Origin of the sequence: Devosia ginsengisoli, from assembly GCF_024707105.1 — a bacterium.
In the GTDB taxonomy this organism is placed as follows: domain Bacteria; phylum Pseudomonadota; class Alphaproteobacteria; order Rhizobiales; family Devosiaceae; genus Devosia; species Devosia ginsengisoli_A.
Map to the genome: position 1 here is coordinate 1,008,952 of NZ_JANQAJ010000006.1, position 53,678 is coordinate 1,062,629.

At 61.6% G+C, this 53,678-nt stretch carries 61 protein-coding genes and 1 pseudogene (2 of these 62 only partly in view); 37 read left to right on the top strand and 25 right to left on the bottom strand.

Features of this window, described 5'->3' with window-relative positions; genetic code table 11:
- The 3 genes and pseudogenes from NVV79_RS08800 to NVV79_RS08810 form a co-directional block, all read left to right on the top strand.
- Positions 1-415, top strand: partial view of an ATP-dependent RecD-like DNA helicase gene (locus NVV79_RS08800; RefSeq protein WP_303988128.1) — the final stretch only. Its footprint begins 674 nt before the window's first position; only the last 415 of its 1,089 coding nucleotides appear in the window; its start codon lies off the left edge, out of view; it ends in the stop codon at positions 413-415.
- A 187-nt stretch (positions 416-602) separates the two neighbouring features.
- Positions 603-2,372: pseudogene (locus tag NVV79_RS08805) on the top strand (cation:proton antiporter); the annotation flags it as partial.
- 647 nt (positions 2,373-3,019) lie between these two features.
- Complete coding sequence (locus NVV79_RS08810) at positions 3,020-3,448, top strand: Rrf2 family transcriptional regulator (protein WP_303988130.1); 429 nt, start codon at positions 3,020-3,022, stop codon at positions 3,446-3,448.
- A gap of 177 nt (positions 3,449-3,625) precedes the next feature.
- Here NVV79_RS08810 and purU read toward each other — a convergent pair whose 3' ends face one another.
- Entirely contained in the window at positions 3,626-4,480 is an 855-nt protein-coding gene (gene purU / locus NVV79_RS08815) for a formyltetrahydrofolate deformylase (protein ID WP_303988132.1), read from the bottom strand.
- A gap of 359 nt (positions 4,481-4,839) precedes the next feature.
- Between purU and NVV79_RS08820 the strand changes: the two genes are divergently transcribed.
- Positions 4,840-5,268, top strand: a complete 429-nt coding sequence (locus tag NVV79_RS08820) for a DUF2267 domain-containing protein (RefSeq protein ID WP_303988133.1) — start codon at positions 4,840-4,842, stop codon at positions 5,266-5,268.
- A 58-nt stretch (positions 5,269-5,326) separates the two neighbouring features.
- Here the strand turns inward: NVV79_RS08820 and NVV79_RS08825 are convergent, their stop codons facing one another.
- The 4 genes from NVV79_RS08825 to NVV79_RS08840 all read right to left on the bottom strand — a co-directional run bounded on the left by NVV79_RS08825 (position 5,327) and on the right by NVV79_RS08840 (position 9,519).
- Complete coding sequence (locus NVV79_RS08825) at positions 5,327-6,136, bottom strand: ABC transporter permease subunit (RefSeq protein WP_303988134.1); 810 nt, start codon at positions 6,134-6,136, stop codon at positions 5,327-5,329.
- A 1-nt stretch (position 6,137) separates the two neighbouring features.
- Positions 6,138-7,091 carry an ABC transporter permease subunit gene (locus NVV79_RS08830; RefSeq protein ID WP_303988135.1) on the bottom strand — a complete coding sequence of 318 codons (954 nt, stop codon included), beginning with the start codon at positions 7,089-7,091 and terminating at the stop codon, positions 6,138-6,140.
- Entirely contained in the window at positions 7,088-8,236 is a 1,149-nt protein-coding gene (locus tag NVV79_RS08835; RefSeq protein WP_303988137.1) for an ABC transporter ATP-binding protein, read from the bottom strand. Before NVV79_RS08835 ends, NVV79_RS08830 begins: the two co-directional genes overlap by 4 nt.
- Before the next feature lie 191 nt (positions 8,237-8,427).
- Positions 8,428-9,519, bottom strand: coding sequence for a polyamine ABC transporter substrate-binding protein (locus NVV79_RS08840; RefSeq protein WP_303988139.1), 1,092 nt, complete (start codon positions 9,517-9,519; stop codon positions 8,428-8,430).
- A 436-nt stretch (positions 9,520-9,955) separates the two neighbouring features.
- Between NVV79_RS08840 and NVV79_RS08845 the strand changes: the two genes are divergently transcribed.
- The 4 genes from NVV79_RS08845 (at position 9,956) to NVV79_RS08860 (ending at position 12,920) form a co-directional block, all read left to right on the top strand.
- Positions 9,956-10,903, top strand: a complete 948-nt coding sequence (locus NVV79_RS08845) for a pseudouridine-5'-phosphate glycosidase (protein WP_303988141.1) — start codon at positions 9,956-9,958, stop codon at positions 10,901-10,903.
- Positions 10,900-11,784, top strand: coding sequence for a carbohydrate kinase family protein (locus NVV79_RS08850; protein ID WP_303988143.1), 885 nt, complete (start codon positions 10,900-10,902; stop codon positions 11,782-11,784). The genes NVV79_RS08845 and NVV79_RS08850 overlap by 4 nt, the downstream gene beginning before the upstream one ends.
- A 297-nt stretch (positions 11,785-12,081) precedes the next feature.
- A complete protein-coding gene (locus NVV79_RS08855; protein WP_303988144.1) occupies positions 12,082-12,561 on the top strand; it encodes a hypothetical protein in 480 nt (159 codons plus the stop codon).
- Positions 12,558-12,920 (top strand): DUF1304 domain-containing protein, encoded by a 363-nt coding sequence (locus NVV79_RS08860; RefSeq protein WP_303988145.1) that lies wholly within the window; start codon positions 12,558-12,560, stop codon positions 12,918-12,920. Before NVV79_RS08855 ends, NVV79_RS08860 begins: the two co-directional genes overlap by 4 nt.
- A gap of 56 nt (positions 12,921-12,976) precedes the next feature.
- On the opposite strand, the gene NVV79_RS08865 is transcribed toward NVV79_RS08860, so the two are convergent.
- Complete coding sequence (locus tag NVV79_RS08865) at positions 12,977-14,371, bottom strand: M20/M25/M40 family metallo-hydrolase (protein ID WP_303988146.1); 1,395 nt, start codon at positions 14,369-14,371, stop codon at positions 12,977-12,979.
- Between the two features lie 120 nt (positions 14,372-14,491).
- On the opposite strand from NVV79_RS08865, the gene NVV79_RS08870 reads away from it, so the two are divergent.
- The 4 genes from NVV79_RS08870 (at position 14,492) to NVV79_RS08885 (ending at position 18,600) form a co-directional block, all read left to right on the top strand.
- Positions 14,492-15,280, top strand: a complete 789-nt coding sequence (locus NVV79_RS08870) for a FadR/GntR family transcriptional regulator (protein WP_303988148.1) — start codon at positions 14,492-14,494, stop codon at positions 15,278-15,280.
- Positions 15,281-15,399: 119 nt separating this feature from the next.
- Positions 15,400-15,861 (top strand): MarR family winged helix-turn-helix transcriptional regulator, encoded by a 462-nt coding sequence (locus NVV79_RS08875; RefSeq protein ID WP_303988149.1) that lies wholly within the window; start codon positions 15,400-15,402, stop codon positions 15,859-15,861.
- Positions 15,861-16,979, top strand: coding sequence for an HlyD family secretion protein (locus NVV79_RS08880; RefSeq protein WP_303988151.1), 1,119 nt, complete (start codon positions 15,861-15,863; stop codon positions 16,977-16,979). Before NVV79_RS08875 ends, NVV79_RS08880 begins: the two co-directional genes overlap by 1 nt.
- 52 nt (positions 16,980-17,031) lie before the next feature.
- Complete coding sequence (locus tag NVV79_RS08885; protein WP_303988153.1) at positions 17,032-18,600, top strand: DHA2 family efflux MFS transporter permease subunit; 1,569 nt, start codon at positions 17,032-17,034, stop codon at positions 18,598-18,600.
- A 38-nt stretch (positions 18,601-18,638) separates the two neighbouring features.
- On the opposite strand, the gene NVV79_RS08890 is transcribed toward NVV79_RS08885, so the two are convergent.
- Complete coding sequence (locus NVV79_RS08890) at positions 18,639-19,085, bottom strand: PPC domain-containing DNA-binding protein (RefSeq protein ID WP_303988155.1); 447 nt, start codon at positions 19,083-19,085, stop codon at positions 18,639-18,641.
- A gap of 286 nt (positions 19,086-19,371) precedes the next feature.
- Here NVV79_RS08890 and NVV79_RS08895 point away from each other — a divergent pair, with 286 nt between their 5' ends.
- The 9 genes from NVV79_RS08895 (at position 19,372) to NVV79_RS08935 (ending at position 26,147) form a co-directional block, all read left to right on the top strand.
- Positions 19,372-20,643, top strand: coding sequence for a site-specific integrase (locus NVV79_RS08895; protein ID WP_303988157.1), 1,272 nt, complete (start codon positions 19,372-19,374; stop codon positions 20,641-20,643).
- Entirely contained in the window at positions 20,640-21,587 is a 948-nt protein-coding gene (locus NVV79_RS08900) for a hypothetical protein (protein WP_303988158.1), read from the top strand. The genes NVV79_RS08895 and NVV79_RS08900 overlap by 4 nt, the downstream gene beginning before the upstream one ends.
- Before the next feature lie 120 nt (positions 21,588-21,707).
- The gene (locus NVV79_RS08905) at positions 21,708-21,902 is read left to right on the top strand and encodes a DNA-binding protein (protein WP_303988159.1); all 195 of its coding nucleotides are present in this window, start codon (positions 21,708-21,710) and stop codon (positions 21,900-21,902) included.
- A 59-nt stretch (positions 21,903-21,961) separates the two neighbouring features.
- Positions 21,962-22,156 carry a hypothetical protein gene (locus NVV79_RS08910; protein WP_303988160.1) on the top strand — a complete coding sequence of 65 codons (195 nt, stop codon included), beginning with the start codon at positions 21,962-21,964 and terminating at the stop codon, positions 22,154-22,156.
- Entirely contained in the window at positions 22,146-22,490 is a 345-nt protein-coding gene (locus NVV79_RS08915) for a hypothetical protein (protein ID WP_303988161.1), read from the top strand. Before NVV79_RS08910 ends, NVV79_RS08915 begins: the two co-directional genes overlap by 11 nt.
- Positions 22,487-22,927, top strand: coding sequence for a hypothetical protein (locus tag NVV79_RS08920; protein WP_303988163.1), 441 nt, complete (start codon positions 22,487-22,489; stop codon positions 22,925-22,927). Before NVV79_RS08915 ends, NVV79_RS08920 begins: the two co-directional genes overlap by 4 nt.
- Positions 22,875-24,338: a DnaB-like helicase C-terminal domain-containing protein gene (locus NVV79_RS08925; protein WP_303988165.1), complete on the top strand. Its 1,464-nt coding sequence runs from the start codon at positions 22,875-22,877 to the stop codon at positions 24,336-24,338. Before NVV79_RS08920 ends, NVV79_RS08925 begins: the two co-directional genes overlap by 53 nt.
- A 2-nt stretch (positions 24,339-24,340) precedes the next feature.
- A complete protein-coding gene (locus tag NVV79_RS08930; protein ID WP_303988166.1) occupies positions 24,341-25,270 on the top strand; it encodes a DUF1376 domain-containing protein in 930 nt (309 codons plus the stop codon).
- 124 nt (positions 25,271-25,394) lie between these two features.
- The gene (locus NVV79_RS08935) at positions 25,395-26,147 is read left to right on the top strand and encodes a DUF5131 family protein (RefSeq protein WP_303988167.1); all 753 of its coding nucleotides are present in this window, start codon (positions 25,395-25,397) and stop codon (positions 26,145-26,147) included.
- Here the strand turns inward: NVV79_RS08935 and NVV79_RS08940 are convergent.
- From NVV79_RS08940 to NVV79_RS08950, 3 genes are all read right to left on the bottom strand, one after another.
- Positions 26,108-27,016 (bottom strand): three-Cys-motif partner protein TcmP, encoded by a 909-nt coding sequence (locus tag NVV79_RS08940; protein WP_303988169.1) that lies wholly within the window; start codon positions 27,014-27,016, stop codon positions 26,108-26,110. The genes NVV79_RS08935 and NVV79_RS08940 overlap by 40 nt on opposite strands.
- 69 nt (positions 27,017-27,085) lie before the next feature.
- On the bottom strand, positions 27,086-27,385 hold the full coding sequence (locus NVV79_RS08945; RefSeq protein WP_303988171.1) for a HigA family addiction module antitoxin: 300 nt from the start codon (positions 27,383-27,385) through the stop codon (positions 27,086-27,088).
- Between the two features lie 46 nt (positions 27,386-27,431).
- Complete coding sequence (locus tag NVV79_RS08950; RefSeq protein ID WP_303988173.1) at positions 27,432-27,713, bottom strand: type II toxin-antitoxin system RelE/ParE family toxin; 282 nt, start codon at positions 27,711-27,713, stop codon at positions 27,432-27,434.
- A gap of 271 nt (positions 27,714-27,984) precedes the next feature.
- Between NVV79_RS08950 and NVV79_RS08955 the strand changes: the two genes are divergently transcribed.
- Genes NVV79_RS08955 through NVV79_RS08965 form a run of 3 tightly spaced genes read left to right on the top strand, consistent with a single transcriptional unit; the run spans position 27,985 to position 31,570 of the window.
- A complete protein-coding gene (locus NVV79_RS08955; RefSeq protein ID WP_303988175.1) occupies positions 27,985-28,155 on the top strand; it encodes a hypothetical protein in 171 nt (56 codons plus the stop codon).
- Between the two features lie 11 nt (positions 28,156-28,166).
- Positions 28,167-29,525: a hypothetical protein gene (locus NVV79_RS08960; RefSeq protein ID WP_303988177.1), complete on the top strand. Its 1,359-nt coding sequence runs from the start codon at positions 28,167-28,169 to the stop codon at positions 29,523-29,525.
- The gene (locus tag NVV79_RS08965) at positions 29,522-31,570 is read left to right on the top strand and encodes a hypothetical protein (RefSeq protein ID WP_303988179.1); all 2,049 of its coding nucleotides are present in this window, start codon (positions 29,522-29,524) and stop codon (positions 31,568-31,570) included. The genes NVV79_RS08960 and NVV79_RS08965 overlap by 4 nt, the downstream gene beginning before the upstream one ends.
- Positions 31,571-31,583: 13 nt before the next feature.
- On the opposite strand, the gene NVV79_RS08970 is transcribed toward NVV79_RS08965, so the two are convergent.
- A complete protein-coding gene (locus NVV79_RS08970; protein WP_303988181.1) occupies positions 31,584-31,832 on the bottom strand; it encodes a hypothetical protein in 249 nt (82 codons plus the stop codon).
- A 135-nt stretch (positions 31,833-31,967) separates the two neighbouring features.
- On the opposite strand from NVV79_RS08970, the gene NVV79_RS08975 reads away from it, so the two are divergent.
- Complete coding sequence (locus NVV79_RS08975) at positions 31,968-32,300, top strand: hypothetical protein (protein WP_303988182.1); 333 nt, start codon at positions 31,968-31,970, stop codon at positions 32,298-32,300.
- Here NVV79_RS08975 and NVV79_RS08980 read toward each other — a convergent pair.
- Positions 32,273-32,554: a hypothetical protein gene (locus NVV79_RS08980; RefSeq protein ID WP_303988184.1), complete on the bottom strand. Its 282-nt coding sequence runs from the start codon at positions 32,552-32,554 to the stop codon at positions 32,273-32,275. The genes NVV79_RS08975 and NVV79_RS08980 overlap by 28 nt on opposite strands.
- Before the next feature lie 301 nt (positions 32,555-32,855).
- On the opposite strand from NVV79_RS08980, the gene NVV79_RS08985 reads away from it, so the two are divergent.
- From NVV79_RS08985 to NVV79_RS09000, 4 genes are all read left to right on the top strand, one after another.
- Entirely contained in the window at positions 32,856-33,152 is a 297-nt protein-coding gene (locus tag NVV79_RS08985) for a hypothetical protein (RefSeq protein WP_303988186.1), read from the top strand.
- Positions 33,149-33,421, top strand: a complete 273-nt coding sequence (locus NVV79_RS08990; protein WP_303988188.1) for a hypothetical protein — start codon at positions 33,149-33,151, stop codon at positions 33,419-33,421. The genes NVV79_RS08985 and NVV79_RS08990 overlap by 4 nt, the downstream gene beginning before the upstream one ends.
- Positions 33,418-33,840, top strand: a complete 423-nt coding sequence (locus NVV79_RS08995; protein ID WP_303988190.1) for a hypothetical protein — start codon at positions 33,418-33,420, stop codon at positions 33,838-33,840. Before NVV79_RS08990 ends, NVV79_RS08995 begins: the two co-directional genes overlap by 4 nt.
- Before the next feature lie 158 nt (positions 33,841-33,998).
- Complete coding sequence (locus tag NVV79_RS09000; RefSeq protein ID WP_303988192.1) at positions 33,999-35,930, top strand: SPOR domain-containing protein; 1,932 nt, start codon at positions 33,999-34,001, stop codon at positions 35,928-35,930.
- Here NVV79_RS09000 and NVV79_RS09005 read toward each other — a convergent pair.
- From NVV79_RS09005 to NVV79_RS09020, 4 genes are all read right to left on the bottom strand, one after another.
- A complete protein-coding gene (locus NVV79_RS09005; RefSeq protein ID WP_303988194.1) occupies positions 35,837-36,259 on the bottom strand; it encodes a DUF2442 domain-containing protein in 423 nt (140 codons plus the stop codon). The two genes, NVV79_RS09000 and NVV79_RS09005, sit on opposite strands and share 94 nt — an antisense overlap.
- A 12-nt stretch (positions 36,260-36,271) precedes the next feature.
- A complete protein-coding gene (radC, locus tag NVV79_RS09010; protein ID WP_303988196.1) occupies positions 36,272-36,952 on the bottom strand; it encodes a DNA repair protein RadC in 681 nt (226 codons plus the stop codon).
- A gap of 2 nt (positions 36,953-36,954) precedes the next feature.
- The gene (locus NVV79_RS09015) at positions 36,955-37,578 is read right to left on the bottom strand and encodes an acyl-homoserine-lactone synthase (protein WP_303988198.1); all 624 of its coding nucleotides are present in this window, start codon (positions 37,576-37,578) and stop codon (positions 36,955-36,957) included.
- A 128-nt stretch (positions 37,579-37,706) separates the two neighbouring features.
- Complete coding sequence (locus NVV79_RS09020) at positions 37,707-38,432, bottom strand: LuxR family transcriptional regulator (RefSeq protein ID WP_303988200.1); 726 nt, start codon at positions 38,430-38,432, stop codon at positions 37,707-37,709.
- Between the two features lie 225 nt (positions 38,433-38,657).
- Here NVV79_RS09020 and NVV79_RS09025 point away from each other — a divergent pair, with 225 nt between their 5' ends.
- Complete coding sequence (locus NVV79_RS09025) at positions 38,658-38,954, top strand: hypothetical protein (protein WP_303988202.1); 297 nt, start codon at positions 38,658-38,660, stop codon at positions 38,952-38,954.
- Here the strand turns inward: NVV79_RS09025 and NVV79_RS09030 are convergent.
- The 6 genes from NVV79_RS09030 to NVV79_RS09055 all read right to left on the bottom strand — a co-directional run bounded on the left by NVV79_RS09030 (position 38,951) and on the right by NVV79_RS09055 (position 44,365).
- Entirely contained in the window at positions 38,951-39,130 is a 180-nt protein-coding gene (locus tag NVV79_RS09030; RefSeq protein ID WP_303988204.1) for a hypothetical protein, read from the bottom strand. The two genes, NVV79_RS09025 and NVV79_RS09030, sit on opposite strands and share 4 nt — an antisense overlap.
- Positions 39,130-39,411: a hypothetical protein gene (locus tag NVV79_RS09035; protein WP_303988206.1), complete on the bottom strand. Its 282-nt coding sequence runs from the start codon at positions 39,409-39,411 to the stop codon at positions 39,130-39,132. The genes NVV79_RS09030 and NVV79_RS09035 overlap by 1 nt, the downstream gene beginning before the upstream one ends.
- A gap of 276 nt (positions 39,412-39,687) precedes the next feature.
- Positions 39,688-41,106, bottom strand: a complete 1,419-nt coding sequence (locus tag NVV79_RS09040) for a site-specific integrase (protein ID WP_303988208.1) — start codon at positions 41,104-41,106, stop codon at positions 39,688-39,690.
- 255 nt (positions 41,107-41,361) lie between these two features.
- The gene (locus NVV79_RS09045) at positions 41,362-42,156 is read right to left on the bottom strand and encodes an ABC transporter ATP-binding protein (protein WP_303988210.1); all 795 of its coding nucleotides are present in this window, start codon (positions 42,154-42,156) and stop codon (positions 41,362-41,364) included.
- Entirely contained in the window at positions 42,150-43,217 is a 1,068-nt protein-coding gene (locus NVV79_RS09050; protein ID WP_303988213.1) for an iron ABC transporter permease, read from the bottom strand. Before NVV79_RS09050 ends, NVV79_RS09045 begins: the two co-directional genes overlap by 7 nt.
- A 2-nt stretch (positions 43,218-43,219) precedes the next feature.
- On the bottom strand, positions 43,220-44,365 hold the full coding sequence (locus NVV79_RS09055; protein WP_303988215.1) for an ABC transporter substrate-binding protein: 1,146 nt from the start codon (positions 44,363-44,365) through the stop codon (positions 43,220-43,222).
- Positions 44,366-44,466: 101 nt separating this feature from the next.
- Between NVV79_RS09055 and NVV79_RS09060 the strand changes: the two genes are divergently transcribed.
- Complete coding sequence (locus NVV79_RS09060; protein ID WP_303988375.1) at positions 44,467-45,249, top strand: class I SAM-dependent methyltransferase; 783 nt, start codon at positions 44,467-44,469, stop codon at positions 45,247-45,249.
- 953 nt (positions 45,250-46,202) lie between these two features.
- On the opposite strand, the gene NVV79_RS09065 is transcribed toward NVV79_RS09060, so the two are convergent.
- Positions 46,203-46,463, bottom strand: coding sequence for a helix-turn-helix domain-containing protein (locus tag NVV79_RS09065; protein WP_303988377.1), 261 nt, complete (start codon positions 46,461-46,463; stop codon positions 46,203-46,205).
- 59 nt (positions 46,464-46,522) lie between these two features.
- Between NVV79_RS09065 and NVV79_RS09070 the strand changes: the two genes are divergently transcribed.
- From NVV79_RS09070 to NVV79_RS09085, 4 genes are all read left to right on the top strand, one after another.
- Positions 46,523-46,885, top strand: coding sequence for a hypothetical protein (locus NVV79_RS09070; RefSeq protein ID WP_303988217.1), 363 nt, complete (start codon positions 46,523-46,525; stop codon positions 46,883-46,885).
- 24 nt (positions 46,886-46,909) lie between these two features.
- The gene (locus NVV79_RS09075; RefSeq protein WP_303988219.1) at positions 46,910-47,377 is read left to right on the top strand and encodes a hypothetical protein; all 468 of its coding nucleotides are present in this window, start codon (positions 46,910-46,912) and stop codon (positions 47,375-47,377) included.
- A 74-nt stretch (positions 47,378-47,451) separates the two neighbouring features.
- Complete coding sequence (locus tag NVV79_RS09080; protein WP_303988221.1) at positions 47,452-48,156, top strand: hypothetical protein; 705 nt, start codon at positions 47,452-47,454, stop codon at positions 48,154-48,156.
- Positions 48,157-49,050: a hypothetical protein gene (locus NVV79_RS09085; RefSeq protein ID WP_303988223.1), complete on the top strand. Its 894-nt coding sequence runs from the start codon at positions 48,157-48,159 to the stop codon at positions 49,048-49,050.
- 29 nt (positions 49,051-49,079) lie between these two features.
- On the opposite strand, the gene NVV79_RS09090 is transcribed toward NVV79_RS09085, so the two are convergent.
- Both NVV79_RS09090 and NVV79_RS09095 read right to left on the bottom strand, forming a co-directional pair.
- Positions 49,080-49,736 carry a hypothetical protein gene (locus NVV79_RS09090; protein ID WP_303988225.1) on the bottom strand — a complete coding sequence of 219 codons (657 nt, stop codon included), beginning with the start codon at positions 49,734-49,736 and terminating at the stop codon, positions 49,080-49,082.
- A gap of 229 nt (positions 49,737-49,965) precedes the next feature.
- Entirely contained in the window at positions 49,966-53,085 is a 3,120-nt protein-coding gene (locus NVV79_RS09095) for an AsmA family protein (protein ID WP_303988227.1), read from the bottom strand.
- Positions 53,086-53,314: 229 nt separating this feature from the next.
- Here NVV79_RS09095 and NVV79_RS09100 point away from each other — a divergent pair, with 229 nt between their 5' ends.
- Entirely contained in the window at positions 53,315-53,509 is a 195-nt protein-coding gene (locus NVV79_RS09100) for an AlpA family transcriptional regulator (protein ID WP_303988229.1), read from the top strand.
- Positions 53,506-53,678 carry the 5' end (the start) of a hypothetical protein gene (locus NVV79_RS09105; protein WP_303988231.1) on the top strand. The gene runs 235 nt beyond the window's last position, so the window shows 173 of its 408 coding nt (coding positions 1-173); its start codon is at positions 53,506-53,508; its stop codon lies beyond the right edge, outside the window. The genes NVV79_RS09100 and NVV79_RS09105 overlap by 4 nt, the downstream gene beginning before the upstream one ends.

The window sequence follows — 53,678 nt, forward strand, 5'->3', positions numbered from 1 at the left end:
CGAGCTGAAGGGCCTGCCCTTCCACGAGCCGGTCGAAGGCGACCGCATGGTCTGCCTCCGCAACAATCCGCGCAAGAAGCTGCTCAACGGCCAGATCTGGATCGTCACCGAGGTCACCAGGCGCAGCAATGGCAAATATTCGCTGCTGCTGGGCGCCGACGAGGGCAAGGGCGAGGCGCGGGTGCTGACGCACAAGGCCTTCTTTTCCGGCGAGGAAGATACGATGAGCTGGCCCGAGCGCCGCCAGTTCGACGAGTTCACCTTCGGCTATTGCCTCACCGTCCACAAGGCGCAGGGCAGCCAGTGGGACAATGTCTATCTGTTCGACGAGAGCTTCGTGTTTCGCGAGGAGCGGGCACGCTGGCTCTATACCGGCATTACCCGCGCCGCCGAAAAGATCACTGTCGTGTCCTGACCGCGCCGTAATGCCATAACAAAGCCAAAGTCCGGCGACTGTTCTGTTGGCGGCGAAATCTTTCGCCAAGTAGACCAAATTGCTGACGTTTCTTGTCGCGGCGGTGCTTGCGCATCGGGGCCCTATACCCCATTTTGCCCGTAGAGATTTCCAGCAGCCCGGATCATCCCCCCTGGACGGAGGCATCATGCACCACGACACCCCCCTGATCACAACGATCGTCGCGGGTCTGGTGCTGGCCTATATCTTCGGCATGATCGCCAATCGCTTCAAGATGCCGCCTTTGGTGGGGTATCTGTTTGCGGGCGTGCTGGCCGGGCCCTATACGCCCGGTTTCGTGGCCGATCAGGCGGTTGGCGCGGAATTGGCCGAACTGGGCGTGATCCTGCTCATGTTCGGCGTCGGGCTGCATTTCTCCCTCAAGGACCTGCTGAGCGTGCGGGCGCTGGCCATTCCCGGCGCGGTCGGCCAGATTGCCCTGGCGACATTGCTGGGCTTCGGGCTCGGCACGCTGCTGGGCTGGGACACGGGGGCGTCGCTGCTCTTCGGGCTGGCCCTGTCCTGCGCCTCCACCGTCGTGCTGCTCAAGGCCATGCAGGACCGGCGCCTGCTCGAAACCGACCGTGGCCGCATCGCCGTGGGCTGGCTGATCGTCGAGGATCTGGTCTGTATCCTGGCGCTGGTGCTGATCCCTGCTTTCGCGGCCCTGGGCGGCAGCGAAAATGCCCCGCATGACCCCTTCGTCTCGTTTGTCGAGCGGCTGGTTGGCGGCGGCATCGGCATCTGGGGGGTGATTGCGCTCACCGCAATCAAGATCGCCGGCTTTATCGGTTTCATGCTCATCGTGGGCCGCCGCATCATTCCCTGGGCCCTGCATGGCACCGCGCATACCGGCAGCCGCGAGCTGTTTCGCCTCGCGGTGCTCGCCATCGCGCTGGGCGTGGCGCTCGGTTCGGCCGTGCTGTTCGGCGTATCGCTGGCGCTGGGTGCGTTCTTTGCCGGCATGATCCTCTCCGAGAGCGAACTCAGCCACCGCGCGGCGCAGGAAACCCTGCCGTTGCGCGACGCCTTCTCGGTGCTGTTCTTCGTGTCGGTCGGCATGCTGTTCGACCCGATGACCATTGTCGATGATCCGCTGCCGCTGCTGGCGACGGTCTTCATCATCGTCATCGGCAAGTCGCTGGCCGCCTTCGGCATCGTGCTGCTGTTCCGGCGGCCGGTTTCGACGGCGCTGACCATTTCGGCTTCGCTGGCGCAGATCGGCGAATTCTCCTTCATCATCGCCAGCATGGGCGTGGCCCTGGCCATCATGCCCAAGGAAGCGCAGGATCTGGTGCTGGCCGGATCGGTGGTGTCGATCATCCTCAATCCGGTCGTGTTCTGGGCGGTCGACCTGGCCAAGCCGCGCCTCGAAGCCAAGGCGGCGGCGCGCAAGGCGGCCCAGGCCGAGCAGGATGGGCCGCGCATCGAGCCCACCGACTTGTCCGAAGCCGCCAACGGCCCCATCACCACCGACGCGCCGAGCGAGGCGGCGGTCGATAGCGGCGCTCCCGGCTCCGATGACGATACGGGCGAGCCCTCCCATCAGACCGGCCATACCGTACTGGTCGGCTATGGCCAGGTCGGCCGCATCCTGGCCGCAGGCATCAAGGAAGATGGCGGCGGGCTCGTGGTGATCGAGGATTCCGACCACGATGTCGCGGCGGCGCGGGCGGCAGGTTTCGAAGTCGTCTTCGGCAATGCCGCCAGCGCCGATACGCTCAGGCTCGCCAACCTGCCGCAGGCCCGCAACCTGCTGATCGCCATCGCCAATGCCTTCGAGGCCGGCACGGTCTGCGAATCCGGCCGCAAGCTCAATCCCGGCATTTCCATCATCGCCCGCGCCTATTCCGAGGAAGAAGAAGACTTCCTGCGCAATCTCGGTGCCACCGCGGTTATCAGGGGCGAGCGCGAGATCGGCAAGGGCATCCTGACCTTCCTGCGCGGTGATGGCGGCGATATGGCCGCCCCGGCCATGCCGGTGCCCGAAGAGCCCAAGCTGCCTGTGGTCGAGAACCTGCTTGAAAAGGTCGCCGCGGCGCCCGTCGTTACCGAATCCGAAACCGTCATCGAATTGCCGCCGCCCGACGACGAGGCGCCGGCTGCCGATGAGGTCGAGCCAGGACCCGTCGAAGCCATCGGCGAGGCGCCCGCTGCCATCGACGAAGTCGTGGTGCCGCCACCGGCCGAGCCGGCTGCCGAGACACATGCAGAGACCGAAGTTGAGCCGGACGCCGCTCCGGATATCGAGCCCGAACCCGAGCCGGTGGCCGAACCTGAACCTCAGCCGGAAAGTCCCGCGGAACCCGAGCCGCAGACAGCGGCCGCGATCGATGCGGAGACCGAGCGGGAGGCTGACGACGAGACCAATGAGGGCGGCATTGCCCCGCCCGAAGAAGACAGTGAAACCGAAGAGCGCAATACTGTGCCGCCGGTGGTTCCCGAGCCCAAAAGCTAAGGTCTTGTCAAAGGCTTGGCGTGGGGCGCATAGAAGTTAGGGGCAGGCTCTTCTGCTCCCGTCGAGTTTCGGCGCGCCGCACGGGCGCGCCAGGAATATGTGGGCCGATGATTTCGCAGAAAGCCAAATACGCCTTGCGCGCGCTGGTCTCCCTCGCACGGGCCGAGCGCGGTGAAACCATGATGATCGGCGAGATTTCCCAGGAACAGGCGATCCCCAAGAAGTTCCTCGAACAGATCCTGCTCGAGCTCAAGCGCGCGGGGTTCGTGTCCAGCCGGCGCGGCCGTTCCGGCGGCTATGAATTGCTCAAGGCGCCCGAGGAAATCATGTTCGGCGAAGTGCTGCGGCTGATCGACGGGCCGGTCGCGCCGCTGCCCTGCCTCTCCAAAATCGCGTATAAACGCTGCAAGGATTGCCGCGACGAGGCGTCCTGCGAAATCCGCCATGTCTTCGAGCGCGTGACGCTGGCCACCCGCGACGTGCTGGACCACACGACGCTGGCCGATTCCCTGCGGCTGGAAGATTTGCCGGTTTAGCACTCTTCCCCCTCTCCCCTTGAGGGAGAGGGATGACCTGACGCGTTCAGCGGAAGGTCAGGGTGAGGGGTGCTGCGCCATCCCATGCTTCAATGTTCTTGGATAGCGCAGGACCCCTCATCCGCCCTTCGGGCACCTTCTCCCTCAAGGGGAGAAGGGAAGGGGCGCTACCCAAACCTACCCGAACACCACGGTCTTCTTCCCGTTCAGCATGACCCGGTTTTCCAGGTGCAGCTTCACCGCCCTGGCCAGCACGCGGCTTTCGATATCCCGCCCGGCGGCCACCAGGTCGTCGGGGCTCATGGCATGGGTCACACGGGCGGTTTCCTGCTCGATGATCGGGCCTTCGTCGAGGTCCGGCGTCACATAATGGGCGGTGGCGCCGATGATCTTGACGCCGCGCTCATGGGCCTGGTGATAGGGCTTGGCGCCCTTGAAGCTGGGCAGGAAGGAATGGTGGATATTGATCACCTGCCCGAAGAGCCGCGTCGAAAGATTATCCGACAGCACCTGCATGTAGCGCGCCAGCACGACGAGGTCTGCGCCGGTCTGCTTGACCAAAGCCAGCACCTGCTCCTCCTGCGCCGCCTTGGTGTCTCTGGTCACCGGCAGGAGGTGGAAGGGAATGCCGGCATCCTCGGCAATCCTGCGCGTATCGTCATGGTTGGAAATGATCGCCGCGACCTCCGCATCGAGCCAGCCGACGCGGATCTGGTAAAGCAGATGCAGCAAAGTGTGGTCGAACTTGGAGACCATGATGACCACGCGCTTCTTGCGCGCATCATCGGCCAGGCTCGTCTTCATCGAAAAGCGCTCGATGGGCGATTTCAGCGCCCGCTCGATGGAATCGCGCCCCACGCCGTCAGGCGCGGTAAAGGCCAGTCGCATGAAGAAACGGTCGGTCTCGCGATCCCAGAACTGATTGGATTCGGCGATATTGGCGCCCAGGGCCGCCAGCTCGGTGGTGATGGCAGCGACGATGCCGGGGCGGTCGGCGCAGGACAGGGTGAGAACGAAACTGGCCGAGGACATCGCAGGCACTCCAACAAAGCTGGCAGCGGTATCAATGGCCTGGGCTTCCGCGTCAAGAGCGCAGCAAAAAGGGCCGCCCTGAGAGGGACGGCCCTTCCTGAGTTTTCGGCCTATGGAGCGCCAGGCGCTCCAATTCTCGAATGCATCGGGCGATCCCGACGCTTCGGCCTTAGGAGGAGCTGCTAGCCGAGAGTCTCCCGAACCAGCACCAAAAATCCAAGACCCTCTTCGAGCGCCGTAATCTCATAAGACATTGGATCACCTCCTTCACGTTGGTTGAACATGACAGGGATGGTGCGCTGATTTTTCGCATCTGTCCAGCCTCGCGACATTGCTAGAGTCCGGGCGAGACCGAAGCGATGACCAATCCGCGCGACGTCAAATATGCCAATGAAAGCATTGCCCGCTGGCAGGATGCCCTGAAGCGGCGCGGATTGCTTGCCACCAACAACATCGCCTTTGCCTGCCTGCGCGGGTTCCTGCACGAATTGCGCGCCCGCCTGCCGCTCGCCGCCATCGCCACCGTCGGCAACCATCTGCCGGCGGTGCAGCGCGGCGTCTTCTATCAGGACTGGGTGCCGTCCGAACCGCTGCCCACGCCCGATCTCGCCACATTCGAGACGGCGCTGGCCAGGCGGCTGCTGCCGCATATCCACATGCCCGACGGGCTGGTCGCCGACATGCTGTGGCTCATTGGCACCGAGAGCGAGACATTCGACGCGGCGGCGATCCGCGCCGTGCTCCCCGTGCCGCTGGCCGAGGTCTGGGACAGGCTGACATTCAGGTGATGCCGGTCTGCAAATGCCAGTTCCCTGCGCTTCCGGTCCTCACGTACCCGTCGGGTCGCTAGCCCCGCGCCTTTTTCGGCCGCGCCCGCAATTGCAGAATAGTCGCCGCCAGCACGCCCAAAGCCACGATGCCGATGATGATGGTCGCCAGCGCATTGACGTCGGGCGACACGCCCAGCTTGACCTTGGAAAAGATCACCATGGGCAGGGTCGACGAGCCGGGGCCTGAGACGAAGCTGGCAATGACCAGGTCGTCCAGCGACAGGGTGAAACCGAGCAGCCAGCCCGACACCAGAGCCGGGGCGATGATGGGCAAAGTGATATCGAAGAAGGTGCGGATGGGCGAAGCGCCCAGATCCATGGCCGCTTCTTCCAGGCTCCGGTCGAAATCGGAAAGGCGCGACTGCACCACGACGCAGACATAGGCGGTGCAGAAAGTGGCATGGGCGATGACGATGGTCAGCATGCCGCGCCCCTGCGGCCAGCCCAAAGTGGACTCCATGGCAACGAAGAGCAGCAGCAAGGCCAGGCCCGTGATCACGTCGGGCATGACCAGCGGCGCCGAAACCATGCCGGAGAACAGCGTCCTGCCCTTGAAGCGGCGGAAGCGCACCAGGGCCACGGCGGCCAGCGTCCCCAGCACCAGCGCGATAGTGGCGCTGAGCGCGGCGATCTGCAGGCTCAGCCAGGCGGCGCCGAGCAATTGCGGGTCGTTGAACAGTTCGCCATACCACTTGGTCGAAAAGCCCGACCATACGGTCACCAGCCGGCTCTCGTTGAACGAGAAGATGACGAGGCTCACGATGGGCGCATAGAGGAATGCAAAGCCCAGAGCGGCGGCGATGGGAAGGAACCAGCTCCGGCGCATGCTACTTCTCCACCACGGCGCTTTGCGCGCGTTGCAGCAGCATGATGGGCACGACGACCACGACCAGCATGGCCATGGCCACCGCAGCGGCGCGCGGCCAGTTGGTGGCGCTGAAGAATTCGTCCCACAGCACGCGGCCGATCATCAGCGTCTCGGGTCCGCCCAGCAGCGAGGGAATGACGAATTCGCCGATGGCGGGGATGAAGACCAGCATGGAGCCGGCGACGATGCCGGGCAGCGACAGCGGCAGGGTGACCGACAGGAAGGTGCGCAAGGGCCGGGCGCCGAGATCGGCCGAGGCCTCGAACAGCGACACGTCGAGCTTCACCAGCGTCGTATAGAGCGGCAGGATCATGAAGGGCAGGTAGGTGTAGACGATGCCGACATAGACGGCGAAATCGGTCTGCATCATCACCAGCGGCTGGATGCCGAACAGGCCCAGGAACTGGTTGATGACGCCATTGCCGCGCATGAAACCGGTCAGCGCATAGACGCGCAACAGGAAGGAGGTGAAGAAGGGCAGCACCACCAGCATCAGCAATATATTGCGCCAGCGGTCGGGTGCGCGGGCAATGGCATAGGCCATGGGATAGCCGATGAAGAGCGTGATCACGGTGGCGATGGCCGCGATGCGGATCGAGCTCAGATAGGCCGCGACATAGAGATTGTCGGTGAACAGCCGGATGTAATTGTTGAGATGCAGCGTCAGCTGCACCGTGCCCTCTTCGGTCGAGAGCAGAGCCGAATAGGGCGGCCGACCGAACTGCTTGGTGGCCAGCGAAATGCCGAAGACCACGGCCAGCGGCACGAGGAAGAAGACCAGCAGCCACAGCACCGGCGCGGCCAGTACCAGCATGCGGCCGGTAATGCCGACCCGGGCCAGCCGCCGTTCCACGACGTTCCACGGACGCAGCCGACGCGGTGGGGGAATGGTGGGTTCGTGGGCGGCGGTCATACCGTCAGCACCGAGCCTGAAGTGTCGCCCCAGGTGACATAGACCTGCTCGTCCCAGGTGATGGCATCGGGGTTGCCGCGCACCGTATTGGTCTGGGTCACGCGCAGGCGTTTGCCGCTGTCGAGCACCACCTGATAGACGCTCATGTCGCCGAGATAGCCGATATCCTCGACCACGCCATGGGTCACATTGGCATTGAAGGGATTGGCCGGCTTTTCGCGGCTCAGATGCAGCTTTTCCGGGCGGATGGCCCACCACAGGATCTGCTCGGGCGCGCAATCGACGCCATGGCCGACATGGATGTCGCAGCCCAGCTCGGCCGAGCTGATGCGCACATGGTCCGGCTCGTCCTCGGTTACCGTGCCCTCGACCATGTTGACCGAGCCGATGAAGCCGGCGACGAAGCGCGAATTGGGGAATTCATAGATATCGGTGGGCTCGCCGATCATGGCGATTTCGCCCTGGTTCATCACGCCGATGCGGGTGGCGAGGCTCATCGCCTCTTCCTGGTCGTGCGTCACCACAATGAAGGTCACGCCCAGCGTTTCCTGGATCTTGACCAGTTCGAACTGGGTTTCCTCGCGCAGCTTCTTGTCGAGCGCGCCGAGCGGTTCGTCGAGCAGCAGCAGCTTGGGTCGTTTGGCGAGGGCCCGGGCCAGGGCCACGCGCTGCCGCTGGCCGCCCGACAACTGATGCGGCTTGCGCTTGCCATAGTCCTGCAGCTTCACCAGCGTCAGCAATTCGGCCACGCGTTCGGCGATTTCCGTTTTGGGCAGGCCGTCGCGCTTGAGGCCATAGGCGATGTTCTGTTCCACATTCATATGCGGAAACAGCGCATAGGACTGGAACATCATGTTGACCGGCCGGTTATAGGGCGGCGCGTCGGTCATGTCCTGGCCGTCGATCTCGATGCGGCCGGCCGTGGGCTGTTCGAAGCCGGCCAGCATGCGCAGCAATGTCGACTTGCCCGAGCCCGAGCCGCCGAGCAGGCAGAACAATTCGCCCTTGTAGATATCGAGCGACACGTCGGAAACGGCGGCGACGTCGCCGAATTTCTTGGTGACGTTGCGGATGCGCACGAAGGGCTTGGCGGCAGGATCGCGCCAGGGGCGGGTATCGGCAGCGATCTGGGGTTTCTTGGCCATTAAATTCTCGCGGCGACCGCGGCCTTACCAGTAGACCTCATCCTGAGCCTGTCGAAGGACGAGGTCGTACCCTTCGACAGCTCCACTCGCCGACCTCGTGGTTCGACACCCTGAGCTTGTCGAAGGGTCACCATGAGGTCTGCGAGGGGATGGCTTTCGGGGAGCGCCGCAGAGACGCTCCCCGATGCTTGTTACTGGCCGGTCTTGATCCGGGTCCAGGTGCGGGTCAGCACTTCCTCGAAATCGGGGCTGTGCGCGCCCATGACGAAGGCCTTGGCGATGGTCTCGGCCGGGGCATAGATGCCCGGATTGTTCTTGACCTCTTCATCCACGAACTCGGTCGCGGCCAGGTTGGGGTTGGCGTAGAACACATAATTGGTGATCGCGGCCACCACTTCGGGCTCGAGAATATAGTTGATGAACTTGTGGGCATTGTCCGGATGCGGTGCATCGGCCGGAATGGCCAGGAAGTCGAACAGCGTCGCGGCCCCTTCCTTGGGGATCACATACTGCACTTCCACGCCCGCACCGGCGGCAGCGGCCGCGTCGGCGGCGATGAAGATGTCGCCCGAATAGCCCAGGGCCACGCAGATTTCGCCATTGCCCAGGTCGTCGATATACTGCGACGAGTGGAAATAGCGGATATAGGGCTTGATCGAGGTCAGCAGTTCCTCGGCCTTGGCCAGGTCTTCCTCGCTCTCCGAATTGGGGTCGAGGCCCAGATAATGCAGGGCAATGCCGGTCACTTCAGAGGGGCTGTCGAGCAGGGAAATGCCGCAGGAGGCGAGCTTTTCGGCATATTCGGGCTTGAAGATCAGGTCCCAGCTATCAACAGGGGCGCTGTCGCCCAGAGCCTCGGCCACCTTGGCGACATTGTAGCCATAGCCGATCGTGTTGATCATATAGGGCACGGCATGGGCATTGTCGGGGTCCTGGCCGGTGGCGGTGGCCATCACGGCTGGGTCGAGATTGCCCAGATTGGTCAGCTTGGACTTGTCCAGCGGCAGGATCAGCCCGGCCTGGATCTGGCGCTCGAGGAAATTGCCCGAGGGCACCACGATGTCATAGCCCGAATTGCCGGCGAGCAGCTTGGCATCGACGATCTCGTTGGTGTCATAGACGTCGTAATTGACCTTGATGCCGGTTTCCGCCTCGAAATTGGCGATCGTGTCCTCGGCGATATAGTCGGACCAGTTATAGACGTTGAGCACGGCCTCTTCCTGGGCCAGCACGGGGCTGGCGACCATGATTGCGCCGAGGGCAAGCGCGAGCGACTTGTTCATCTGGGTTGAGCTCCTGTTCGGGTCGTTTTGGTATTTTTGGCGGTACGGCGCCGGGGGCGCGGCAATCGGGCGCGCCTCCGGGGCGCGAGACGTCAGTCCCGGGCGCTCATCTCAGAGTAGCCGGATCGTCCAATCCGGTCTGGCATGCTGGTACGAAAAAAGAGCGCCAGGAAGCGCTGGGCAAATCGGCTGAACTGGGCCCGGAGCCGGGCGCGTATCGATCGGCGCGCGGGGCGCGATCAACAATGAGCGTCTGCAGCGAAGTGCCCTTTCCACGCTGGAGTTTACGAGGGCAACCTAGAGCCAAATCGTTGGGGCGACAAGCGTCCCGCGGCAAGATTTCGCGGGGGTTGACGCCCCGGCTCCACAAGGGGCAAAACCCGCGGCAACAGGGGCCGCAGCAGCCCAATGACCCAATCTGGAAAGCGAGCGTGCCATGAGCGCCAAGGCCTATCTGTCCATCAGCCCCGAAGTGAAGCAGGCGCTCGCCGCTGGCAAGCCGGTCGTGGCGCTGGAATCGACCATCATCACCCATGGCATGCCCTATCCGCAGAACCTGGAAATGGCCAAAAATGTCGAGGCGGTGATCCGCCAGAACGGCGCCGTGCCCGCCACCATCGCCATCATGGATGGCCGCTTCTGCGTCGGCGTCTCGGGCGAGGACCTGGAGCGCCTGGCGCTCGAAGGCGGCAAGGCCGCCAAGGCCAGCCGCCGCGACGTCTCCTCGCTCCTCGTCAAGGGCGAGATCGCCGGCACCACCGTCGCCACCACGATGCAGATCGCCGCTTTGGCCGGCATCCATGTCTTTGCCACCGGCGGCATCGGTGGCGTGCATCGCGGGGCCGAGGAAACCTTCGACATTTCCGCCGACCTGCAGGAACTCGGCCGCACGCCGGTCGCGGTGGTCTGCGCCGGCGCCAAGTCGATCCTCGATATCGGCAAGACGCTCGAAGTGCTCGAAACCAATGGCGTGCCGGTACTCGGCTATGGCACCGACGATTTCCCGGCCTTCTGGGCACGCCAGAGCGGCCACAAGGTCGATCATCGCTTCGATGACGTGGCCGATATCGCCAAGGTCGTGGCCATGCAGACCGATCTGGGCCTGGGCGGCGTGCTCGTCGCCAATCCGATCCCCGAAAAGGATGCGCTCGACCCTGCCGCCATCGAGGCGCGCATTGCCGAAGCCATCAAGGGCGCCGAGCAGGAAGGCGTCTCCCGCAAGGACCTCACCCCGTTCCTGCTCAAGCGCATTTTCGAGCTGACCGACGGCAAGTCGCTGGTATCAAATATCGCGCTGGTCGAGAACAACGCCAGGGTCGGGGCGCAGATCGCGGTGGCTCTGGCCGCCCGCGCCACGCCCAAGCCGGGTGTCCGTCGCGCATGAGCAGCAAGGTCCTCGTCGTCGGCGACGTGATGACCGATGTCATCGTCGTTCCCGAAGGCCCCGTGGTCAAAGGCAGCGACCGCCGCGCCACGGTGCGCAGCCGCCCCGGCGGCTCGGGTGCCAACCAGGCGGTGTGGCTGGGCGCCATGGGCGCCGACGTCACCTTCGCCGCCCGCGTCGGCGCCGACGACAAGGCCATGTATGAGACCTATTTCCGCGGGCTGGGCGTGGTGCCGGTGCTGTCGGGCGACCGCGAGCAGCCTTCGGGCGTGCTGGTGACCATTGTCGATCCCGATGGTGAGCGCAGCTTCCTCACCGATCGCGGCGCCAATCTTAACCTCTCGCCCGATGATCTCGGCGAAGGCCTGCTCGACGATATCGGCATGGTCATGGTGTCCGGCTACAGCTTCTTCGCGCCCGGCCCCCGCGCCGCCGTACAGTCGCTCTTTGCCGCCGCCAAAGCGCGCGGCATCACCATCGCGGTCGACCCGGCCTCGGTCGGCTTCCTCCTCGAAGTCGGCGCTGCTCAATTCCTCGCCTGGACCAGCGGCGCCAATGCCATCTTCGCCAATGAAAGCGAAGCCGAGGCGCTGACCGGCGTCACCGGCTGCGAGGCGCAGATGCAGGCTTTGGGCGCGCATTACGACACCGTCCTCATCAAGCGCGGCAAGCTGGGCGCTGCCATCGGTTCGCGTGATGGCATCCGCCTCGACCTGCCGGCCCCTGCGGTGACCGTGGTGGATTCCACTGGCGCCGGCGACGCCTTCGCCGCCGGCTTCATCGCGGCCAGGCTGGCCGGCGCGGACGAGCGGGCAGCACTGACCAAAGCCATCGAAGCGGGCGCCAGGGCGGTGCAATCCATCGGTGGTCAACCGGGCTGAGTGCAAAGCTCTCGAGTGGGTCTGATGCGGTCTCGCGAGTGGAGCCAATCTCCCTCCCCTTGTGGGGAGGGACAGTGAGATAGGACTTAGCTTGCTAAGTCCGTGATCGAGCCGGGTGGGGGTATGGTCCCGCATGCTCGGTGGGTGTGACTCACCCCCACCCTCGATCCCTCCCCACAAGGGGGAGGGAAGGACGACTGAGGCATCCGCCACCGCCCCAATTCCTCCGCACCCGCCTGTCAGCCTTGCCCGCCACCATTGCGGCATGGCATGACCTATGCAGCGGAGACCGGACACATGAAGACTTTCCTCGCCACCCTGACCACTACGCTCCTGCTCGCCAGCCCGGCTTTGGCCGATGGCAAGATCTATGTGCAACTGCCCGACCTGAGCAGCATTACCGGCGCCGAAGCCGAGGCCTTCCTCAGCGAGGTGGTGCTCGCCAATGTCGTCTCGTCCAATTGCACGGGTTATGAAATCACCGACGAGGAATGGTCGCTCTTGACCGATTCCGCCGATATCCTGGCGCGCGAACAGCTTCGCCTCAGCGTCGATGATTATGACAGTCGCTTCTATGGGCCGGCCTTCGACGCGCTCGACCGGCCGGAAACCTGTGACCAGGCCGGTCCGGGCGTGCAGCCCACTCTCGACCGGCTGGTGGAACTGGGGGGCTCGCGCGAGGCTCTGCCCGATCAGGATGCGGCCTATGAGGCCGAACAGGTCCGCCACGCCTCCTGGGATGCCATGGAACAACCGAGAAAGACCAAGACCAAATGAGCGTCATCGCCCTTGTTCTCATTGCCCTCGTGGCCCTGCTCCACATCTACATCCTCATTCTCGAGATGTTTCTGTGGACCGGCCCGCGCGGCCAGAAGGCCTTCGCCCTCACGCCGGAATTCGCGGAACAGACCAAGTCCCTGGCGGCCAATCAGGGGCTCTATAACGGCTTTCTCGCCGCCGGCCTGATCTGGAGCCTCCTGCATCCGATCCCGGAATTCGCCTGGCAGATCGCCATGTTCTTCCTGGCCTGCGTGGCGGTGGCCGGCATTTTCGGCGCGGCCACGGCCAACCGGAAGATACTCTTTATCCAGACCGTCCCGGCGGTCATCGCCATGCTGGCGGTGATGTATCTGTAGGCGCTATCGCCAAACAGGCACCGAATCCCCTTCTCCCCTTGAGGGAGAAGAAGCATCTACCCCGCCAGGCTTGCCAATACCCGCACCCAGCTCCTGATGCCGCGGTGATAGCTGTCGAGGTCGTATTTCTCGTTGGGCGAATGGATCTGGTCGTCCACATGGGCAAAGCCGATCAGCAGTGTATCGAGCCCGAGGATGCGCTTGAAATCGCCGGCCACCGGAATGGACCCGCCCGAGCCCGTCACCACGGCTGGCTTGCCCCATTCGCCCGAGAGCCCCTCCAGCGCCCGGCGCAGATGCACGCCATCTGATGGCACGGTGATGGCGGGCGAGCCGCCATGCGGGTGGAAGCTCACCGAGCAATCGGCCGGGATGCGCTCTTCGACATGCTTGCGGAAGGCCGCGCGGATCTTGTCCGGCTGCATGCCCGAGACGAGGCGGAAGCTGATCTTGGCGCTGGCCTTGGCCGGGATCACGGTCTTGAAGCCGTCACCGGTATAGCCGCCGCTCATGCCGTTGATTTCGCAGGTTGGCCGCGCCCACAGCATTTCGAGCACCGAACGATCCTGCTCCCCGGCAGGCAGCGACAGGCCGGCTTCGCCGAGAAACGCCTTTTCGTCAAAGCCCAGCCCCCGCCACTGCGCCTTGAGTTCGGGGCTGATCTCGGCCACGTCGTCGTAAAAGCCGGGCAGGGTCACCGAACCATCGGGCGCGCGCAGGCTGGCGATGATCTCGGCCAGTACCTGGTTGGGGTTGCGCGCCGCATTGCCGAACATGCCGGAATGCAGGTCCTTGTTGGCGCAGGTGATTTCCACCTCGTCGGCCACCAGCCCGCGCAGCATGGTGGTGATCGAGGGCGTCTGGCGGTCCCACATGTCGGTGTCGCAGACCAGCGCGATATCGGCGGCGCCCAGTTCGGCTCTGTTGGCTTCCATGAAGGGCGGCAGGTTCTTGCCGCCGCTTTCCTCCTCGCCTTCCAGCATCAGCGACACGCGCACCGGCAGCGATCCTGTCGCCTCTTTCCAGGCGCGGCAGGCTTCGATGAAGGTCAGCATCTGGCCCTTGTCGTCCGAAGCGCCGCGCGCCACGATGATCTTGCGGCCGCTGGCATCGGTCTTCAGTTCTGGCTCGAACGGGTCGGTATGCCACAGCTCCAGCGGGTCGACCGGCTGCACGTCGTAATGGGCATAGAACAGCACATGCGGCCCGGCCTGTTCCGGCCCATGCGCCACCACCACGGGATGTCCCGGCGTCGGTCGCGCCTCGGCGGCGAAGCCCAGTCCCTTAAGCTCATTGGCGATCCAGTCGGCGGCGCGCCGGCACTCCTCGGCATAGGCGGGGTCGGTGGAGATGGATTTGATGCGCAGCAAGGCATAGAGCCGCTCGAGGCTCTGGTTGAGCCCGGCATCGACATGGGCGAGCACGGCTTCGGTCTGGGTGGAGGCGGTCATGTGGTTGATTCCCTTTTTGCCGCTACACTCACCCGCCGCGCCCAGCGCTGTCCAGCCGGTTGCCGTCCGGCTCCGCGTCGGATAGTTCATATTGTAACACTAATGGGTTGGGGGAGCGGCATGGTTACGCGTGAGGCACCGGAAAGGACGACGGGGGACCTGATCGCCTCGATCGCCGGCCGCGTGCCGATGCGGAACCTGCATTCCCAGGTGCTGTGGCAGCTCGGCGTCGCCATTGTCGGCGGCGATTATCCCGAGGGCTCGATCCTGCCGTCCGATACCGAATTGCTGGCGCGGTTTTCCGTGTCGCGCACCGTGTTGCGCGAAGCGCTCAAGACGCTGGCCGCCAAGGGCATGATCGAGGCGCGCGCCCGCATCGGCACCCGCGTATTGCCGCGTTCGCGCTGGAATCTGTTCGATTCCGATGTCCTCGCCTGGCATTTCGAAACCGGCCCCGATGTCGAACTGCTGCGGAGCCTCGCCGAAATCCGCATCGGCGTCGAAGTGGAATCGGCCGCGCTCGCCGCCGAGCGGCGCAGCGACGCACAGGCCGAGGCCCTTGTCGCCATCGCCATCGGCATGGGCGAGGCGAAAACCCCCGAGGAATTCGCCCGCACGGACCTGGCCTTCCATCGCACCGTGGCCGAAGCCTCGGGCAATCCCTTCATGGCCTCGGTCAGCGCCCTGGTCGAACTGGCGCTCACGGCGGCTTTCACCATCAGCTCGCCCATCGAGGATGCCGGCGCCATGGCCGGCACGGTCAAGGCCCATGGCCGCATCGCCCGTGCCATTCTGGCCGGCGATGCCGACGACGCGCGTCTCGCCATGAAAGCCGTCATCACCGAAGGCTTCGCCCGCGCCGCCGGTCGCATGGCGGGCGGCAGACCGGGGCGCAAGGGCAAGGCCTGATCGCTGGCGCCCTCCCCAGACCTCTTCCATGCAAGAAGCGAATAGCGGCCACGCAAAACTAACTAGGCATATAATAAGCTCGCTTATTATATGTAGGCATTGTGTTGGAGCCTGCTGCAATGGAACCGTCAAACTCGGCCGAGGCTTCGGTCGGCTATCTGGTCTACGAAGTCGCCCGCGCCTTTCGCCGCCGCTTCGAGGATGAAGCCCGCCGCCACGACCTGACGCTGCCGCAATGGCGCGCGCTGGCCGAGCTTGCCCGCAAGGGTGGCGTGTCGCAGGTGGCGCTGGCCGGTGCCATCGATGCCGATCCGATGACGGTCAGCGGCATTCTCGACCGACTGGAAAAACGTGGCCTGGTCCGACGCGAGCCGGACCCCAATGACAGCCGCGCCAAGATCGTTCGCCTGACCGATGACGGGCTGGCGCTCTACGACACGGCCAAGGCCGTGGGCGTCGAGCTTTACGAATTCGCCGTGCTGGGCCTGAGCCCGGCCGAGCTCGATGCGGTTGCCCATGGCCTCACGCGCATCCGCAACAATCTCAACGGCCCGCGTGCCGATCAGAAGGAAGACGCCTGATGAACGCCCATGTCTCCGAACCCAAATCAGGCGAGGCCGCCGCGGCGCCGGCAATGGCCGAAGCGGCCGAGGTCGCAGCACCGGCCCGCAAGCGCCGTCCCGGCCGCCTGCTGCTGATGGTCGCCGTGCCGCTGCTGCTGGTGGCCGCGGGCGGCTATTTCTACCTTACGGGCGGCCGCTACGAAGAAACCGACAATGCCTATCTGCAGCAGGTCAAGGTCTCGATCTCGCCCGATATTGCCGGCCGCATTACGGCGGTGAATGTCGCCGAGAACCAGATGGTCCAGGCGGGCGATGTGCTGTTTGCCATCGATGCCGAGCCCTATCGCATCGCGCTCGACCAGGCCAATGCCGCGCTGGGCTCGGCCCGTGTCACCGTCGAGCAGCTCAAGGTGGGTTACATCACCGCCCAGACCGCGCTGACCGCCGCCCGCAATACTCTTGCCATCCAGCAGGCCGCTTTCGACCGGCAGAACAACCTCGTGACCCAGGGCATCGCCTCGACCGCCACGCTCGACCAGCCCAAGCTGTCGTTGCAGCAGGCGCAGAATGCCGTCGCCACAGCCGACCAGCAGGTCGCCGCGGCGGCTGCTGCGCTGGGGGGCGATCCGCAGATCGCCACCGACGAGCATCCGGCGGTCAAGACGGCGCTGGCGCAGGTGGCGCTAGCCGAACGCAATCTGGGCAAGACGGAAGTCGCCGCGCCGGCCGCCGGCGTATTGAGCCAGGTCGCCAGCCTCAATGTGGGGCAGTTCGTGGCCACCGGCACCACCATTGCCAGCCTGGTCGAAACCAGCTCCACCTGGGTGGAGGCCAATTTCAAGGAGACCCAGCTCGGCGCCATCCGCATCGGCATGCCGGCCGAAGTCACCATCGACGCCATGTCTGATGTCGAGATCGAAGGCACGGTGTCGAGCATCGGCGCCGCTACCGGCTCGGAATTCTCGCTGATCCCGGCGCAGAATGCCACCGGCAACTGGGTCAAGGTCGTGCAGCGCATTCCCGTGCGCATCGATTTCGGCGCCGATGGGCTCGATGTGCCGCTGCGCTCGGGCATGAGCGCCCTGGTCAGTGTCGATACCGGCAAGTCCACGCTGGACAAGCTCCAGGGTCAATAAGGCATGGCGCGGGCGCCCGTCTCGCGGGCGCCGCCATCATCCGGATACCATCATGGCCAATGCCGTTTCCCAGCCCACTCTGATCGTCAAGAACAAGGGCCTGCTCACCGTGGCGCTCATGCTGGGCACCATCATGCAGGTGCTCGACACCACGATCGCCAATGTGGCCCTGCCGCATATGGCCTCGGCCCTGGGCGCGGCGCAGAACGAGATCACCTGGGTCCTCACCTCCTATATCGTGGCGGCGGCCATCGCCACGCCGCTGACCGGCTGGATGAGCGACCGGCTGGGCCAGCGGCGGCTGTTCCTCTTTGCGGTCATCGGTTTTACCGTGGCCTCGGCTCTGTGCGGCATTGCCACCAGCCTGCCCGAAATGGTGCTGTTCCGCATCCTGCAGGGCCTGTGCGGCGCCATGATCGCGCCGCTGGCGCAGACGGTAATGCTCAATATCAATCCGCGCGAGCGGATCGGCCAGGCCATGGCCATCTATGGCATGGGCATCATGGTGGCGCCCATTGTCGGCCCGACGCTGGGCGGCTGGCTCACCGAAAGCTTCGACTGGCGCTGGGTTTTCCTGGTCAACGTGCCTGTCGGCGCGCTCTGCGTCGCCATGCTCATGCTCTATATGCCCAATACCGAGATCAAGCGGCGGCGCTTCGATTTCTTCGGCTTCGGCATGCTGGCTCTGGCCGTCGGCGCCCTGCAATTGCTGCTCGATCGCGGCGCGGAAAATAGCTGGTTCCAGTCCACCGAGACCTGGCTGGAACTGGGGCTCGTCATTTCGGGCCTCTGGGTCTTCATCGTCCATTCGCTGACCGCCGAGCAGCCCTTTGTCGACCTGCGCATGTTCAAGGATTTCAACTTCGTCCTGGCCTCGGTGTTCATGCTGGTCATGGGCATTACCCTGTTTTCGGGCCTCGCCCTCCTGCCGCCGCTGCTGCAGAACCTGATGGGCTATTCGGTGATCTTCACCGGGACGTTGATGGCGCCGCGAGGCCTGGCCACGATGGTGTCGATGATGATCGTGGGCCGGTTCAGCGGCAAGGTCGATGCTCGCCTGATGATGCTCTTCGGCGCTATCCTGATGAGCTACTCGCTGTGGATGATGACCAGCTTCAACCTGGAAATGGACTATTGGCCCATCATCATCACCGGGGCGCTGCAGGGCTTCGGCATGGGCTTCCTGTTCGTGCCGCTGTCGACAATGGCCTTTGCCACGCTGGCCCCGCGCATGCGTACCGATGCCACCGCCATGTTCAGCCTGGTGCGCAATATGGGCCAGGGCATCGGCATCTCGCTGGTCTCGGCCGTGCTGGCCAGCATGATGCAGGTCAACCATGCCGAACTCGCCGCCCGGCTCACGCCCACCTCGCAGGCCGTGCAGACCCAGATGCCGGGCCTGCTGTCGGGCGATCCGCAGATCGTCTCCATGATCAACGGCCTGGTGCAGCAGCAGTCGGCCATCCTCAGCTATCTCGATGATTTCTGGCTGATGATGCTGCTCAGCGTCGCCTCGATCCCGCTGATCCTGCTGCTGCGCGGCCCCAAAAAGCTAAAGAACGCGCCCGCCAAGACCGAGGAAGAACTGGCCCTCGAACGCGCCCACGCCATGGCGGACTAGGCTCGTAGGTGGCGATCCCTGCATGGTTTGCCGAGGCTTCAGAGCCGCAGCACGTTGGCGCCGATGCTCGGTTCGATCGTGCGTTCCAGCCGGCGGTCGTAGCGGGTGATCGTCACTTCCAGCGAGCCGGTGCCGACGACGAGGCCCAGGATATGGCCGCCGAAGGCAGAAAAGTCCTCGTTGCCGGCCGTGCCATGGGCATGGATGGATGGTTTGCCGTCCTGCCAGGCCAGTGAGCCCGCAAGGCTGGCCATTTCCACATTCTCGAAGGTTCTGGGAGTAAAGTCCTTTTTCGAGAAATCATAGAAGCCGAAGGTCACGGCGCCGGCGAAACCGAGGCCGACCAGGCTAGCCGAGGGGATGTCCTCCGCAGTCATCAAGTGCTCGAGGGCGGCAAAGAGATCGTCACCCTGCCGCAGTACCATCAGATAGCCGCTGGGCGTGGGAATAAAGCGCGGCGAGCCCGTTGCGTGCGATGAAGTCATGGCCATTCCTGTCACCGGTTGACGGCAAAACGAGGTCAGGCCCCGTTTGTTGCATCTGCCAACTGCCGCAAGGCAATTGCTGCCTGCAGCCGATCAAAATCACAAAGCCATTTCGATTGATGCCGGAATGGTGGAGCTGAGCTCCACCTAACCGATGTTCGCCCACATTCGCAGGCGTCCTGATTTCTTTGGGATTTCTTGCCCGACCGTGAACATACGTTCTTGCTGCGTTCGTCTATGTTCGCTACCATCCGCGATGTGAAGTGGGGATGGAAGTGGGGAAGGCATGGCGCGCTCGCTGAACAAGCTGTCCGAAGTCGGCGTCCGCGCTGCCAAAACGGTCGGCCGTCATAGTGATGGTGGCGGCCTCTACCTCAATGTTTCAGCCAGCGGTGGAAAATCCTGGGTGTTCATGTGGACCCCGCCGGGCGGCAAGCGGCGCGAGATGGGCCTTGGCGCCTATCCAACCGTCACGCTCGCCAAGGCCAGGGCGATGGCGAACAACTACCGTGTTGATGTTGCCGAAGGCCGTGATCCCATTGCCGAGCGCGATCAGACCCCGGAGCCCAATTTCGGTGATGCCGCAGACCTGTTCATCGAGACGATCAAGTCGGAATGGACGAATGCCAAGCACGCGGAACAGTGGGAGCATACGGTCAAGGTGCGGTGTGCTTCGATTCGGAGCGTGATGGTTTCGGCCATTGCCCCGGACCATGTGCTGAAGGTTCTGCGTCAGCCCGTGAAAACGAAATATCGGGGCGTCGAGAAGAATGGCGAATTCTGGCTGTTGATGCCGGAAACCGCCAGCAGGGTCCGTAACCGCATCGAGCGCATTCTCGATTATTGCCGCACCAAGCGCTGGCGCACTGGCGAAAACCCGGCGCGGTGGAAGGGCCACCTGGCGCATCTGCTTCCCAAGCCGGCTTCTCTGATCCGTGGCCACCAGCCGGCAATGCCTTATGGGGAAGTCCCGGCCTTCATGGCGAAGCTGCGAGAGGAGGCTGGTTTACCAGCTCGAGCAGCAGAATTCACCATCCTGAACATGTCGCGTTCCAACGAAGTGCTGAGCGCGGAATGGACGGAGTTCGATCTCGTCGGCAAGTTCTGGACCATCCCTGCCGAGCGGATGAAGATGGGTAAGGAGCATGTCGTTCCCCTGTCTGACCGCGCTATCGAAATCATCAAGGCCTTGAAGGAAGCGGGTACGAACAGTCGGTATGTCTTCCCTGGTCAGCCCCGAAAATTGGATGGTGAAGAGCGGCCGCTCTCGAACATGGCCATGCTGATGCTCGTCCGTCGAATGGGCTATATGGTCACCATGCACGGCTTTCGGTCATCGTCGCGGGATTGGGCCGGGGACATGACGCCATTCCCGCGTGAGATTTTGGAGCACGCCCTCGCCCACAAGGTCGGAGACAGCGTGGAGGCTTCTTATCGGCGCATGACGGCGCTTATGAAGCGCCGCGAGCTCATGAAGGCTTGGGCGGCGTACTGCTACCCGCCTCAAGACGAGAATGTCGTGCCAATCGGTCGGAAGGCCGCGCAGGGTAGCGAATGACAACCCACGGCAAGGATGCTCCACCCGTTCCGCTCAAGACCTTGAAGGATACCGGATATGCAGGGAGCAAGAAATCCGAAGCGGCGCCGACCCAATCCGAGGGCGAAAGGTCGTTGCGCGCGTTAGATAATATGCTGACCGCCAGCATGCGCCGTGACGGCCTGTTGCCACCGCCCAATGACCCTCCGCCCGTACCTGCAACCCCGCCGCCCAATATCGCAGATTATGATCCGTTGCAGATGCCGGTTTGGACCCTTTTGATGGCTCTGGCATGGATCTCTTCACGCGACGTTGAGCGGGTAACTTGGCAACGTGACGATTGGCGGCGAGCGAATGGCTTGCCTGAGGGAAGCGTCCCAACCGTCTCGATTGGCGCTGGTGAAGGAATAGATGGTGCCGAGGTGGGGGGTAGTGACCCAACGGCGTTCAAGGCATTGGAAGCATTCGCTCAACTTCTTGCTGCTGGGCAAGAGGGCCGGATTGAAGTGCAAGCTATGTCAGACCGCGGCGAGCCGGACACCCTCCGCCCGATTGACTGGACTTACGGTAAGCTCTCATTTGACCATCAGTATGATGAAATATGGAGAGTAGGAAGGCAGCACTTCCATACCCTTACCGTTCAGCGCGACAATCTGCTCAAGGCTTTCCCGCCCAAGTTGGCGATCCCGGTTTTGGCGCCCGGCGCCGATGAGCCCTTTGATCCGCAGTCCCATGATGACGGTCCGCAGGGCCTAGGCCCGACAGTTCAAATCTTAGCAGATGCGATCTGGAGCAAATGGCGTGGAATTCCCGCGGGCTTCCCGCGCAATGATGATCGGTACGGTGCGATATGGACCGAGGCCAAAAACCGTCAGCCGGCTTTAACGAATGACAAGAGGCCGTCAGCTGATTCATTCCAGCGCGCTGAGAAGGCCATTAAGGACCACTTAGCCAAGAGGCCTTAACTGGTTGCGGCGACTTGCTGATACTTGCGGATAGTTGCGGCGGTCTGCGGAAATGACGACATAAAATCAATGGCTTACGTTCGTTCGTGTTCACGACAATACGAACGAACGAGAGCCGCCATGCCCCTGAAACCCGCCTACACCGTCAGCCAGTTCCTGGCGGACTTTGCCATGGGCCGTACCCGCTTTTACGAGCTGGTGGGCCAGGGCGCGATCCGCGTCCGCAAGAACGGCAACAAGACCATCGTCACCGGCGACGACGCCCAGGCCTTCCTCGACAGCCTCCCGGTGGTGGCGCCGAAGCAGGCCGCCTGATCCAGCAACCCCCATAGAGAAGGGGGCTAAGCCCTGGCAGGCCGCCCCCGGAAAGTCGATTGAGAATGACTTCATACCACCCCGTGGGCTGTTCCCGCAACACCCGCAATCTGCCGATCCCTCCCACCCGCGAGCCTGACCTCACCAAAGGCGGCAAGGTCATCAAGCGCCGCCGCCCGCATTGGTCGGCAAGCCTCTGCAATGCCGTCGCCGGTCTCGCCGGTATCGGTCAGGAGGCGCGCCATGTCGGCTAAGCTCAATTTCACCACGACAATCCATGGCGCCGATGGCGACCGCCGCATTGATGTTCTTGGCCGTGAGGCCTGGGCATTGCTCGAACTGGTCGAAGCCGGCTCTCGTGGCTGCACCCCCATCGACAATCCCGCGCCGCGCTGGAGCCATTATGTCTGGCTGCTGCGCGGCGACGGTTTCAAGGTCGAAACGATCGATGAAAGCCATGCCGGCCCGTTCGCCGGCTCCCACGCCCGCTATGTGCTGCATGATGATGTAACACTCGACGGTGGCAACCTGGCCGAATGGCGTCCCAATGGCGTCCGCTATCCCGCAAAGCATGAGGTGGCGGCATGACCAAGCTTGGAACGGCGACGATCAACGGCAAGTCGGTTTCGTTCTTCGAGCCTCCTCATAAAGATGGCCCCGATTTCCCATGGGTCGATGTCAAGGAACTGGCGGGGGCATTTCTCCCGCCGGATGCAGCGATCCGCATGGTGGAGCATGCCCAGCGGTTCGGTGGGGATGGGGAGCGCGTAGTAACCGTCACCCGCAACGGCGACGATATTGCCACCATTATATGCCACGCCCTGGCCCAGGGCCTGTGCGGTTTCATTGATCAGCAAAATGGCTTCGCGCCGGCAGACGCCGACGATGCGGGCCCGGTCCATTGGCAATACTGCATTGCCGCCGGGCGATTTGCCGCCGATCACTGGCCCCTGTCGTTCGAGGGCATCATTCATGCCTTCCATCATGGCGGTGGTCACTTCATGCAGGCTCTGCGCGATGAATGACCCCGCTTTCGTCCCGGAGATCGAGCAGAACCTTTTGGGTGCAATCCTGTCTGGCGGCGACCACCGCCCGACACTGGCCCGGCTAACCCCAGAACATTTCCTCGAGCCCGCCCATGCCGAAATCTATCGGCTGACCTGCGCTGCCCAGGATCAGTACGGCACGACCACGATGCCGACCGTGATCAAACTCGCAAGTTTGGATTTTGTTCGAGGATTCGCGGATCACACCGGTATGCCGCTCGCCAGCTACCTGGCCGGACTTGTCAGCAGCACCCCGTTCGATGCCCGGAATATCAAGGGTGGCGCCAAGGCAGTGGTAAGCCAGTGGGCGCGACTGGGCCTGAAGGCGGAAGCCGCGGCGCTCATGGCAGCTGCATCCGACCCCTCCACGAATCCGGCCGAACTGGCTCGCGCCATCGTTGCGCGCGCCGATGAGATTGCATCGCACCTTCGGACGGGCGGCCGCACCAATACCCGGCAGACGTTTGCCGAGGCCGCGCAGGAAGCCCTTACGGCTTCCATCGAAGCCAAGAGCCGCAAGGGGCTGACCGGTATCACCAGCGGCATAATCGACCTCGACCGGGCCACTGGTGGGCTCCAGCGCCGCGACCTGATCCTGATCGGCGCCCGGCCCTCAATGGGCAAGACGACATTGGGCACGTCCATCGCTCGCCATGCTGCTGCCAGCGGCGTTGGTGTTGGTATTTTCAGCCTAGAGATGGATTCGGCCAAGCTGGCGGCCCGCATGGTATCGGATCTGGCTCATGCCGAGCGGACCCACATTCCCTACATGGATATGATTGCCGGCCACCTGACCGACGAGCAGGAGGAAGCCGCCGCCCTGGCGCTGGAGAAGTACTCCGGCCTCCCAATCCTGCTGGACGATGCCAGCGGGCTCACCATCGCGGAAATCCGGGCCAAGACCGAAACCATGATTGACGAAGCCCAAGACCGTGGCGCACCGCTCGGCCTGCTCATCATTGACCATCTGGGTAAGGTGAAGCCATCAGCCCGATACGCCGGCAATCGCAACAACGAAATTGGCGAAATCACCGATGGGCTAAAAGCGCTGGCGCGAGAATATGATCTGGCCGTGGTGCTTCTGTCCCAGCTCTCGCGCCAGGTCGAAGCCCGTGACGACAAGCGCCCGTTGCTTTCCGACCTCCGGGACAGCGGCAATATCGAGCAGGACGCCGACGCGGTGATGTTCCTGCATAGGCAGGCCTATTATCTCGAACGCGCCAAGCCCGAGAAATACGACGAGCGCATTGAGTGGGAAGCCGAACTGGCCGCCGTCCGCAACCGGGGCGAACTGGCCATTGCCAAGCAGCGCAACGGCCCGTGTTCCACCATTGACCTCTTCATCGACGTAGCCTGTTCGGCCGTTCGAAACGCGGCCAGGAGCTATTGACCATGGCACAGTTTCCCGCCCTTCCGCTCTGGACCGATGCCTACCTGGCGGACACCGGGCACCTGACCACGCTGGAGCATGGGGCGTACCTGATGCTGCTTATGTCCATGTGGCGCGCGGGCGGCGACCTGCCGAACGATGACCGGAAGCTGGCCCGATTTGCCAAGCTGACCACGCCCCAATGGCAGCGCATCAAGGACACCATCATGGAGTTCATGACGGTATCGCCAGACGGGCTCACCGTCTCTCAGGGGCGCCTGGGCGACGAGCTGCAGTATGTCCGTGATCACTCCAAGAAGCAGGCCAAAAACTCCCGGCAACGGTGGGGAAATCGCACCGCAACCCCCGGACCCGTCGGACAGCACTCCGACCACCTGTCGGACGAGTCAGAGGCTAACCCTATGGAAACACTCAATGACGGCGATGCCATGGGAATGCCAAACGCATCCCAAACCGATGCCCCCACACCCACACCCAATATAGTAGATACTAACGTATCTACATTGTCCGTTCCCGAAGGGTCTGAAACCGAAAAACCGGCTCGAAAGCGGATCGTCTATCCAGATGATTTCGAGACAGCCTGGCAGGCGTTCCCGACCACGCCGAACATGTCGAAAGCCGAGGCCCTGCCGGAGTGGAAGAGGCTGTCGCCTGATGATCGCGCCATGGTCTTGCCGTCAATCGCCGGCTATCGCGCCTTCCTCAAGGCTAATCCCGCTCATCCGGCCATCCACTTCTGCCGATATCTCAGCAAGCGCCGGTTCGAGGGCTTTGCCGCGGCCGACATGCCGGTCGAAACTGAAAAAGACCTGGCTGACCCGATTGGGCTGGGCCCGCGGCAAGCGCCAGTGGCCGGTTCACCAGTGGGGCCCGATCCCCGGTCAACCTGGCTGTCGGGCGCCGGCCGACCTACTCCAGCCCGGCGACGGTGACGGCTGGCAGGAAGCCAGGGCGGCGTGAGGCGGATCACCCTGACAAGTGATTTGAGTTCCTCTTTTGTTCTCAATACAGTTTCTTTACCCGAACCCCGCATTTTGTGGGTCAGGAGTGGTTGTTATGGCCGATACCTCGATTGAATGGACGGACACGACTTGGAATCCGGTCGCGGGATGCACTATCGCAACGGCTGGGTGCACAAACTGCTACGCTATGAGGATGGCAGCGCGCCTGGAAGCGATGGGCGTCGATAAGTACGTAGGCACCACCCGGAAAAGCGGCGGCCGCGCAAAATGGACTGGTAAAATTGTCCTTGATCCCGGTGCTCTCACCATCCCGATGAAATGGAAGAAGCCGCGCAAGGTCTTCGTAAATTCCATGTCGGACCTGTTCCATCCTGATGTTCCGGTCGATTTCATCCGCAAGGTGTGGGATACGATGGCGTCCACACCTCACCATACGTATCAGATCCTGACCAAGCGACCGGACCGCATGGCAGAAGTCCTATCCGGCGGTGGTTTTGCGGTGTTGCCAAATGTGTGGCTGGGTACAAGTGTCGAAGACAATCGAGTTATCCATCGGCTCAACCATTTGCGTGAAGCGCCAGCTGCTGTTCGGTTCGTGTCCTTCGAACCGCTGATCGGATCGGTTGCCGGTGCTGAGCTACTGGATATTCATTGGGCGATTGTTGGTGGAGAGTCAGGGCCTAACGCTCGATACATGGACCCCTCATGGGTGGATGAAATCCATGACCTTTGTCGGGAAAGCGGCGCGGCGTTCTTTTTCAAGCAATGGGGCGGTAAGAACAAGAAGGCAGCAGGCCGCACCTATCGTCAACGCACCTGGGACGAGTTGCCGGCCTTGAGTATGTGAGACGCAATGTCGCTGGCGACTTTAACCGCTGCTTTGCTGGGGTTCGACACCGCAAAAAACAGCGACGCCAGTGGGGCTCCGCTTTTGTGATAGAGCCTAAGAGGCTTGAGGACGGCTCCCTTGAACACCGACTTTAGGCGGCCGAAAACATACTGCTCGATCGCGTCTACGTCTGCCCTCACCACTGCTTGTTCCTCAGATTCCAGCATGTCCACGGGCTGGACCGAGTGTTGATACCAATGCTCTCGCCAATCTCTGGTCCCGAGAACTCGATCTAAACTGGCTTGCTTTCCTGCATCGAGCTTTGCTGGATCGTGGGGGGCATTTCGATATAGGCCTGAAAGAGGGAAGAAATACCAACAGTCCAGTGCTTCTGTTTTGGCGATAGCTTCAACTGTCGCCCACTCCACTTCCATGCCGTACGGGTCAAGAAATATGACTCCACGCATGCCCATGATACCGTGTTGTGCTTTGTGCCAAGGGACATGACGGCAGATTTTCTGAACCGCATTGTTGGCGTCCCCGTTGTGCAGAACTATCTTGCGGTCTGGGTGCTGCTCCTTGAGCTTCTGAAGTTCCGAGAACCGCGCCGGGTCCATTTCTATAAAGGTCACTTGTAGGTGCGGCTCAATGCTTAGGGCGATGCGTGCCGACCCAGGCGTATGGACAACTTCGGGTTCGACGTCGCCGCCGTTGAACAGTGGCAGCGCCGCTCGTGTTTCCACGCGCGTTCCACTCCCCGCAAAAGCGTCGATATAGAGCAGTGCGAATTTGCGATCCTTCAGAGCAATTGCGTATGCCTGAAGATATTTTTGAAGCCGGCTAAGCTTGTCGGCGGTATCTCGACTTCCAGAAAAGTGTGAAACCATGCGCTGCGAGATCCCCCATTTCTGAACCAAGCAGATGATGGGCGGGGAGTCGACAGTACGTGTCCTCCGCTACGCAGCTTGAAGGCTTTCGATTTCTGCCAATTCCTGGGCCAATGCCTCCGCTTCCTGGCTCAGGTCATAGGCCGTCTGCATGCTCATCCAGAATTCCGGCGTTGTGTCGAAGAACTTGGCCAGCCGCAAGGCGGTGTTGGTGGTGACCGGCGCCTGCTCAGTGACGACGCGCTCGATACGGGTACGGGGCACATGCAGCTTGCGGGCCAGCGCGCCGGCCGACATGCCGAGGGGCGCAAGGTATTCCTCCCGCAGGATTTCGCCGGGATGGATGGCGGGAACAATCTTGGTCTTCATAGCGGTTTCCTCTCTCGTGGCCACAATCGGCCGGGGCAGGCACGAGCTAGTGGTAATCGACAATCTCGACGTCATGGGCACCATCGTCCTTCCAGACGAAGCAGACGCGCCATTGGTCGTTGATCCGAATCGAGTGTTGCCCAATCCGATCACGCTTGAGCGCTTCCAGCTTGTTGCCTGGCGGTGACATCAGATCCCGCAGTTCGACGGCATGCTCGATCATGAACAGCTTCCGTTGAGCGGATCGCACCAGATCGGCTGGAAAACCTTTCGGGGCCTTGCCGCCTGCAACCGTCTCGCTGGTCTTGTCCTTGAACGAAACGATCATCTGGTGCTCCAACTTGTTTGTATCATGTCACGATACATCTGTGGATGCAAGAGCATTGTATCGTATCACGATACAGCCGGTTTGGCCGGATGTCATCCACCCCCAAATCTTCGAACACCCCCGTTACTTCATCAGATGTCATCCGTCGCACACTGGCGAACGGCAGCGCACAGGAACGGACGATAAGCCTTTTGTAATACATGCATAAATTTGCATTTAAGCCTGATCTGAGCTAAATTTCTCGGCAGTTAAATCAGGAGCTTGCCCCGAGATGAAATCGACCAAGTTCGACCAGAGCCCCAATTTCGAAGAGCGGCTCACCATTGCCATTCCGGCCGACCTCAAGGCCAAGGTTTTTGCCAGTGCCACCCGGCGTGGGTTGCCTGCGTCCATAGTAGTTCGTGAGGCGCTGATAGCCTTCACCGAAGGCCGTGCTGCATAAGGGAGGCGGCAATGACCAAAACGCTGATGGATATGATCTTCGGGGGCGGGCAGGAACCAACTTTCGGTTCATTCGCCACCTCTGGCGGTGGTGTTGCCCCCCGACCGGCACCGGCATCAATGCGCCCTCCAGCGCCTGGAATGCCCGACAATCGCCGCTTAGGCGAGCGCTGGGGCTGGGGTGACAATCCGCTCTATCGGATTTGGGACGCCGCTTCGGACAGCGGCCTGATCGAGGATCTGGGCTACGGCCTGCTCAAGGGACACAACCTGGGCAAGGCCCTTGAGATTGCTGGCACCCGAAGCCTCGAAATGGCGCCCCAGCGTCGCGCTGACCGTGAGGAAACCGAGCAGCGCCGGAAATACGCGGAACTGGTCGGATCCTGGGGACCAGAATATGCCGATTTCGCGGCCGGCATCGCTGATGGCGCTTTCGAGCCGGCCGATGGTTATTGGAAGGCGTTGCAGTTCCGCCAGGACACGCAGCAAGAGCAGGAAGAACTAGCTCGCGCTCGCGGAAATGCCGTCTTCATCCAAAACCCTGAGCTGCGCGCCATGGTGGAAGCGGGCGCCATGAGCTTTTCGGATGCGTATCGATATCAGACGGAGGGCGCTGCGGCCGGAGGCATGCCGGGCCTCGGTTCCACCATTTACACCGGCCGGGATGAGAACGGGAACATCATCCCCATGCAGGTGGGTGACAACGGCCAATTCTACCCCACGCAATTGCCTGAGGGCGTCGATTTCGATCCTGGCGCACTCAACGCCGAACGGGCTGCTGGTGGAAAGTACGGAAGTGGCGTTGGCCAGGCAGCGTTCGATCTCCCAACCATCGAAGCGCAGACCGAGTTCGCCATCAATAATCTCAACAACCTGATCTACCAGACCGACCAGGGCGGCCAAGTTGTGACCGATCGGCTCGGTCAACCGGTGCCAAATCAGGGCATGCAGGAGCAATTCGGCACCGGCTGGTTTGGCCTGCCCACAGGTCAGATGCTCCCGGCTATTCCCAATACTGAGAAGGCCAATTTCCAGGCGCGCCGTGATCAGGTGCAGGGTCAGGCTTTCCTTCAGGCCATCGAAAGCCTCAAGGGCAGTGGCGCGATTTCGGAAGTTGAAGGTCTCAAGGCCACCCAGGCAATTATCCGCGCACAGACCTCGCAGACCGAGGCGGAATTCGTGAAGGCCATTCAGGAGGCCATCACGGTATACGAGCGAGGGCTGGAGAATGCCCGCCAGCAGGCCGCTGGCACGCAGTTCACTGGCGGCGCGGGTCAGCGCCCTGCCGTTGGCGGTGGCCAGTATGCCACCAATCCGCAGACTGGGGAGCGGGTCATGTGGAATGGCCAGCAGTGGGTGCCCGCGCAATGAACATTCCTCCGCCTCCTGCTGGTTTTGTTCTCGACAACACGGTGACCGGCAATTCGCCGCGCTCGTCTAGCTCTCCCGCCCAGCCTTCGGGAGCGGTATTGCGCCCGCTTGGTATGGAGGATGACCAAAACGGCTATTGGGATGCGAAAAATATGGGGAACGGCTACGGCCAGTCGTTCATCATTCGCAATGGGGTCAAGACCTGGGTCAGCGACTCCCAGATGCGCGAAATCATCGCCAACGGCGGGCGCGTGCTGGATAACTTCACAGGCGTCCCTAAGGGCACCGACAGGGTGATGGCGCCGACTGCCGGTCTGCCGACGATGGAACAGGCAATCGCGCAGCAGGGCGGCCAGCAGCCGGCGCCTCCTCCCGGCTTTGTTCTCGAACGGGCGACGTCTGGACCCCAGGAAGGTGCCTATGCTGACGCTCTCGCCGACGCATCTTCCCGAAGCCAGTTCTTCCAGGGCGGCCCCGACCCGCGCTCACGCTACAATATAGCGTTGAGGAAGGTGCGTGAGCAGTTCCCCAATATGAGCGACGAGATGTGGGCCGAATATTCCTCCAAATTCCTCGGCCCATATGGCCTTCAGGATTTGGGGCAGCAGGCCCAGACCCTCGGGTTCGGGGATGAGATCAAAGCCGCCATGGGCGCCTTTGGTTCGCAGGTCGGCCAGTGGGTCGGCGGCCACGGCCCCGGCTATGGCGAAGCATACGACGCCAATTACGAGCTTGAACAGGCTCGCCTTGAATTGGGCAGAAAACAGCAGGGCGGGCTTGGTACCGCCATGGAAGTTGTCGGCGGCCTGGCAACCCTTGGCCCCGCTCGAACCGCTCTTGGCGCTGTTGCTGCACCGGTCGTCCAGACCGGTAGTCGCATCGGGCAAGTGGCCAAGGCTGCGCCGCCGGTTCTGGGGGGCGGTTACGCTTACGGATTCGGCAGCACCGATGGCGACCTGGCCCAGCGAAATATGGGTGGCTTGGTTGGCGCAGGCATGAGCGCGACGGCCGGCGTTGCAGCGCCGTTGGCCGGCAAGGTTATTCAGGGCACTGCCCGCCGGGTTGCTCAGGTTCCCGTCAACATGGCGAACCGGCAGGCGATGCAGCAGGCGATCCAGACCGCCCCATCGGCCGCGACCATCAAAGGCACCTCGCAGGCCGCCTATAAGGCGGCAGAGAGGACCGGCGTGGAGATTGGCCCGCAGGCTATGCAGATTCTGTTGCACGACATGACGAACCTGGCCCGCCTCAACGGTCTCATCATGCCCAGTGGCAAGCTCTCGACAGCATACCCCAAGGTAGCCCATGCCCTTCGGTCGGTTCGGGAATACGCACAAGGGCCAGTTTCCATCGAGCAGGCCCAAACCCTGCTCAAATCGATCCGTGCAGCGCAGAAATCTGCCGATCCAGATGAGGCCCGCTTGGGCATGCAAATGGCCAATGCTTTTGAGGATTTCTTCGATAGCCTGCCGCCATCGGCATTCTCGAAGAATGGCCAGAAAGCCAGCGAGGCTGTGCAGCAATGGGCCAAGGGCCGCACCGAATGGGCGAGGTCCAAACGAACCCAGGCCATAGAGGACATCATCACGGATGCTCGATTTGCCAAAGGTGGATTTTCCGCCGGTCTTCGATCAGGCTTCGCGTCCATGCTCAAGGCAAAGAATGCCAAAAAACGCCGCGGCTTCTCGCAGGCTGACCTCGATGCCATCGAGCGCTTTGTCGAGGGCGGGCCCATTCAGGAACTGCTTGAACGCCTGGGTAGCGGTGCGGGCCTTCCGGGTGGCGTGCTTGGTGGCCTGACAGGTGGCCCGATTGGCGCCGTTGCGGTTCCTGTCGCTGGCGGTGTAGCTCGGCGGCTCACCAACCGGAATGCTCGGAACGCAGCGCAGGCGTTGCGGGCCCAGGTTGCTACGCCGGGCGGCGTCCCCGTGCAGGCGCTGCCACCGCCTTTGCCCTTGCCGCGTGGCCTTGGGTTCCAGGGCAGTCAGGCTGTCCTCAACAGCAGCGGCGACTTGCGAAATGGCCTCCTGGTTCGGCCCCTATGAGCACGATGATGGGTCAGTCGGGTTTGCCGAAAAACCAGCGTGGATATATGCCGGCCAGCGACGCCCCCAGCCAGATTGCTCCGGGGATGGGCAGAAGCGCTGCCCAAAAGCCGCCAAGCTGCCAGCCGGCCACGGCTCCCAGCACGGCGATCAATCCGAAGGTGATGACGCCCCGCCAAAGGTCTTTGGGGCTAGCCATTGGTCCTTGGTGGATTTCGCGGAAGGCCTTCCGGTCTAGCTCCAGTTCGGGACGTTCGATCATAGGTCATTCCTCTTGGCCTCGCGCACTAAAATGCGGCCATGCGTGCCCGATAGCAAGCGGGATGCGACAGGCGGACTTGCAGCGCCCTGGCGGCAATTCATGGCCCTTCCTGAACATCTATATTGGAGCACGCCAATGACCCTGTACCACGCAAGCGCTGGAATGGCTTTTCCTACCCGAGCCCGACTGACCACAACGCTGCAATCGCTCGATGTATCGTCCGCCGGTCAGGGGGCAGTGACCGTCCCCAAGATACGAATGGCTAATCTGACCAGCTCGGCAGTTGCGGTTGATTTAGAAGTGCATGGCGCCTCATCAAGCTGGTCTCTGCTGAAAGGCGGACAGGTTCCCGGGAACGGCGCTATAGAGCTGGACGACGTTCTTCTCGGCAGCGGGGAGACGTTGAAGGCCAAGGCCGCGGCGAACGACGCAATCGATATTCACGTGATTTCTGGAGTGAATCGTTGATGGCCGAAACGGCGGATGATCTGGTCAGGGAGGCATACCTGCTTCCAGTCGCAGAACGCGCTGCCGATGCTGCTCAGTGGGCGCAGGGGATTGAGGTCGGACAGGCTCGACGGATGGACGATCCGATGACTGATGTTCGGGCGCTTCAACGCGTGAGCATTGGTCTGCTTGAAGCCGCCTTGGCGCGCGGGATCAATTTTCCACATCAGAAGTGGGTTGATCCCGCGGTCGATCCGTTGGGTGCCGTCCGCCAAGCCGGAGGAATTGCCGCTCTGCTGGCTCCGGCATTTTTGGCGCAGGGGGCGCCATGAGCAGGTTACAATTGCGCATATTCAGGCTGGAAACAGCCGCCATCCCGCGCACGACCGCTAGGGATGAGCGCCAGCTCGCGGAGTTCATTGCCGCGATCCACGAGCTGGCCGCGAGTCACAGTGACATCGGCAATTCCATAACGCCGGAGGCGAGCACAGTTATGACGCGATGGAAGACCGAGCAGTGCGTCGCATAGGGGCAGCAGCGGCGCAGCACCATTGAAAACAATCAAAGGAAATCAAGATGCTTGCGCTCGATAGGCGCGTGAAGGCCCTGGAAACCCGAATTGTCCCTCCCACAACTGAGACGCGCGTCTATAAGGTAGCTGGCGTCGGCACAGAGGAAGAGATGGCCGCATTCCTTCACGCGGCAGGTTGGGCCTTCAACCCGGGTACCGACATGATCATTCATATTGTCCCCATGCAGCCGGATTTTCGTGATGGTCGGGTGCACGGTGCCATTCCCAGCCAGAACGATGAGCTCAATCGACTTCGCCTGTGTGGCTGCGTAAACCCCTCTTGGCGATTGGAGGCGGCATGACCAGCGCAATCGAGAGCAGGCTCGCACGGCTGGAAAGCGCTGCTGCAATAGGTACTGGTCGGAACATCGTCGTTGCTGGCGGCCGGCTAGCCGACATTGCCGAATACCTTGCCAGCTTTGGCGTGGTTCAGAACCCGCTTGATACCGTCACGCACATTGACCAACCTGGGGAGATGGTCCTCGTATCTTGTGACGATTGGGGAGTGATGCTGGTCTATGTCGCCAAATATGGGAAATCCCTGATACGTCTCGATGAGGACGACCTATGAGCCGTGGCGGTGCCCGATCTGGTGCTGGCCGCCCTGTCGGCAGCATTAACCGCCGCAGCGCTGAAACGCTCGCCGATGCTTTCGCCGCGGGCGTCACGCCGGTTGAGTACATGCTAGAAGTATTGCGCGATGACGATGCCGACCAGAAGCGCCGCGACTGGGCAGCGGAAAAGGCCGCTGTCTACCTACACCCCCGTCCGGCCTCCACCGACCGCACTGTCACGATCGACCTTCCGGACACGTCCACCATCGCCGGCGTTGATCAAGCCTTGGACCGGATTATCGCAGCAATGGCGTTGGGCACGGTCTCGCCCAGCGAGGGGCAAAGCTTCATCAGTGCCATCGAAGCCCGTCGAAAGGCGATCGAGACTGGGGACCTGTTGGCGCGCATCGAGGCGTTGGAAGCCACAAAACGCTGATACCATCCGCCCAGTAAGGTAGACTGCCCACCGGGTGCTACCAGCGGAGCGTCACCTCCGTGCACACTTGCAGCCGAGCTGAAAGGCTGAGAAAGTTAGCAACTGGGGGGCGAGGGGCGATGTTAGGCAGAGTCACAGTTGGCTTTTGGCTTCAGCGCATGTTCTTGGCGTTGATGATATCAATCATCGCCATCCCGCCTGTATTTGCGGATTTTGACCGCAGCAAAGCTTGGTTTACCTCCCTCAGCGATGAGGACCGTATCACACTGCAAACCAATTTGACGCTGGCCGGGTTCTACGACGCCTTCATCGACGGGGCCTTCGGACCATCGACGTATCGTGGGCTGACGGGTTTCCAGAAGTGGAACGGGGAAATTCTCACTGGCGTCCTGAGCGACGCCTCTGTGCGAGCGCTCTCCAGAGCTTCGGATTCGGTGATTAAGGAACTAGATCTCCAAATTATCCAGGATGAACGTGGCCAGATTGAGCTGGCAGTCCCGCGGGCCCTATTGCCCCAAACGACCCCAACCTCAGTGGGCACCGCCTATACTAGGTCGGATGGCCTCATGCGGCTGGATACCGTCCGTCAGCCAAATTCGACACAGTCATTCGTGGATTACTACCGCCAGATGTCTACGGAGAACGACAGGCGGAAAGTTACCTACCAAACCTATCAGGACAGCTACTTTGTCGTGTCTGGGGCCTTGGATGGCGGGTACTTCTACTCGCTAATGTTCAACGACCGGGACCAGACGGTGGGATACACCTTGAACTGGTCGCCTCCGTACATGAAGCAGGGTTCGATTGTTTCCCTATTCCTGGCCTCCTTCGCCACACCATGGACCGAAGCAAACATAGCCAGCACAGATCCTGCCCCCAGTTCCTCGCCGGCGGCTTCTCCCGCGCTGCCGCCATCGGATTCTGGATCGATAACCGAAATTGGCAATTTCCTGGTCTTCAAGGATATGCCGGGCGTAATTGGCCTCCGCGGCGAAATCGGACCGACGACTCCGCTAGATTTTCGCAGGGCGGTCCGGGCGGTTGCCGAACCAAAGGTTTTGATGCTTGCCAGTGAGGGCGGCTATGTCGCCAGCGCCCTCCTGCTGGCCTACGAAGTGCGCGAGCTCGGGTTGTCAACTTATGTGCTGCCGGAGACGGGCTGCTACTCCGCTTGCTCCTTTGTGTTCTTCGCCGGGACCAAAAGAAAGGCGGACGGCGCCCTCGGTGTCCATCAAGTATGGAGCGATGATTCCGACGCCTCGACCGCCCAGACCGTCGTGTCGGATATACTGGAGGCCTTTGCCGACTTCGGTGTCCGCCAGGAAGTTACCTCGGCCATGCTCCGCACGCGTCCAGAGGACATGTATGTCTTCAGCCAAGGCGAGCTAAGCCAGTGGGGTATCAATGCCGGCGATCCAATGGCTGACTTCGGCAATGAGGCTGAGGTGCTACCGGCCGACGCCGTTTCGGTCGTCCAGCAAACGCGTAGGAGGCCTGAAGATAGCGAAGAGCAGTCCATCCCTGTACCCTCTGTTATAAGCCTTGGGACTGTGCTGCGAAATAACGGGTTTACCGGTCCGACAATCTTGGCGATTGAACAGGCATTGAGCGGAGGCGGTATCTCTACCCTCCTCGAGGCGGGGAGTGAGCTCAGAGTTCTGTATGGCCCCGCTGGCGATGGGCAGACTATCCCTTATAGGGTGACCATCCACTCACAAGGCAACACTGAAGGCGTCGGGGTCGCCCTGCAAGACACCGGAGCTTATGTCTTGGTTGCCACGCAACAGGACATGACTGTTCAGGGCAGTACTGCCGATGGGAAGGGTCCAAGGCGCATCAATGCCGAAGGTGCTCCGGCATATGTACAATTGGCCTCTCTTCGTAGTGAGGCGGAAGCCAGGCAGGCCGCACAGAACCTGATTACCCGATTTGGCCCGTTATTCGGCGGTGCCAATATAGAGGTGCAGCGTGTGGATCTCGGTGCGCGGGGCGTATATTACCGTGTTCGTGTTCCAGCCACGTCGCAGGAAGCGGCCAACTTAATATGCTCCAATGTGCAGTCGGCAGGCGGCGACTGCGTCGTTCTTTGAGCGTAGCCAACGCCGCCCGCGCCGGCAGCACTGTAATCTTGGCAACGTAGGGCCAGCATCTGCAGATCTTGCAGCGTGGTGGTCGGTATGGCCGCGAGCGGGGCGCTTGGCCAATAAATGCCCCAGCCCCAATCATCAAGGCTCAATGTGGCAAATACCTCCCAGTCCATCAGCAGATGGAAGGCCTGATGGCTTTGGATCAATGGCGTGAGATCAATCACGGCTATGTCGCCGTGCTCCCATTCCACTTCAACTCCGAAGGGTTCCATCGCCCTTGCCGACTTCAACCTCGGGATAGGCTTCCCGACATCAACCCAATCGTCGGTCATTGATCTCCTCCGTCAAAGCAGCTTCAGGGCACGCAGCGAAACCTGGCCCGATCTCCCGATGATGATGTGGTCGTGCAGGGTAATGCCCAGCGGCTTGGCGATGTCCGAAATTTCCTTGGTCATCCGCACATCGGACGATGACGGTAAAGGGTCCCCAGACGGGTGGTTGTGCACCAGGATCAGCGCGGTGGCCGAATGTTCGAGCGCGCGCTTGATGACTTCGCGTGGATAGACCGGGGTATGATCGACAGTGCCGGTCTGCTGCACCTCATCGGCGATGAGCCGGCTTTTTTTGTCCAGGAACAGGATGCGGAACTGCTCAATCTTCTCGTGCGCCATCATCAGGTGGCAATAGTCCAGCAGGTCGCCCCAGCAGTCTAACACCGGCATTGATGGGTCGATGCGCTCTCGCGCCAGACGGCGTGCCACCTCAAGGGTGAGTGCCAGGTGAGCAGCGACCCTGCTGCCAACGCCGGCCGTTTCCAAGAGCCTGTCCGAAGGGGCAGCGAGGACGGCTGGCAAGGAGCCGTACCGGTCCATTAACGCCGCTGCCACCCCGCGGCTGCGAGCCACGCCGAGCGGCGTGCGAAGCAGCTTTGTTAGCAGGCGTTCCTGTTCGCCTTGATCCCACCCTTGCTTTCTTTGTGGGACGAGGCGGCCCGTAGGCGCCTCGTCCATGCCTCTGGTCTTCATGGCTAGGCCGCCTGCTGTTCAGTTGCGGTGGATCCCAGAAGCGGGCCCTCGATGCGGGCTAGTGCCCTCGCAGCCAGCATTGCGGCCTCGGTGACATCGAAATAGATCGGCAACCATGGCCTTCCGTCGATATCGACCGGCTCGCCGTGCACGTGGATGGACCACTCCATCTTCTTCCAAAGGGGTATCCACTTCGTGTCCTGGATGCCTCCCACCTGGCGGTAGCCTTGCGCCAGCGCGTATTCCATAACGGCCGCGCAAGCGCTGGCCATTATTCGTATCGATTCACGACCGCGTCGGCTTGGGATGATAAATCCCCGTGTCCACTCTACCACCGCCGCGTCCCTGACCATTGGTCGTATGCCGCAACTGTTCGGAAAAACCTCGCTCAGAAGGTGGGGCAGATGCGTTGGGATGAATCTCGATCCGGCGACCAATTCGTTGCCGTCCAGGACGACTAGGTAGGCAGCGGCGCCGGTATCGAACTGGTCGTATTCCAGCCAGTCGGGTGACCGCGGGACCCAGCCAAGCTCTTCAGCATAGACGACGTGGCGAGCTCGGAAGAATTGCTCCAGCTCTGGCTGGAACAGGTGTTCGTTGTCTTTTGTGATGAAGTGGAATTGCATTTCTGCCCCCGTTGATAACGAGGGCAGGGTGCAGCGAAGTAGGGGTGCTAACTATTGTCGGAAACGACAGTTGCAGGGGCGATTCGTTTCTTAAAGATATTGAGCGACAATGGGTTGTTCTGTAATTCCTATAAAATGATTTGGCGCGATTTAATCGCCTTGGCGACGGCGTGCGTCGTCGTTGTGGCGCTCAGCTTTGCTCGGCTGTGCACAAGATGCTCCCGAACGGTCCTCTCCGAAACTGTGAGAATATCGCCCACATCGACCAGCGATTTGCCGTTGGCGATCCACCGCAAGACCTCCCGTTCTCTATCAGTCAGTTGGCCAAAGGAGGTATGGACCTGATCATATAGTTCGACGGCGCGCATCTCAGCATGCAGGCACACCAGATGGAGCATATGGCGGGACAGCGTATCGAGATCTACGGGTTGGTCAGCCGCGAGCGAAACCACAGCCTGAACGCTGGACGGGTCGCCCATGGGAAAACCAATGCCGTCCATCAGGCCCAGGGATGACGCTTCCGAGGCAATCTTTCCGGCAATACGAGTGTGCCGCGAATCCTTGCGCGCTTCCTTCCATGAAAACGGCTTGGCCCGAGTTAGGGAAAATAGGCTGACAGGGTCGTGCCAGAAGTAGGCGCCTTCGCGGTAGCGATCCAACCAAGCCACGGGCCAGGTGTGCGCGATGACATAGGGCTCGGCATCCTCGCCGAGCGCCGGCAGCCGTGTCATCATGAAATAGTTGAAGCCAAATTCTCGCAGTATCAACGAAAAATCGTCGACCAATGCTCGCAAGCCCGTGTGCCCGTCGCATCTTTCGATGAAAGCAAGCGCTACGTCGACCAGCTGCCCCATGCTGCCCTCCGCATTCTCCCCTTCAGCATTTTTACCGATTGGTCAAAGTCGTCAACAATTGGGAGAAATGCCAATTGTCAATGCCATGTGTCTACTATAGCAGCGGCCCGCCCACCGACTGTTCTTGCCCCGCATTTAACTAGAATTTGCCACTGAAACAGCCAGTTCCCGTCACAGTTGACGACGAGGATGATAGAAGGTCCTTGGGGAATGCTTGGTGCTTACATGATCGCAGACTTCCGCTACGTCGCCTCCCCGGAGGTGGAGGACGTCGTGGTCGAACTGTTTTGGGATAACGATGGCGAACGGATGGGGCGGATCAAAATTCCGGACATGGTGGACAATGCCGTCGTGGTTTTGGAACTCCCGCATCTATCTCCGCTGCCGGTCATATCGGCGGTCGCCTATGCAATGGTACTAGCCGCCCAAAGCGAGAGACGATTGCGGATATCAGGCGATCAGTCGGTTTGGCAGCAGGAGTGGGGTACTCTGATCAACGCCCCACTAGGTGATGTGCACTAGCTCTTGACGCCAAGTTCGCGCAGCAAGGCGCGGCAGGTTTGCTCGCCCTCATCGGCGCATTCAGCTTCCCGGCGGGGTTTCGGTATGCTTTGGAAGCGCCGCAGATCGGCCTGCAACTTCGTGATGAGCCGCTGGCGATCCTGAACCTCGGGGCCGGTATCTGGAACGCGGCCCATCAGTTCGCGTCCACCATGCCGTCGGCGATTGCCATGTCGATCTGCTCCTCGATCTCATCGAACACCACGACGATCAGAAGCTCACGCTCTTCGTCGGTCTGGCCTGCATCGGCCTCCACCTTGACGGTGAAGGAGCGGAGTAGGTGGTCGCGGCGCAGCGAGAAACCGGCGCGGAATTCCACGAAGCCGGCATCGCTCCACAGATCGACCATGAATGTTTCCAGATACTGGATGTATTTCGCCGAAAGCTCGGCGCTCAACCGGTCTACCAGTTCCTTCATCGCCATCTCCGCCCTAGAAACTTATCCCCGAAATCCCCCTGCGCGCCAGTGGGCTTATCCTTGCAACATCAGCAAGGAGATGAGTGATGAGACCCGATAGAGAAATCCGGAGAACGATAGCGCAGTTCCTCAACGGGCTGGCGGTTGCAATCGTTGCAACGTTGGTTCTCGCCCCTTTGGCTGCCGAAACGCTTAGAAGCCACGAGGCTGCCGTCGCGATAGGCGTTGCCGTCATAATCCATATGATTGCGGTCAGGCTGGTGCCCTGAGCCTCTCCTAGCCCCTTCGATAGGGAGCTATGGGGCTCGGAAGTCGGGCGAGTTCCAGAGACCGTTCAGGGTCCCAAACGTCCGAAATCCTGGCATATTCTCGCCAGTCGCCGCCATGCAGGCTCGACCGCCATTCCTGGAGATCCTTATTGCGCAGGCGAGCAGCCTCATCGTTTTCATGACTGAGGGGAGTAAATCGCTGCCGCACCTCGGCCTCCCTGATCTGGGGAGATAAATGGCCGTACGTTCGCAGGACGGTAGTGGGATCTGCATGGCCTAGTTGTGCTGCTACCGCATAGACCGTGGCTCCTGCCTGAACCAGCTGGCTGGCATAGGTGTGTCTGAGGCCGTGGAACGTGAACTCGTCTGGCAGTTCAGCCGCACGTACAGCAGCCTTGAAAAGCGGTTTTTGACCGCCTTTCCATCGCCCGCCGCCGTCGCGCATAAAAACGTACTCCCGTCGCTTGCGCCCACGGATCAGGTCTAGAAACCAGGCCATGCCTTCATCCGGCAGAAATACAAAGCGAGCCCGATAGCTTTTGGCGGGAGAGACATAGATGCCATATCCATCACGCCCAACGTCTTCACACCGCATATTCAGCAGTTCGTTGAGCCGACAGCCCGTGTATAAGGCGCCAAGCACCAGACGGGCTACATCCGGTCGACATTGCGCTATCAATTCCCGACATTCGGCCCGCGTCAGGTAGAGCACCCGAGGTCGGTCCACGGCTGGCAACCGTCTCAAACAGCGCCAGGCGCGTTCGCTCTCCACCTTCCCACTTTCCCAGGAAATCTGAAAAGCGACGCGCAGAATGCCGATCAAGGTGTTGACGGTCTTCTTGCGTTTGCGGAGCTGGTCGTCATCGAGGCTATCGATGGAGAGTTTTGGCCCAAGCGGTTTGCTTCCGCGTTTTGGTGGAGTTTCCAGAACCTCACGGACGAAGCGCCGCAGGTGTTCACTATTGAACGCATCTACCGCGACATTCCCGAGTCGGGGAATGATGTGGTAGTTGATCAGTGACAAGTTGGTTTCGAAGTGGCTCTTGGCCGCTGCCAGGCGCTTCCACTCTACATATTCGTGCATAGCGTGAGCCACACTGTAAGTTGCCCCGATCGGGCGCACGATGAGGTCTTGTCGCACGCCCAGCGGTTTGGCCTCCGCAGCCCATTGGCGAACATTTGAGCTATCGAACCACTTGTGCGCCGCGGCGAGGGCATCCTCATAGGTTAGACCAGCGGGTCGGGCCTCAGATTGAGCCCAGCCGAGCCGGCGGCGATAATAGGCGCCCGAACGCATTCGAATGCGGGCGCACCAGACGTCACCGTCGGGGCGACGCTGGTAACCGAGATGGCGGGTCCGCGCGAGGAGCTGATAGTATGGCGTCTCACGCTCAGCCAGAGCGCTCAAAACATCCTGTGAGCTCAAATCGTGCCTGCTCAACCTCATAGTAGCCATGCTCTCCTCCGTGTGGGAGCACCTTGCATACTCGGACGGTTTAGTGCCGACGCTGTCGTGTAACAGGCAAGCCTTTCCACGCTGCTCGAGACAGATGGTTAGGGCAATCTAAATTCAACCCCAAAGTTTGAGCCATGTCGCGGACAGCAAATATCGAGATAGCAACAGCGCCGCGCGGCTCGACAGAAAGACCTTTTGTGGGGCTTTGCACTGCTTATGCTGCCCCTAGGCTGCCTTCGTGGCAGAGCCGGACGACAGGTCAGCACCTTTAGCGACGCTATCGACGATAATCTGCAGCTGACCACGTGAGCAGGGCTCAATCCTGGCATCGATCCGATAGACGTCACGCAGAAGCTGCTGGGTTATGACTTCACTAGTGGCCCCCACGCCTTTGAGGGATCCACGCTCGATGACCAAGGCCCTGTCGGCAAAACGCATGGCCTGGTTGAGGTCATGGATGGCGATGAAGACGATCATGCTGCGCTCGCGCGCCACTTGCTGCATGAAATCGAGCACCTCCATCTGCCGGTGCAAGTCGAGCGCACTGGTGGGCTCATCCATCAGCAATATGTCCGGTTCGCGCACCAGCGTCTGCGCAATGCCTACGAGCTGACGCTGGCCGCCGCTCAACTCGCCGAGGTTGCGGAAGGCAATATCGGTGATATCGATGGCATTCATCACGCCATCGATCAACGCCAGGTCCTCGTCGCTAACCTTCCAGCCAGACCCCTGCTTACGAGCGAGCAGGATGGATTCATAGACCGTGAGGACGGCATTGGCCGAGGTATCCTGCGGCATGTAGCTGATGGCGCGCTTGCCCTTTTCTGAGCCTTCCACATGTACCATGCCGGGCCCGTGCAACAGGCCGGCCATACGCTTGAACAGGGTGGACTTTCCCGCAGCGTTGGGACCGATGACTGCGACAATCTCGCCGGACGAGAAGGTCGGTGTGGTGATGCCCGACACGGTCAGCCGCCGCCCGTAATAGGCACCAATGTCCTCAAGCGCGATGGTTACCATGACCGCCTCACATTGGAGAGAATGAGCGAGAAAAAGAAAGGCACGCCGACGAGTGCCGTGATAATGCCGATGGGAAATACCACGCCCGGCAGGATGGATTTCGAGACCACCGAAGTTGCCGATAGCAGCAATGCTCCCGCCATGATCGAGGTGGGCAGGAAGAAGCGCTGATCCTCGCCCACGAGCATACGGGCGACATGGGGGCCGACCAGCCCGACAAAGCCGATTGTGCCCACGAAACTGACCGGAACGGCCGCTAACAGCGCGACAATCAGCATGGTTTCGAGCCTGATGCGGCGCACGTTCACGCCGAAGCTGGCGGCCTTATCTTCGCCCAACCTGATGGCTGTGAGCGCCCAGGCATGGCGCGCGAACAGCGGCAGCGCAAAGACCAGAACAGCCGTGGTAATCCAAATCTTTTCCCAGGTCGCTTTGGTGAGGCTGCCCATGGTCCAGAACACCACGCTTTGCAGAGCTTGTTCGGAAGCGACATATTGGAGGAAGGCCAGCAGCGCATTGAAGGTGAAGACCAGCGCGATGCCGAGCAGCACGACGGTCTGTACGGTCACGCCGCGCGCCTGCGAAATGAAATGGATGATGAGGGTGGCGACCAGCGCCATGACGAAGGCGTTGACCGGCACCATGAAATTGGTGGCAAAGGGGATGATCGACACACCCGCCACAATGGCAATCGCAGCACCGAAGCTGGCGGCGGCGGAAATGCCGAGCGTAAAAGGGCTGGCGAGCGGGTTGGCCAGAATGGTCTGCATCTGGGCGCCAGCGAGCGAGAGGCAGGCGCCGGTGACGATAGCCATCAGCGCCATGGGCATACGGATATCCCAGACCACGACGCGGATCTTGTCGGAGACGCTGCCGGGCGAAACGATGGCAGAAGCAACGTCCATCAGCGCATAGCGCGCCGGTCCCCAGGCGATATCGATAGTGAAGCTGAGCGCCAAAGCAATGGCGAAGCCGACAATGATAAGAATGCGCCGCCAGGCAAGGGCGCGGTAAAGACCGCGCCCTTCTTGGGCAACTGCATCGGCGGTTGCCGTAGCCATGACTATTCCTCGTTCAGCGCCAGCCAATAGCCGGGCTCGTAGGGCACGGGTAGGAAGCGCTCGTGGAATTCACGGAAGGTGGCATCGGGGTCCAGATCAGCAAAGAGATCGGGATGGAACCACTTGGCCATCTGCTGTATGGGCGCGAACTGGTAGGGGCTGGCATAGAACTGGTGCCAGATGGCATAGACCTTGCCGTTCTGGACGGCCTGGGCGTCGGTAAAGGCGGGCTGTTCCATCAGGGCAGCGAGGGCAGCACGGCTGGCATCGGCCGTGGCAGCGGCATTAGGCCCGACATTGACGTAGGACGGGCCATCAGCGCTAGTCGATGGCGAATTGGTCCAGTCGGATCCGGTCACCACGATGATGTCGGGATTGGAGGCAATGACCTGTTCGGGATTGATCGTACCGGTATAGCCGGGCAGGAATTCCGAACCAAGATTGATGCCACCGGCCATCTCGACCATCTTGCCGTAATTGTCATTGCCGAACGTGCCGCAGCAATCGCCCAGACCCGCTGCGCGATACATGAAGACCAGCGGCTTTTCCGGGTTCTCCTTGGCCAGGACGTCGGTGACGCGGGCGGTCTGCTCATCCCAGAAGTCGATGATTTCCTGGGCGCGCTCTTCCTTGTCGAAAAGCTGACCCAGCACGCGCAGGCTGGGCTCGGTATTGTCGATGATGTGCTCGCGGAAATCGACATAGACCAGCTTCACGCCGACCTGGCTGAGCATTTCCTCGAGCTTGACCTCGTCCGCGGCCTTCTTGGAGCCGATGGTGAGAAGCATCACATCGGGCGCCAGGTCCACCACCGTTTCAGCCTGCAGGGTGCCGTCCGTGAGATTACCCAGGAAGGGAATGTCGGCTGCCTCGGGGAAGGCTGCGACGTAAGTGTTGTAGCCGGTCAGGTCGGTGGTGTTGAGGTCGTTGCGCCAGGCTACGACATGGGCAAACGGATTTTCGGTCTCGATGGCGGCGATCGGATAGATCAGCCGGCCTTCACCCAGAATGACGCGCTCGACGGGACCATCGAAGGCGACTTCGCGGCCGGCAACGTCGGTTACCGTGAAGGGATCGGCAAAGCTGGCGACAGGCAAGAGAAAGGCGGTCCCGGCCAAGGCGGCCAGGGCGATGTTGCGAATGGACATGCCACGCACTCCGGTGTTGAAAGACAACCCGGCCTATGAAATATGACAAACAGAATCAAGAATTATCTTTTAGAGCGATTCCAGTATGTTGGGGTATGTCCATGAATGAGCTGAGCAATTATTCCATCCGCGATGAAATCCGCGAATTCTGGTCCGAGCGCGCCGCAACCTTCGACCAGAGCGTGGGCCATGAAGTGTTCAGCGAAGCCGAGCGGAGGGCCTGGCATCGTCTCATTCGCAAGCATCTCGGCGAGGGCAATGGGCGACCCCTGCTGGACCTGGCATGTGGTACGGCGGTGATTTCCCACCTGATGAACGACATGGGGTTCAGCGTGACGGGCGTCGACTGGTCCGAGGCCATGCTGGAACAGGCCCGCGCCAAGGCGGCAAAGCGCGGCACAGATATCCGTTTCATCATGCGCGACGCGGAAAATATCGGTGAACCTGATGCGAGCTATGAGGCCATCACCAACCGGCATTTGGTCTGGACACTGGTGGATGTGCCGGCATGTTTCGCCGAGTGGTATCGGCTGCTCAAGCCTGGCGGCAGGCTGCTGATCATTGATGGCAATATGGGCAGGCAAGGCTGGGTATCGCGGCTGCACAATTCCATCAATCGCCTACTCGGTCGGCCTGACCCAAAAGGCCATATGGATCCAGCCATGGCCGAGCGGCATCGCCGCATAAGGGAACGAGTCTATTTCAGCGATGGCATGCCGGCCGAAGCGGTTGTCGCACTGCTGAAAGCCGCAGGCTTCGCGGACATCGTCATCGACCGCAAGATGAGCGATATCCACTGGGCGCAGGCGCGGAAAATGCCATTCTGGCGAGCTGCAGAACGACTTGCCTCAGACCGGTTCGCCATCAGTGCCACTAAACACTAGGGGGAGGCATCCCTCCCAGGCTAGAGACATCAACCTTCTTCGCCCTTCTGAAGTAGTTTCGTGAGAGGTGTCCTTGGTTCATTATGCACCTCTCAACCGGTCGCTGGCCTCACATCCCCAACCGTCCCCATCAGCATCAAGGCGATATGGGTCATGGCTCCCTACCCAAATTGGTCCTTGGACGTATAACGGGCCATCGCCCCGACCGCCGGCACAATCCCGATCAGCGCCAGCACTCGAATAAGAATAAGGCGAAGGAGCTGCGCAGCCATTCGAACAAGCAGCCGCTACGGCCACGCCGGTCGCAACTGCTGCTATACCGACAATGGCGGCCGTCTCCATCGCTACTCTGTTCTGGCACTCCTCCAGCGTGAGGCCTCGCCGGACCAGCTCAGCAGCAACATCTTGTTGGAATGTCCGGTCGGTCGTCTCTAGCACGGCCCGACAAAGAGCAGTGTCTTTGGGTTTGGCTGGGTCTGCGTAGAAGTCTTTCGGCGGCGTAGCACACGCCGAAAGAGACAGCGCTACCAGCGCGGTTAAGATCAACGGCTTCATTGAGAATCCCCCAATTCCCTTTGGCCCAATGAAACCGCTAATCTTGGATGAGTCTCAGCTAATATGTACTGCTTCCGAATTTAGGGGCACCAAAACTCTCTCCCATCCGGCCAGCGCCGCGCTAGACCCTCTGCAATCAGTATATGACTTGTGTGGCCGCAACCTGCTGAACGGGCTGCCTGGTAACGCCCTGCCTCTCCTGACCCGGCGCTATAAGTCCGATGCCAGCGATGGCAAGCAGCCCTATCGCTAGGGTCGGTCCGGAACGTCTGCCCAGCCCGAATAGTCGCGGTGGCCTCGGAAACCTTGGGAACCTCGGCAAAAGCGAATGCCGGGAGCGCCTGCGGCGCCTATAGCGCGCGGGGCTCATTGTGCATACGCGCCACTATGGCTCGCAATCACTCGGTAGCCGTCCGCTTTGCCAGCCTCACTCCAACGCCCCCACCGTTCTCGGGGATGAACTGGACGCCGGCGGCTTCAATGCAGGACCGAATGGCGTCTGCGGTTCCTGCGCGACCGCCCAGCCCACCATCGCCCGCCTCCAGTCGCTTAATCGTAGGCTCGGAAATTCCTGATGCGTCCGCCAGGTCCTTTTGCGACCAGCCGAGCAGCGCTCGGGCAGCCTTAACCTGACGAATTGATACTTTTAGTATTGACATGGCATCCGCGACTATGTTTGATACTAACAGTATCAGAAAAGCATCGCAGGTCAAAGCAAATGACGAAGGATATCGTTCCGGCGACCGCCGAAGGCACGCCCAAATTCAACCGCTCCGAAATCCTCACCAAAGCTTGGGCCGATTATCGCCGCGATGAATTCAAGGGCTGGGGTGTCCGTCGCGGCGAACCCTTCAACCGCAAGCACTTCGCCTATTGCCTGCGCATGGCATGGGCGGTGGCCAAGGAATTCGTGGCATCGGCTGCTGTTCCCGCATCGCCAGCACCCATCGTCAAGACCTGCACCAATCCCGTCCGCGCCGCTGAAATCCGCGCCAAGCTTCGAGACATGGAGTTTGGCGATTTCATGCCTTGGGCCAGGCGCCGGGATGCCACGGCTGAGCTCGCTCGGCTTTACGCCTAACCACCATCACTAGGAGGACAACCTATGACCGATCACGCCCTCACTCGTCGCGCACTGATTGCCGGAACCGGCGCCGCCCTAGCTGGTACCGCGCTTGCCGTGCCCTACGTGAACGTTGTTCAAGCTGATGACGTCAGCCTTCCTGTCGATCCCGTCGCCAGGTACGAAGCTGCCGTTGCGGAGTTCAGGGCCGCTGCTGAGGCGCTCTATTCTGATATTGCAGACTGGACCGTCAATGCCTCGGATAGCGGCGTCATCGTCTTCGGTTATCGTCCGCCCAAGCCCGTCGAATTCACCGGCTATGGCGTCTATGAAATCCAGTTGCGCAAAGCGCGCCCCATCGTGGCGCTGGCCGCATCTGAAAGCGGTCGCGGCTACTACCGCCAGCTCTACTGGCAGGACCAGCGCGGCAATGACCGTTTCCAGGGCGAAGTGAAGTTCACCAGGCCCTCTGCCTTCACCATAGTTCGGAAAATTCGCGCGCTCGCCTGACCCGACGAAATCGGCTCGGGCAGCGGATGCAACGCTCCCCGAGCCTCCCCACGAATTCACTTTGGAGGTTCATCATGGATACCCACAACTTACTCTCCCGCCGCACCCTGCTCAAGGCTTCGCCGGCCGCTCTTGCGGCGCTGACAGTATCCCCCTCGATGGCAGAGGTTCACGCGAGCCGCTTCACCAGCAAGATTGCCGCTTATGAGGAAGCGCTTGCGGCCTCAAACCTCACCGATGAGGCACGGGAGGCCGCTGAGGCGGCCGTTGCCGCAATGGGTATTATCTTGGTGCCGATGGGACTGCTTCCCAACGGGAATTCGCCCAGCGGCCACCGCGACCTGGCGCTATTCACCGAAGCGAGCCTCATCGAGGCAATTCAAGAAGAGGCCGAAGGGGCAAAGCAGCGCCTTTGCACGCGCTATGCTGAGGCTTTGGCGCCGGGGCGCAACGCCGACATCGCCGGCGGAATCGACGCAATGCGAGACCGCAGCCTGGCTGCCCTCGATGATGCAAAAGCGCTGGCCCGTTCGCGCGAGGAACTGCACAATGTTCCCGAGCTGACGCGTGCGGCTATTGCCGCTGACGACGCGCTGGACGAAATCACTCAGGAAATTCTTGCGCTGGTGCCCGTCACCCCAGGCGAGGGCTTGGAAAAAGCCGCATGGCTTCATGGCCTCCTGCGTGAGCGAAAAGGGCATTTCTATGTGCAGGATTGGGATGCCCTTCTAGCCTCAATTGGCGGCGTGCGCCTGCCCTCTTACGCGGAGGGCCTCTAAATGGAAGCGCCAGTCATCATCCGGGAATTCTCCCCCATCCGTGGCCTGCGTCTGTTCACTTCGATCCCCGAAGGCATGCGCGTCGTCAGAGTTGATCGGGATAGGCCTGGCAGCATCTACTCCAAAGGCATGTATGTCGTCATCGACCCCTCACGCACCGAACTGGTGGAAGGCATTGACGTTGCGCTGGTCACCACTGGCGGCCCGCTTGACGGTTTCGAGCCTATTGCCGTGGTCGTGGAGCTTTGCCGCGCCTTCGGTGGCTGGTGCACCGCTCCTGGCGGCGGCGGCCATAGCCAGGTTATGGGCGCCGGCAAGCCGCTTCGTATGGTGGATGGGCCGCAAAATCCCGAAGGCCTGCAACGCAGGATAATCGGCGCCGTAGTCGGTTATTTGGGCGAAAGCTGGGGCGAGCCCATCCGCGACCTTTGGCCCCTGAACAGGGACTTGCCATGGCGCGAGGGCGCCTATGAACGGGACGACTTGCCAAGCACTTATGTCTGCCAGTGCGAAGGCGTGTGCCTTGTTCCGGTCTATCAGGATGGGGCGAGGCTCTTGTTCGACGCCACCGCGCCCATAGAACCGGGAGACTATGTGTGCCTCTGGCTCAAGCCCCGTTTTTATCACGAGGGCATCAAATACCAATGCATGGTCAAGCGGCTGGTGACGCCACTACCAATCGGACCATTCCCGCTTCCCGACGAAATGCCGGCGCCGCCCGTCATTTTGGTGGAAATGCTGAACCCGGCGCGCACTTTTGTCGTGCCCCTTAATCGAGTGGCCGCCATCCACAGGTGCCTAGGGGAATACGGGGGCAAGCCCCTCAAGCTCACTCGGCAGCAAATGCGCGAGAATAATGAGGCCGAGCGAGCAGCGGCGGGAGGGGGCGTATGAACCTCCTCCTGGCTCTTATCTACCGAGCATCACGCCGCGAGTAGCTGTTGCTGCCTTTTTGGTAGGACGACTAATTGCCCGCTGACAGGTTCGTCTGTGTCGTTCCATCTGGCCGACAACTCGCCGTCCAACGCCTTGATTGCCCGAGCGACAGCTTTGGGATTCAACCCGGCCCCGTGCCATCCCGCTTTTGCAAAATATGTCCCCGTACCCGCCATCGCATCCAGGTCACCCATCGAAAGACGCAAATCAAAGCATCTTTCCCGTATCTGATCGATCACGAGATAGCCGGTAGGCACAAAGGAGGGTCGTGGTCGTGTGAACCCAAAATATCCGGCCATGCTGCGGATGTAGCGGAGGCTTCGATCCGGGAACGTCCCTTGCACTTCGGCCAACGTACCATGTCGATAAACCTTGCGCAGACGCGAGACCTGTTCGCCAGTCCAATGCTGGCGTTTCGGCGCCAGTCCCAATTGTTGAGCCTTGGCCCGCACCGAAGAATAGGACCGCTTGCCACCAAGCGCTCGGATCGCTGCCTGATAGTCGGGGTGCAGTCGTCGAAGCGTGTCCAGCTCCGCATCACTCCAGAGCGGCGAGCCATTCGGCGTGCATCCATGGCGCCTCATTCGCGCGCGTGCTCGATCGCCAGATGCCACTCCTGCTGCAAGAAAGGCTATTCGGTTCATGGTTTCCTCCTGGATTGCCCACGAACCCATTCTGAAAATCGCAACGAAGAGCCTGGCAAGCCGGGATTCCAGACTTTGCGCGCTACACTCGAAGTTAGCCACCGAATGCTGCAATCTGGCCTTCAAATGATTTCGCCGTGCCCCAGCATCAAGCCGCGCCGTCCCCCTTGCCTACCGCATGATCGACGGCCTGCTGGACGAGAAATGGTGATAGCCAGCACCAGCCAGATTACATTCCCAATTGATCCAGCAACCCTCCTAGCGGGTCATTTCCGCTCTCTTCCGTATCGGGCGCAACCGGCGGCGCAATGAGATCGATCAATTGCTCGGTCTGGGTCGGTGGCGGGGGTAGTGTTGTCGGCGCAACGGCCGGTCCACGCGGATCCGGCCTGGGAAGGGACACGGCCGGGGATGGCGCCTGAACCGGGTCGGCCGGCGCAGTTTCCGCTCCCGGCTGCTGCTGCCCAAACACGCCTCCGATCAGCTCGTTCAAGAGGGACTCGCTAGAGGGTTGCCCGTCTGCGCCTACCGGGGCCTGACCGCCGGCAAATTGCCCGATAAGGTCCGTCACGGCGCCCCCTGCCATTGTGCTCGGATCCCCATTGAGCACACCGTCCAGCCCGCCCAGCGCATTGGCCGCCCCTTCGGCTAATCCGCCGACACCATTGCCAAGCTGGGATATGGACGCCAGCGCGCGGCCGGGATCGGCAAGAAGCGCCGACAAGTCGGGGTAGATGGCCGGACCGGACAGCGGGCCTTTCACCAGAATCGGCATGCCGAGCCCGGACACGTCGAAATCGCTGCCCTGTCCATCCAGCGAGGCGACCACGCGGGGGTCGAGACGCATATCGATGGCTTGGGCCGCTATGTCGAAACTACCCGAGCCGGTCATGCGCACGAAGGGGCCGAGCAGGCGGATATCGCTTACCGTGCCAACCCCGTCCTGGATATCTGCCGCCACCGAGAATTCGGTGAATTCAGTCTTGGCCTCGTTGTTGGCGCTATAGCCGGCGACGAGCAGAGACTGCACATTGCGCACCAGCCCCGCCACGTCGATGCCACGCAGGGCGCCATCGTTGAAGACCAGCGCCACCGGGCCGCGCAGCGAGCGCGCAAAAGCCTGACTATCGGCACCGGCGCCGGACACTTCTATATTGGCCTTGAGCGTGCCCTCAATGTTCTGGAAACCTGCGGCCGCCGTCAGCAGCGGCAGCGCCTGCACGCCCTCCATGCCCGCAGTAAGCGCGACGGCCGGAACTGTACCACTGCCATTGGCCGTTACGCTGGCGCTGAGTGTCCCATCGTAGAAGCCCGCCTGGGGCACGCTCAATGCAGCCACGCCGTCCGAAACCGAAAGGCTGGCCGTGGCTGGGCCGGCTTTGACGGCACCATAGCTGAGCTGGTTGGCTTGAAGCCGTATATCGGCATCGAACAGGCGCAGCACGGAGAGGTCAATTGCCGCTGGCCCCGAACTGCTCCCGGTCGCGCTCTCCTGGCCGCTGCCAGTCAACGTGCCGAAATCCAGCGCATCGACCGCCAAGGTTGCAGTGACCTTCGGCTTGCCGGACGTTGTTGCGGCCAACGAACCGCGCACCTGTATGTCGTCAAGGCTGATGCTGGCTTCACTGAGGGCCACCTGACCGCTATCGACGGCGATACCACCGGAAAAGGCGAACCGGCCCAGTTGTGCGCCCAGATTCTGGCCCATCCAATTGGCGGCTTGGGTCAGCGACGGGGCAGCAATATCGGCCTTGCCGGATATCGTGCCGTCCAGGTTGAGCGTGCCGGCAAAGCCGGCATTGACCGGCGCAGTCTTGAGATCCAGCGCCACCTGGCCGGGCTGTCCCCAGAGCAGGTCAGCCAGCGCCAGCGAGGTGGAAAAGCTCAGAGGCTCGCCATTCCAATGCGCGGTGCCCGACAGCGACAAAGGCTGGCGGACGTCTTCGATCCTGAGGCTCGCTTCGAGCGACTCGACCACACCAGCGCCGGGGCGCACCATGGTTTCCAACTGGGGAATATTCACCCGTCCGCCCGCAATGGATACCTCACCGCGCAGGTTGAGCGAATTGCGGATCGCCTCACCGTCCAGACCGCGAAAGGCATATTGCAGTTGCGAAGAGATTTTGCCGCTCGCCGGCGCCTGCTGGCCCGCCAGTGCCACGAGACTGGCAATGTCGATGGACGACATATTGAGCGAGCCGCTGGATTGGGGATCCTCGGCATTGACGTCCATGGCGATGCTGGCCGCCAGGCTGCCTCCCGCTATCGCAGCCGACTGCACCACGGATACGAGCTTGCCGGCCTGCAATTGCACGCTAATGGTCACGTCCTGGGCAAGGGCGTCTCCCGCCCTCAGGGAGGCCGCATGCAGCTCGATATCGGCATCTAGGGTGCGTAGCGCGGACAGGTCCGCGCCGCCCGCCGCAGCATTGGCCGGCCCTGCCGCATTCTCATCCGAAGCGGCTGCTGCCGGCTGGAAGTCGGAATAGTCGAGGGCATCGGCATCGATCCGCGCCATGACGAAAGGACGGTCTGCCGGCGTGTAGCTGATATCGAGCTGCATCTTCTGCCCGTTGCTGGCAATCTCACCACCGCTGATGCGGTAACTGCCATCGTCGGCCAGTTGAATATTGCCCGACGCGCTTACCTCGGCCAGCATGGGATGCAATGGTCGTTCCGCCTGCGCGGATAGGGAAAATTCCGTTGGCTGACGCGCCAGCAGGTTTCCCAGCGAACCGATATTGGCGTCCAGCGCCATCTTCCCGTCGCGCGTCACCCCGGACATGCTCACGGCCACGGGCCGATCGAGACCGGGAGCGGACAGACGAAGCTCTATAGCACTGGCCATGGGCTCTGTGATTTCTCCTGTCCGGCGCGCGATTTCACCATCGCTCACCACGACGCTGCTGAATGACAAGCGTTCGAGATAGAAGGCAATGGTCTTGAAAATATCGGCATCATCGTCGGGCTCGGTCGCCGACGGCGCTGCCGAAGCGTCCGTCACCGTATCGTCCAGCACGATGCGCGGGCTCTTAAGCTCGATACCGCTGACGCGCACCTGGCCCGACAGTAACGGCAGGAGTTCCACCGACGCGACGGAGCGCGCCGCCGCGACGGCAACAGCGCCATCACCTGTCTTCAACACCATATCTTCAGCGACAATGCCAAATTCAGGAAGGACCGAAAAATGGATCGTGCCATTGAGCGCGATTTCGGCGCCCGAGACCTCGGAGAGCTGGCTGGCGAGCGCCGTTCTCAGGCCACCGGAATTGACCGCAAAGGGCAACAGGAACGCCAGTCCAATGAGTGCAAGCGCCACAATCGCTACGGCTAAAGCAGCTTTTTTCACGCCGGAGCCTCCTGAAGTTCAGGCTGGAGATAAGCCCCATCGGTCCCCCATCCGACGGCCCATCGAATCACAATGAGCCTTCAGCACTACCGCAAACACCGTTGGAACTCGTTAACCATGCCCACGAGCTTCAAAATTCGTGTGCCTTGCTACGATGTGTGAATAATGGGGTGTGCGCTCGATATACCCGGGCGCGCGTACCGGCCGTCCAGCCGGTGGAGCATTGCCCATGAAGCCCGTGGCATACTCTGTTCCTGATGTGCTCAAGATGATCGGCATCAGCCGAACCACGTTCTACCAGCTGGTGAAATCCGGCGAGATCAAGGTTCGCAAGGTCGGGACGCGTAGCATCGTGCTTTCGAAAGACCTCGAAGCCTGGGTGCAGCAGCTTCCGGTCCTGCATGATTTCGGTGATGGCCAATGACCGAGTACCAGCCGTCCCCTCGGGTCGTTCGGAAGCGCAAGGACGTTGACCGGCAGCAGGTTCGCCGCAACCGTATGAAGGCCACCGGCACTCCCACCACGCATGTGCTGGACCGGGCATTGGTCGAAGGCCTCATGTACCAGATCGACCTTCAGCGCGTTCGTGGCGT

Coding starts and splice junctions, on each gene's coding strand:
- NVV79_RS08915 (WP_303988161.1), top strand. CDS start 22,146: ATGTCGGCTAAGCTCAATTTCACCACGACAATCCATGGCGCCGATGGC.
- NVV79_RS09060 (WP_303988375.1), top strand. CDS start 44,467: ATGAATGAGCTGAGCAATTATTCCATCCGCGATGAAATCCGCGAATTC.
- NVV79_RS08990 (WP_303988188.1), top strand. CDS start 33,149: ATGACCAGCGCAATCGAGAGCAGGCTCGCACGGCTGGAAAGCGCTGCT.
- NVV79_RS08905 (WP_303988159.1), top strand. CDS start 21,708: ATGCCCCTGAAACCCGCCTACACCGTCAGCCAGTTCCTGGCGGACTTT.
- NVV79_RS08940 (WP_303988169.1), bottom strand. CDS start 27,016: ATGGTTTCACACTTTTCTGGAAGTCGAGATACCGCCGACAAGCTTAGC.
- NVV79_RS08920 (WP_303988163.1), top strand. CDS start 22,487: ATGACCAAGCTTGGAACGGCGACGATCAACGGCAAGTCGGTTTCGTTC.
- NVV79_RS08840 (WP_303988139.1), bottom strand. CDS start 9,519: ATGAACAAGTCGCTCGCGCTTGCCCTCGGCGCAATCATGGTCGCCAGC.
- NVV79_RS09070 (WP_303988217.1), top strand. CDS start 46,523: ATGACGAAGGATATCGTTCCGGCGACCGCCGAAGGCACGCCCAAATTC.
- NVV79_RS08945 (WP_303988171.1), bottom strand. CDS start 27,385: ATGAAGACCAAGATTGTTCCCGCCATCCATCCCGGCGAAATCCTGCGG.
- NVV79_RS08935 (WP_303988167.1), top strand. CDS start 25,395: ATGGCCGATACCTCGATTGAATGGACGGACACGACTTGGAATCCGGTC.
- NVV79_RS08985 (WP_303988186.1), top strand. CDS start 32,856: ATGCTTGCGCTCGATAGGCGCGTGAAGGCCCTGGAAACCCGAATTGTC.
- NVV79_RS09055 (WP_303988215.1), bottom strand. CDS start 44,365: ATGTCCATTCGCAACATCGCCCTGGCCGCCTTGGCCGGGACCGCCTTT.
- NVV79_RS09000 (WP_303988192.1), top strand. CDS start 33,999: ATGTTCTTGGCGTTGATGATATCAATCATCGCCATCCCGCCTGTATTT.
- NVV79_RS09015 (WP_303988198.1), bottom strand. CDS start 37,578: ATGCAATTCCACTTCATCACAAAAGACAACGAACACCTGTTCCAGCCA.
- NVV79_RS08875 (WP_303988149.1), top strand. CDS start 15,400: ATGGAACCGTCAAACTCGGCCGAGGCTTCGGTCGGCTATCTGGTCTAC.
- NVV79_RS09065 (WP_303988377.1), bottom strand. CDS start 46,463: ATGTCAATACTAAAAGTATCAATTCGTCAGGTTAAGGCTGCCCGAGCG.
- NVV79_RS09085 (WP_303988223.1), top strand. CDS start 48,157: ATGGAAGCGCCAGTCATCATCCGGGAATTCTCCCCCATCCGTGGCCTG.
- radC (WP_303988196.1), bottom strand. CDS start 36,952: ATGAAGACCAGAGGCATGGACGAGGCGCCTACGGGCCGCCTCGTCCCA.
- NVV79_RS09080 (WP_303988221.1), top strand. CDS start 47,452: ATGGATACCCACAACTTACTCTCCCGCCGCACCCTGCTCAAGGCTTCG.
- NVV79_RS08975 (WP_303988182.1), top strand. CDS start 31,968: ATGACCCTGTACCACGCAAGCGCTGGAATGGCTTTTCCTACCCGAGCC.
- NVV79_RS08895 (WP_303988157.1), top strand. CDS start 19,372: ATGGCGCGCTCGCTGAACAAGCTGTCCGAAGTCGGCGTCCGCGCTGCC.
- NVV79_RS08880 (WP_303988151.1), top strand. CDS start 15,861: ATGAACGCCCATGTCTCCGAACCCAAATCAGGCGAGGCCGCCGCGGCG.
- NVV79_RS08845 (WP_303988141.1), top strand. CDS start 9,956: ATGAGCGCCAAGGCCTATCTGTCCATCAGCCCCGAAGTGAAGCAGGCG.
- NVV79_RS08955 (WP_303988175.1), top strand. CDS start 27,985: ATGAAATCGACCAAGTTCGACCAGAGCCCCAATTTCGAAGAGCGGCTC.
- NVV79_RS09090 (WP_303988225.1), bottom strand. CDS start 49,736: ATGAACCGAATAGCCTTTCTTGCAGCAGGAGTGGCATCTGGCGATCGA.
- NVV79_RS08995 (WP_303988190.1), top strand. CDS start 33,418: ATGAGCCGTGGCGGTGCCCGATCTGGTGCTGGCCGCCCTGTCGGCAGC.
- NVV79_RS08850 (WP_303988143.1), top strand. CDS start 10,900: ATGAGCAGCAAGGTCCTCGTCGTCGGCGACGTGATGACCGATGTCATC.
- NVV79_RS08870 (WP_303988148.1), top strand. CDS start 14,492: ATGGTTACGCGTGAGGCACCGGAAAGGACGACGGGGGACCTGATCGCC.
- NVV79_RS09050 (WP_303988213.1), bottom strand. CDS start 43,217: ATGGCTACGGCAACCGCCGATGCAGTTGCCCAAGAAGGGCGCGGTCTT.
- NVV79_RS08900 (WP_303988158.1), top strand. CDS start 20,640: ATGACAACCCACGGCAAGGATGCTCCACCCGTTCCGCTCAAGACCTTG.
- NVV79_RS08890 (WP_303988155.1), bottom strand. CDS start 19,085: ATGACTTCATCGCACGCAACGGGCTCGCCGCGCTTTATTCCCACGCCC.
- NVV79_RS09045 (WP_303988210.1), bottom strand. CDS start 42,156: ATGGTAACCATCGCGCTTGAGGACATTGGTGCCTATTACGGGCGGCGG.
- NVV79_RS08810 (WP_303988130.1), top strand. CDS start 3,020: ATGATTTCGCAGAAAGCCAAATACGCCTTGCGCGCGCTGGTCTCCCTC.
- NVV79_RS09035 (WP_303988206.1), bottom strand. CDS start 39,411: ATGAAGGAACTGGTAGACCGGTTGAGCGCCGAGCTTTCGGCGAAATAC.
- NVV79_RS08835 (WP_303988137.1), bottom strand. CDS start 8,236: ATGGCCAAGAAACCCCAGATCGCTGCCGATACCCGCCCCTGGCGCGAT.
- purU (WP_303988132.1), bottom strand. CDS start 4,480: ATGTCCTCGGCCAGTTTCGTTCTCACCCTGTCCTGCGCCGACCGCCCC.
- NVV79_RS08865 (WP_303988146.1), bottom strand. CDS start 14,371: ATGACCGCCTCCACCCAGACCGAAGCCGTGCTCGCCCATGTCGATGCC.
- NVV79_RS08970 (WP_303988181.1), bottom strand. CDS start 31,832: ATGATCGAACGTCCCGAACTGGAGCTAGACCGGAAGGCCTTCCGCGAA.
- NVV79_RS08820 (WP_303988133.1), top strand. CDS start 4,840: ATGACCAATCCGCGCGACGTCAAATATGCCAATGAAAGCATTGCCCGC.
- NVV79_RS08965 (WP_303988179.1), top strand. CDS start 29,522: ATGAACATTCCTCCGCCTCCTGCTGGTTTTGTTCTCGACAACACGGTG.
- NVV79_RS08930 (WP_303988166.1), top strand. CDS start 24,341: ATGGCACAGTTTCCCGCCCTTCCGCTCTGGACCGATGCCTACCTGGCG.
- NVV79_RS08925 (WP_303988165.1), top strand. CDS start 22,875: ATGCCTTCCATCATGGCGGTGGTCACTTCATGCAGGCTCTGCGCGATG.
- NVV79_RS08855 (WP_303988144.1), top strand. CDS start 12,082: ATGAAGACTTTCCTCGCCACCCTGACCACTACGCTCCTGCTCGCCAGC.
- NVV79_RS08860 (WP_303988145.1), top strand. CDS start 12,558: ATGAGCGTCATCGCCCTTGTTCTCATTGCCCTCGTGGCCCTGCTCCAC.
- NVV79_RS09005 (WP_303988194.1), bottom strand. CDS start 36,259: ATGACCGACGATTGGGTTGATGTCGGGAAGCCTATCCCGAGGTTGAAG.
- NVV79_RS08825 (WP_303988134.1), bottom strand. CDS start 6,136: ATGCGCCGGAGCTGGTTCCTTCCCATCGCCGCCGCTCTGGGCTTTGCA.
- NVV79_RS08960 (WP_303988177.1), top strand. CDS start 28,167: ATGACCAAAACGCTGATGGATATGATCTTCGGGGGCGGGCAGGAACCA.
- NVV79_RS08950 (WP_303988173.1), bottom strand. CDS start 27,713: ATGATCGTTTCGTTCAAGGACAAGACCAGCGAGACGGTTGCAGGCGGC.
- NVV79_RS09100 (WP_303988229.1), top strand. CDS start 53,315: ATGAAGCCCGTGGCATACTCTGTTCCTGATGTGCTCAAGATGATCGGC.
- NVV79_RS09025 (WP_303988202.1), top strand. CDS start 38,658: ATGATCGCAGACTTCCGCTACGTCGCCTCCCCGGAGGTGGAGGACGTC.
- NVV79_RS08830 (WP_303988135.1), bottom strand. CDS start 7,091: ATGACCGCCGCCCACGAACCCACCATTCCCCCACCGCGTCGGCTGCGT.
- NVV79_RS08885 (WP_303988153.1), top strand. CDS start 17,032: ATGGCCAATGCCGTTTCCCAGCCCACTCTGATCGTCAAGAACAAGGGC.
- NVV79_RS09075 (WP_303988219.1), top strand. CDS start 46,910: ATGACCGATCACGCCCTCACTCGTCGCGCACTGATTGCCGGAACCGGC.
- NVV79_RS09030 (WP_303988204.1), bottom strand. CDS start 39,130: ATGGGCCGCGTTCCAGATACCGGCCCCGAGGTTCAGGATCGCCAGCGG.
- NVV79_RS09020 (WP_303988200.1), bottom strand. CDS start 38,432: ATGGGGCAGCTGGTCGACGTAGCGCTTGCTTTCATCGAAAGATGCGAC.